The sequence below is a fragment of the Aminobacter aganoensis genome, assembly GCF_014206975.1.
GTDB lineage: Bacteria > Pseudomonadota > Alphaproteobacteria > Rhizobiales > Rhizobiaceae > Aminobacter > Aminobacter aganoensis.
The window spans coordinates 1-55,678 of the sequence record NZ_JACHOU010000009.1 but is presented as its reverse complement, the minus strand read 5'-3'; the positions used below and the strand labels follow the sequence as shown (position 1 = coordinate 55,678).

Genomic DNA, 55,678 nt, shown 5'->3' with positions numbered 1-55,678 from the left:
GGGGTGCGGCCCGGCCGGCGCAGAGAGAGTGCCGGCGGGGCGCTCACTCTCTCCCGCGAAGGACATCTCCATGAACATCATCACGTCCACCCCGGCCGTCACCCGGACGGCAGCTCCCATCGTCACGCCTGCATCCAGCCCTGCCGAAAGTGCTGCCGCGATCCATCAGGCGGCACTGCTCCTTCTTCCCTTCCTCGAACAAGGCGAACCCGTCACCACGGCCGCACTGCGCACTTTCATGAGCGAGAGCTTCGGCGGCAGCGATGCACAGGGGCGGTGGGTCTGGAAGGATGCCTATGAGGCGCTTGAAGCCGCTCAGGTCCTTTTCCTGCGCCGCTACGGATCGGCCATCCTGTCCCGGTCGACCTCGCCGCAGGCGGCCCTGGCGATGATGAAACGCATCGCCGATCTCATGCCCACCCATACGCGGCGCTCTGCCGAAAGCCAGGCCATGCAGCAGTTGTCGACACCCCTCCCGCTCGCCTTCGTCACCGCCCATGCGGCAGCAATCGCGTTGTCGGACACGGTTCTCGAACCCTCGGCCGGTACCGGCCTCCTCGCCGTCCATGCCGAACTCGCCAGGGCGTCGCTTGCGCTCAACGAATTGGCCCCTACACGCGCCGATCTGCTCGGCCTGCTCTTTCCCCGAATTGCCGTCTCCCGCCACGACGCGGCCCATATCGACGACCACCTCGACCCCGCGATCGAGCCCTCGGTCGTGCTGATGAACCCACCCTTTACGGTCGGCGCGCATGTCGAGGGCCATGTTTCCGACGCGGCATGGCGGCATCTCTCCTCGGCCTTTGCCCGCCTCAAGCCCGGTGGCCGGCTTGTCGCCATCACCGGCACGGGCCTTTCTCCTGAAAACCCGAAATGGCGGCCTGCCTTCGAGCGGCTGCAGCAGCAGGGCAGGGTGGTCTTCACCACGGCGATCGACGGCCGCGTCTATGCCCGCCATGGCACCACCGCCGAAACACGTCTGACCATCATCGACAAGATCCCGGCGCCGGACCCGTCCGGATTCGTTACGTCGACCGGCAGAGCGCCGGATGTCGAGACGCTGCTCTCGTGGATCTCGGATCTGCCGCCCCGTATACCGGGCGGCTTTCCGGATTCGATCGGCGCGCTGTCGAATGGCATCCTGCGCAATGCCACCCTGCAGATGGCAGCCCGATCCGCGGGGCGGTCGGCACCGATCACCGTCTCGGTAGCTTCCCGGAAAGCCGCCAGCCCGGTCCGTCCTGTCCACCGGGAGAAGCCCGCCCGGCCGCTCGCGTCGAGAAGCCGCCCGGCCGTTCCGCTCACCTATGAGCTGCGCGACTGGATGCCCGAACAGGGCGGCGGTCTCACTGACGCGATCTACGAGCCCTACGCGCTGCAGTCGATCGAAATCCCGCGCGCCAGGGCCCATCCGACGCCACTGGTCCAGTCGGCGGCGATGGCCGCGGTCGCGCCGCCAAAACCGTCCTACCGGCCGCTCCTGCCCGATGCGATCATCGACGAGGGTCAGCTGTCCGATGGTCAGCTCGAAAGCGTGATCTATGCCGGCGAAGCCCATTCCGGTCATCTGGCTGGAAGTTGGACCGTCGACGAGACCTGCGACGTCGTCTCCGCTGCACCTGAAGATGCCGAAAACGCCGTTCGCTTCCGCCGTGGATGGTTTTTGGGCGACGGCACCGGCTGCGGCAAGGGTCGGCAGGTCGCCGGCATCATCCTCGACAACTGGCTGCAGGGTCGCCGGCGCGCCATTTGGATTTCCAAGTCGGATAAACTCCTGGAGGACGCCCAGCGTGACTGGTCCGCACTCGGCCAGGAACGCCTGCTCGTCCAGCCGCTGTCGCGCTATCGACAGGGCACGCCGATCCGTCTTGCCGAAGGCATCCTGTTCACCACCTACGCGACCCTGCGCTCGCAGGCGCGCGATGGGAAGAAGTCGCGCATCGCGCAGATCATCGACTGGGTCGGAAAGGACTTCGACGGGGTCGTGGTCTTCGACGAAGCGCATGCCATGGCGAACGCCGCCGGTGGCAAAGGTGAACGCGGCGATGTCGCGCCGTCCCAGCAGGGCAAGGCCGGCCTGCGGATCCAGCATGCGCTTCCCGACGCGCGCGTCGTCTATGTCTCGGCGACCGGCGCCACTGCCGTCGAGAACCTGGCCTATGCCCAACGCCTCGGCATCTGGGGCAGCGAGGATTTCCCCTTCGCCAACCGCGCCGAGTTCGTCGCGGCTATCGAGGACGGCGGGGTGGCGGCGATGGAGGTTCTTGCCCGCGATTTGAAATCGCTCGGGCTCTATACGTCGCGTTCGCTCTCCTATGACGGCGTCGAATACGACCTGCTCGAGCACGCGCTGACCGACGAGCAGATCCGCATCTACAATGCCTATGCCGATGCCTTCCAGGTCATTCACAACAATCTGACAGCCGCGCTCGAGGCGGCCAACATCACCAGCGAGACCGGCACGCTGAACCGCAACGCCAAGGCTGCGGCGCGCTCGGCCTTCGAAAGCACCAAGCAGCGGTTCTTTTCCCACCTGATCACCTCGATGATGACGCCGACCCTCATCGGCGCGATCGAGCAGGACCGGGCCGACGGTCATTCGTCCGTGGTGCAGATCGTCTCCACCGGCGAAGCCCTGATGGAACGGAGGCTGGCCGAGATCCCGACCGAGGAATGGTCGGACCTCCATGTCGACGTGACGCCACGCGAATATGTCGGCGGGTATTTGATGCACTCCTTCCCGACACAGCTCTTTGAGGAGTATTCGGACGCGGAAGGAAACGTCTATTCGCGCCCCGTGCATGACGCCGACGGCAATCCCGTCCAATGCCGCGAGGCGGTACGCCGCCGCGACGAGGTGATCGAGAGGATCGCCTCGCTGCCGCCGGTCGGCAGCGCGCTCGACCAGATCCTCCATCATTTCGGCACGGATGTCGTCGCCGAGGTGACGGGGCGCTCGCGCCGTATCGTCAGGAAGATCGGCCGCGACGGCGTCGACCGGCTCGCGGTCGAAAATCGTTCGGGATCGGCCAATCTCGCCGAGACGCAAAGCTTCATGGATGACGACAAGAGCGTCCTGATCTTTTCCGATGCCGGCGGCACCGGCCGCTCCTATCACGCCGATCTCGGCGCGAAGAACCAGAGGCTGCGCAAGCACTATCTGCTTGAGGCTGGCTGGCGCGCCGACAATGCCATCCAGGGGCTCGGCCGAACCCACCGAACCAACCAGGCGCAGCCACCTTTGTTCCGACCCATGGCCGCCAATGTGAAGGCGGGAAAGCGCTTCCTGTCGACCATCGCCCGGCGGCTCGACACCCTGGGTGCGATCACACGCGGCCAGCGGCAGACCGGCGGGGCAGGGCTGTTTCGGGCCGAGGACAATCTCGAAAGCCCCTATGCCCGCGCGGCGCTGCGCCAGTTCTATTACCTGCTCTACCAGGGCAAGATCGACGGCTGCTCGCTCACGACCTTCGAGGCGGTCACCGGTCTGTCGCTCACCACCGAAGAGGGCGGCTTGCGCGACGAGCTGCCGCCGATCACCACCTGGCTCAACCGGCTGCTGGCGCTGCGGATCGAAACCCAGAACCTTTTGTTCGAAGTCTTCGAGCAACTGATGACGGCCAAGGTCGAAGGCGCCATCGCGGCCGGCACATACGACAAGGGCCTTGAAACGATCACAGCGGAGAGCATCACCGTCACCGATCGTCGAACGGTCTATACACATCCGGTCTCGGGCGCGCAGTCGCATGTACTGACCGTTGCGCGCAAGGATCGGATTCGCCCGCTTGGTCTGCCCGAAGCGCTGGCAATCGTTCGCGCGGAACCGCAGTCGGTCCTGCTGGTCAATACACGGTCGAACCGTGCATCGATCCAGCTGCCGACGGCAAGCCTGATGCTCGACGATGGCGCGATCGAGCACCGCGTGCGTCTGCTGCGCCCGACCGACGAGCTGCGATTTGGCCTCGATGCCCTTGCCGAAACCCATTGGCAGCCGGCCGACCGAAAGCTGTTTAGCGAACTCTGGCAAGCGGAAGTTGCCGCGGTCCCCGAGTTTACCACCAGCACCTTCCACATCGTCACAGGCCTGCTGCTGCCGATCTGGCGGCGGTTGCCCGATCATGATTGCCAGGTCTACCGAATCCAGACCGATGCGGGCGAACGCATCATTGGCCGCCACATCGCGCCAACGGTGGTCGCGACCATGCTGCGCAACCTCGGCATCGACAATGTACCGTCGCTGGCTCCGGAGGACGCCTGGGCCGGACTGGTCGACGGACGGATCGGGGTGCAGCTTGCCGATGGCCTGGTCCTGCGCCGCAGCCGGGTGATGAACGCGTACCGCGTCGAGCTGATCGGCTTCTCTGACGCCATGGTACCGCGGCTGAAGGCTTTGGGCCTGATCTCCGAGATCATCTCCTGGAAGCTCAGGCTGTTCATCCCGACTGGCGCGCAGGGACCGTCCATGCTCGCCGCCCTCCTCGAACGCCACACGCTGGTCGGCGTCACCGACCGGTCGGCACCGGCCTGAGCGTGGGAGGCGATCATGGCCGGCTCGGCCTCCGAGCTGGCGCGCCGTCTCGGCGAAGATGCCGAGGCGGTGTGCCGCGAATATCTCTCAAACGGCCATCGCTCGGGCAATCACTGGATCGTCGGCGATGTGCGCAACACGCGGGGCCGCTCCATGCATGTCCGGCTCAAGGCCAACGCCAAAGGTCCGGCCGGCAAATGGGTCGATGAGGCCACGTCCGAGTTCGGCGATCTTCTTGACGTCATCCGCGAAAGCTGCGGCCTCGTCGAATTCCGCGATGTCGCCGATGAAGCGCGTCGCTTTCTCGCCCTGCCGCGTCCGCAGGTGCAAGGCGCCGGCGCGCAGCGCCACCCTGCGGTGGCGCATGGCTCACCCGACGCGTCGCGTCGCCTCTTCGCCATGTCGCAGCCGATCGCCGGCACGCCGGCCGAACGCTATCTCGCCGGCCGCTGCATCCTGCTCGGCAGCCGCGAGCGCTCCCTGCGTTTTCATCCCGGCTGCTACTACCGCGATCTGCTGACCGGCGAGACGCTCACGCTGCCCGCCCTGATCGCTGCCGTCACCAGTCTCGACGGGCAGATCACCGGCCTGCAACGCACTTATCTGTCCCATGGGCTCGATCCTCGCGGGCCAGTGGGCAAGGCCGCGCTCGCCGATCCCCGCCGCTCGCTCGGGCGTCTCTTTGGCAACGCCATCTGGCTCGGCCTGCAGCCCGGCACGCCCGTGCCGGTCATGGCCGCCGGCGAAGGCTTCGAGACGATGGCGTCGCTGCGCACGGTGATGCCAGCGCTTCCGGTCGCGGCCGCCACTTCGGCCAATCACCTCGCGGGCCTGTCCTTCCCGCCCGGCTGTCGTCGCCTCTACATCGCGGCCGATGCCGACGCTGCCGGCCGGCATGGCATCGAGCGGCTCAGCCAGCGCGCCGGCGAAGCCGGGATCCTCGCCCTGGCGTTGCGGCCGCAACTCGGCGACTTCAACGACGATCTGCGCCATCTCGGCCCCGCCTCGCTCATCGCGTGGCTTCGCGATCAGCTCCTCCCCGACGATGCGCGTCTCTTCTTGCCGTCCGGCTGAACGGGCTGGGCCGGCAGGTGGGTGGGCGGCGTCAGCGGAAGGCCCGCAGGCAAGGAGGAAGGTCCGGCGGAAGCGGCCGCGCCCGCGGCCTGCCTGAGAGGCGATCCCTGCCACCCCCCGGGCACGGCCGCAACAGCGGGCAAGCCCGCTGTCCTCCGCTTCGCTGCGGCCTTCGGTGCGGCCGCGCCCGGGGCGCGGCCGGGATGCGCTGTCAGGCCGCGATGGGCGCGGCCCCAACCGACGGAGACCCACCATGACCTACGAACTTCCCTTCGATGACGCCTACGAACCCTACCATGCCTCATCGCCCACCGACCGCGTCATCCTCGAACTGCAGATGTACGGCCATCGTCCGCATCAGGACGAGCCGGACCCACGGCCACTGCCCGACGAGAACGTGATCCGCGCTGGCCTCGCGGGAATCGTCGAGACCTTTGCCGGCATGCTCGGCGACACCAGGCTCGAACCCGACCTCGACGACCTGCTCTGGTCCTTCACCAATGTCTTTCACCGTGCCGCCGAGCGCGTCGCGCGCAACCTCGACCGCAACGAAGTGGCACAACGCTCCAGCCAGAACGAGCAGGACGGCTCCGAGGTGAAGTCTGTCGAGCTGGAGCGGCTGACGGCCGAAGGCGTCACCTATATCGAGCGCCGCAACGTACTCGAAATCATGCGCGACGAAGCCGCCGACCTCTACGAGGCGCAGACAGGGTCGGCCTGGCGGCCACGCACCGGCTCCAAGGTTTCCCATCAGGCCATGACGGCAGCGGTGATCGACAGCCGGGACTTCCTCGCCGCGCGCCGCCATGCCGAGACAGAGGTTCTTGTGCCGGCCGGCACCAAGATCGCCTTTTCCGGGGGCGTGGACTTCAATGACCACGACCGGATCTGGGCCGCCCTCGACAAGGCGCGCGAGAAGCATCCCGATATGGTGCTGCTGCATGGCGGCACCCCACGCGGCGCAGAGCGGATCGCAGCGTGCTGGGCCGATGCCCGCAAGGTCACGCAGATCGCCTTCAAGCCGGACTGGAACAGGTACGCCAAGGCCGCTCCTTACCGGCGCAACGACCAGCTCCTCACGGCAATGCCCTACGGGCTGATCGTCTTTCCCGGCTCGGGCATCACGGACAACCTCACCGACAAGGCCCGCAAGCTCGGTATTCCCGTCTGGCGCTTCACGGAGGCCGGCGCGTAAGCGCCGGTTTTCTTGCAAATCTGGAAAATATGGATATTATGGAGACTTTACGGAGTACGGCCATGCGGCAATTCACGACAGGCGATCTCAACAAGCAGGTCGGCGACGTCACCGATGCCGCCGCCCGAGAACCGGTCGTGCTCACCAAGCACAGAAAACCCCGTTTCGTGCTGATGAGCTTTGAACATTACGAGCGGATGCGCCGCGGCAGCGATCCACGGCGCGCCCATCATGTATCCGAGATGCCCGAAGACCATCGCGAGATGTTCCTGAACGCGATCGACCGGCTGTCGCAAGGGGAGGGCTACGACGATGAGCGTTGAGTTCCTGCCCGGCCAGGTCATCGACTATCCCTATCTCTGGGCATGGCAGCACGAGCGTGGCGAGACCGAAGGCCGCAAGGTCCGACCAAGCTGCGTCATCGTCGCCATTCGAGGTGCAAAGGATGGTCTCACCCATCTGGCGCTGCTGGCGATCACCACCCAACCGCCACAGGCCGGTCGCGTCTCGATCGAGGTCTCCGATATCGAATGCAGGCGCGCTGGTCTCAGCAATATCAGGCGGTGCTGGATCGTCGCCGACGAATACAATTACGACATTGCCGAGCGCTCCTTTCATCTCGAACCACACAGCAAGATCCACGGCCGATTCAGCAAGGCCTTCGTCATGAAAATCGCCACCGCCTTCATCGAAGCGCAGGCATCCGGGCGGCGTGTCAGCCGTCTGGACTGACACCGCCCCACCAGACGATGTATGCGGCTTTTCACCCTCGCTGATACGGTTGTCCTTCAGGCAATCCTCGGTCCGACTACATCCCGCCGCTGCACGTGGTTGATTGGTCCGCCATCTGACGACTTGCCGGCGAAGCCGCAGCTCTGCCAGTCGACGGGCGTGATCGACGCATCGTCTATCGATATCGCCAGCGCGGATCGTGCCCCTCTTATCATTTGGGTTGAGCCGATGCTTGGGCGGCGGGGAGGGAGTGGAGGGCTGGGGAGGGGGCTGCTGCGTTATGAGAGAAAGGAGAGCGGCCATGGCGATGATATTCCTCGGAGGGTCACGCGACTTGTTCGAATTGCCACCCCCTGCCATCGAGCGGATCGGCTCGATCGTCGCACAGGAGCATGGCGTGCTGATCGGCGATGCGCCCGGATCCGACGCCGAGATGCAGGGCCTGCTCGCGGGCTACAATTACGAGCATGTCGGCGTCTTCCATGCCCGGGCCGAACCGCGCAACAATCTCGGCGACTGGGCCGCCTATCATATACCGCCGCCCGACGGCGCGAAGGGCTTCGCGATCCATGCCGAGAAGGACCGCGAGATGGCCCGCCGCGCCGATTTCGGCCTGATGGTGTGGGACGGTGCGTCGCCCGGCACCTGCCTCAACATACTGCGCCTTGCCGTGATCGGCAGTCCCTGCGTCGTCTACGACATGATGCGGGGTCGGGTGGCCACGGTCCACACCATCGGGGACGCGCGCGCCATGCTCGACGAAGCCGGCGGCGAGGTCCGCCGCGCCATCGAGGCACGCATGAGCGAAGATGAGCGTTTGGCGCTGGCGGCCTGATCCCAGCGTGCCCTCCCGAACCAGCCGGCGACAGCCACCCACCCAATCCGGCCGAAGGCCGACCAGTGGCGCTCGTCGAGATCGCGACGAACGCGCGCCGGCCCTCGCGAAACCGCCCCCTGCGGCCGCGCCGGAGATTTCAGAGGATCGGCACGCATGTCCGTCGCGCCAAGGGCCGGGCGGTCGCAGATCAGGCTGCGCGTTCCCGGCCGCCGCGCCGGAGCGGGAGATCATCCGCCGGAGCGGAGTTCGACCGGCACCGCCGGCTCGGATCGCGAAATCCGCGTGCATGATGACGGACGGAGCCTGTGCGGACTCCTGCGCGGAACGGCCGGGTTCGGGTGAGGCGATGGTGAGGCTGGCCGCAGCCACGGCAAAGGCTTGACGGCGACCGGCGTACCGGCGGCGGGAATTGCGATGGTGGCCGGGGGGCGTCGCCTTCGCTCACATCCGGACCAATCCCGTGTCATGTCGCCTTTGTAGAGGACCGCCTGCTTACTGCGGCCAACCCCTGACGGGGTAAGACTCGGCAAAAATTTAAGCAAAATCCGATTTCGGTCTTTGTTCGCGGGCCAGGCACTTTCCGTCCCGCAAGCGGGGCCCTGAAAAGTGCGGCCCGCCATCTGCGGAAAATAGAATTTCGTGAAATTTTTGGCCGAGCTGTCCGCAGCAGGACGGCCCTCTCCTTTGGCGCCATCGGGAATGGTCCCGATGCAACCGAAGGAGAAGTACCATGGCCACCACGATCGCAAACCTCACCACCAAGGCCGATGGCTCGATGGACGGCGTGTTCGCCACGCTGCGGGTCAACGCCCCGATCACCGTCGTCCCGAACGCCAACAAGTCCCATCAGGACGCCCCGGACTTCCGCGTGCTCAACAAGCGCACGGGCTTCGAGATCGGAGCCGGCTGGTTCCACATCTCGCAGCGCTCCGGCAAGGAGACCGTCTCGTTCAAGCTCGAGGCGCCCGAGATCGGGGTCGTGTTCGGCAACCTCGCACCGGCCCCCGGCGGCGAAGAGAACAAGAAGGTCATTCTCTGGAACAACCCGGAGTGAACCGCAGCGAGCCGGTCCCGCAAGGGACCGGCTCACTTTGCGTCACGATCAGGAGCACCACAATGACTGTCCATCTGATACACGCCTTGCTGTCGGGCACCATCGATCCCGACATCGAACTGCAAATCGCGCTGAAGCTGCCGATGACGCTGCGGCGCGTCGAGCGCACGGACGATCACGCGCCCGACTATCGCATCGACAGCGGCGACCGCGTCGACTTCGGATATGGCTGGACCATGCTCAGCGCCAAGGAGCGCATCCCCTACATCGCCATTCTCATCGAACACCCGGCGGGCAAGCGCATCTCAGGCGTGGCCTGGCAATCGCCGGAGTTCCCGGGGCGATGGTCCGCCCAGCTTCACCGCATCACGGAGATCAGCCTGAACGCCTGACCTCTTCGCCATCCTTTTCACTTTCGCCAGCGGCGACAACGACGCTGGCATCGCCGCCCTGTCCCGGCCGCGGCGATGCGCCGGCAGCATGCCCAAGCCGCGCGGATATGGAGCCAGAAGGCTCCTGCCGGGCCCTCCTCACATGCCAGATTCCCGTTCGACATCGACATAGCCCCTGCGGCGCTTGATACGCGCCATGCGGTGAAGCTCTGCTTCCGCATCGCCATGCGCGCCGAACAAATCGATCCGTGTTCTCCCCAACGTGCCCATGCGGCCCCAATGGCGGACCAGCGAGGCGGAACCGAACAGCGTTGGTGTGACCGACAATACGTAGAACCGCGCAATGTTGCGGGCAGGGTCGATGCGATGGAGGTGGAGCATGTCGGGCTTCTGCATGATCCAATTCTCGCGAAGCGGATATGGTCGGTCCAACGCCTTTTCTGAATCGATTGCCGGGGATCGATTCACATGGCTGATGAATCACCAGCCTATGCAGGGAAGCAGCGGGCTGCATCAAAGCTCAAGAATGCCTGCCGTGCGACGCCGGCGATAAGGGGGTGGCCCGGTTCAGGACGCGACCAAGCTCAACGATCTATCCTTATCCAGTCGTTCGATGCGAAAGGTCCGGGCGAGCCGGCCTGCGGCCGACCGCGCTCTACTCGCGACGCTGGCGCGCCGCTCCCGGAGCCTGCTGACGCAGTCTCCGCCTGCGGTAACGATCGCCTCTCGCAGGGCATCGTGGACCGGATCGACCGCCCCCCAATGCCACGAGGGGCATCCCCTCGCACACCCCGCCGGCTGGTCGCCGGACAAGGACGCATCCCCTGGCGGGGATGCGGGTCTATCTCTCTGACGTCCCAGTCTACTGGCCGCTCCCATCGCCTCAAGGACTGCGCGGCACCTCCAATTTTCAGCCGTCGCCCTGAAGAAGGGCGCCGCCAGAAAATCGGCTCCTCCGCTTGCCGCCTCCGGCGGTCGCTTCGCGATCCTTGACCCGATACTCGACTTGCCTGTCGCCGGGCCTCCGTCATCAAGATGAAGGAGACCATGACATGGCACACGATACTCTCATGCTTGTCGCGCAGCTCTCGGGCCTGCGCATCCTCGTTCTCGCCAACCGTCTCGGCTGCGACACCGATCTCGCACGCGGCGTCCATGACAGGCTGGCGGCGAAACTCGCCGAAATGATCGAAGCGCAGCGCAGGATCCTTGCCGCCGGCCGCACGCTTGCCGCAGCACGCGGAACGGTGGATGAAGAGGATGCGTTTTTCGACCAGCACGATTGCCATGCCGCTTGGTATGGGACATGGCTGGATGAGCCGATCGCGCTTCTCGACAAGTATCTGGTCGACGATAGCACGCGCGAATACTACAATTACAACACCGGCAGCTGGCACTACCGCGACAGCGAGGTGCCGATCGCACTGCCGGTCCCGGCTGAAAAACTCAGCGGTCTCGCCAAGATCATCACCGAGGTCGAGGACATCACCGGCGCAAGGTTCACCATCGACCACGTCTACTACAGCGAAGTCGAAGCAGAGGCTGCGTGGTGGGAAAGCATCGGGCAGGACCCGGAGACGTTCTTTGCCACAAAGGACGCCGGCCGCGACTGACGGCCCGGGATCGAGACGGTGCGAGCCGCCTCGATCTTTTCATGTCCGGCGTGTCATCGCACAGCCATGCGACATCATCGCTCAGCCCGTTCCAATCGAGATGCGCCCCCAGGGCGGACTCGCCGTCATAGCCGGCTGGTCGCCGGATAAGGACGCGCCCTGCGGGCGCGGGGTCTTCCCCTGACGTCCCAGTCTACGCTCGCCCACGCGGCCTCAAGGACTGCGCGGCCCCTCCAGTTTTCAGCTCCAGCCCTCTCGGGCCGGATCAGAAAACCGGTTCCTCCGCTTGCCGCCTCCGGCGGTCGCGTGCCGCGATCCTTGACCCCTTGTGGTCTTCCTCGTCGCCGGGAACGCGTCAGACGAAAAGGAGTTCATCATGACACGCATCTTCAATCCCTACATCGCCCTCGACAACATCGATGCCATCCGCAGCAAGGTGACCATCCGTCGCGATGCATGCCGGACGGAATTTGCCCGGACGCTTCACACCAACCTCGTGGAGAAACTGGACGCGATGCGCGCCGATGTCGAGAAAGAGGTCCCGTACTGGATCGAGCAGAACGAAAAGCGGCACAGGTCCGAGATGGAGGAGTCCCTGTTCGTGTTCTACTTCATGCGGCCCTGCTTCGAGCAGCGCTGGATCGACGAAGGGCCGCACTCAGTGCTCGACGAGATCAGCGTCACGGTCTACGCAGACGAGCCCGGCATTGCCTGCGGCGTGACGCTCGGCCACACGGATGCGCCAGCGTCGGAGCTGGAGGGGCTCGACGAGCTCTTCGCCGAGATCAGGCAGAAGATCGGCGTCAACATCAAGGCGGCGCGGCTCATCCGCCGCCGCTGACATCGAAGGGAGGCAGGCTGTCCTGCCTCCCTTCTTCCTTCGAGAACCTCAGTCGTCCCGCCCCTTCTTCGCCGCTCTCGACGGCGCGTCGCCCGGATCGTCGGGCGACAATTCCTCGACAAGCATGAGCAGGTTCTGCGCCGTCGCCGGCGGCAGATCGAGAATGCGTTTGACGAGCTTGTTCTTCACCGCCGCCTCCTCCTGCGTCTCGCCCAGAAAATGCGGCGCGGCCGCATAGATCGCCTCAAAGGGCGAGAACTCAAGCAATTCGGCCAGATGCAGCAGCCGTGTCACCCGCAACTTGGCGTCCGCCCGCTCATGGCGCGCATAGATCTCCTGATGGATGCCGATCATCATCCCGACCTGCTCTCGGTTCAGGTTGAGCGCATCCCGTCGCTCCCGCAGAAACCGGCTCAGCTCCTTCTCCATGTCCAGCAGGCTGCGAACGCCGTCAAAACCCGGCTTGCGCCAGATCGGCTTGTCGACCTCGGAATCTTCGGTCTCGACGAGGCCGTGCTTGTCGATGAATGTCTGGATGTCCTTGATGGCCATCTGAATATGGAGCCTGCCTGCCAGTCCCTGTTGTGATCAAACTGACGTTGGAAATACCGCCGATCCGCCTTGGATGGTTAAAATCCACGCTAAATCGGTGCTGCACCTAGCAGGGATTCGGACTCAGGTTCAACTCCGCCAATCAAGCAGGCTGCATTTTTCACACTCAATAGCCGTTCGTATCGAGATACTGCCGGATGGCCTTCGCCATAATCGCCTGCATGGACGTATCCAAATTGAAGGAGGCAAGCTTCAGCCGCCGCTTGGTGTCACGGTCGAGATTGACGTTGACGAAATGGCTTGCCCCCTTCATGCGCGCCCGTTTCATTCGCCGCAGCGCCTTGCTTGCCTCGCTCGTGCTCTCCGATCTTCCCTGATCTTTCTCCACCGTTCCCTGTAGGGCTGCATCCTCATCGGCGGGGTGGTCGCTCTCGGCACGCACCGGGCTTAAATCGGTTACCGGGCGCTGTCTGCGCGGCGCGGTTGCGAATTCGTCCAGCGACAGCTTGTCCCTCACACTCATGCCGCACCTCCCGCAGCCATCTTGCCAGCCAGCACTTCGTCGACCTCCTCGACCAGCGCCTGCGTTTCACGGCGCGCCTTGGCAATCGCTTCCGTCACCTCCTGCATCTGAAGCGTTCCGATGCCGTTGTGGATGTCCTTGTAGACATTGCGCTCGAACACCTCGGTGCGGAACAGATAGGTGCCGACCTTGTCCTCGATGATCGGCCGCACCTTCCGATAGAGTTCAGTGTGGCGCACGGTCACCGTGATCCGAGTCCGCAGCACACCGTGCTTGCAAGTCCGGCCTCGCGCTTCATTCACACGCAACACGCTCTCGAAACTGTCGATCGCTCCCATCACCTCGCGTTTGGACGGCTGGATCGGCGAGATCACCAGATCGGCCGCCGCGATCACCGGATCGATGATCGACGTGTCCTCGCCGGGCGTGTCGATCAGGACCTGATCGAACGTGCTGGCGTTGTCCTCCATCCAGCGTTCAAGCCCCCGTGCCGTTTTGTGGCTGTAGACCTCGATGCCCTCGGGCTGCGCATCCTTCTCCTGACAATCCATCCACCACTTCATCAGATTGTTGCGGGCGTCCATGTCGATCATGGCGACGGTTCCACCGCGCAGGGCATATTCACCGGCGATGTTCATCAGCGACGTGGTCTTGCCAGCGCCTCCCTTGCCGTTGATGGCGGCGATCACGACGGTCATCGGCTCATCTCCACGAAAATGTGTTTCTACTCACACACGAATCCATTTCTGTGTGGACGTGGATTCATGTCGATATAGAAACACACGAATATGGAAAAACACAATCATATAGATATAGAAAAGGCGGTATTTTGTGGTCAAGCTGGATAAATCGCTATCATATTTGTTGGCAGGATACGGAAAAATGTGATACATTTTTCCTGACGATCGAGGGACAGGCCCTCGATCCGCGGCCTGCGGCCGCAACCACCATGATTGAAGGTGCGTTCGTTGATGGCCGGCAGTCGATCAGGAGCGTCGAAGCGGAAGGACCGGGTAGCGCATGTCCGCTTCTCCGGTGCCGAGTTCGATGCCCTGGAGACTGCGGCCAGCGCGGCCGGAATGACCGTTTCTGCGTTCGTGCGGTCGCTATCGATGGAAGGCGCCGGAGTGCGTCCATTCCTGGGCGAGGAGGATTATGCCGTTCTCAGGCTGCTTGCCGATGGCATGCGGGCGATCGGCGGTAACCTCAACCAGATCGCCCGTGCTGTGAACACCGGCAAGGTGCCTGCCTACGAAGACGTCGCCGGCAGCATCAGTGATGCCCATGGGGTTGCGATTGCTCTCGCAGCCGAGCTTGCCGACATGACCAGGCGGACTGCGGCTGCCAGGCGCGGGGACAGCTGATGGAAATCCTTCCCGGTGCATTCGAAAAGGAATGGGAACGCCGCCGCGCCGTGCTGAAGCACGAGATGCAGATTGGCCAGGCCGACAGTGGCGACTGGGATGAGCCGCGAAGGGGAGGGGTGGCGCGGATCGGCGATGAGGGGTTTGGCGGCTTTGGCCGGGCGCTGCGGCGTCGCAGTGGCGGCGGCTTGCGGTCGATGGGTGGCAGCGCAGGCTCAGGCAGCCGTCCGATGCGGCAGCGTTTCTCGGCGCTGGCGCGTGGTAGTCAGCCGGCCGTGGTCAAGCTTGCCTCCTATGGCGGCGGCGGCCGCGCGGCCGCGATGATGAACTACACGTCGCGGGGTGGGGAACTGGCGGTCGAGAACGAGCGTGGCGAGCGCATATCAGGCCGGGATGCGCTCGCCGGGGAGCGGGCCGAATGGGAACATCTGTTCGACAATCGTGCCGCGAGCCGGGACCTCAGCGCGTTTCATGTTTCGGTCGATGCCCGTTCACTTCGCGACGACGTCGACCAGGACGATCAGCTTCGCGAGATTCTGCGGACAGGCTTTGGCGACCGACGGTTTGTGTATGCCGCGCGCGAACGGGCCGAAGACGAGCTCCACGTCAGTGGCGTTGTCGTTCTGCGCGACGGCGCTGGCGAAAGACTGACCGGTGACCGGAAAGCAGCCGAGATCATCCGGCAGCGCTATGATGACACCGAGGTCGGGCGGGATGTCGAGGCACGGTTCCGCTTCCACGGTTATGGCAACGGCGTGGAATGGGGCACAGCCCGTGTGCGAGAGCTGGTCGCGTCATCCGAGGGAGATGTCCGCGACAATACCGGACGGTTGATCGGCGATGCGACGCAGGCCGGCGATCTGGTCCAGAAGGAATGGCGCAGGGAATTGCACAGTCGCAAGGGCAGGGACGTCATGCATTTGATCGTGTCGGCACGCGCCGGCACGGATGCGGCTGCATTCGAAGGTGCTGTCCGCGAGTTCCTCGGCGAGCAGTTTGCAGGACATCGCTATGTCTTCGCCGTCCATGATCCGGCGCTCGACCCGAAAGACATGGCGGAAGGCGGCAAGCGTCCGCATATCCATGCCCATGCGATCGTCACCATGCGTTCGGAGACGGGAGAGCGCATCGTCACCAGTCCACAACTGTTCCGGGACTGGCGCGCCGTGATGGCTGAAAAGGCCCGCGAGCAGGGCATCGACATGGAGTTGACGGACCGACGTGAGTTCGCCAATGCGCCGGCCTATACGCGCAATCAGGTACGGCCAGTCAGCTATCACGGTCGCACCGAGCATGAGGGCACCAGTCCTTCCGCACATAGCCGGTATCAGGCCAAACGAGCGAACGAAATCCACCTGGCGACGTCCGAACGCAGCAGGCAGTATGTCGCGGCGGCGGTCGAGACCTGGAACGATCTCGCCAATGAGGAACATGGCACGCGGGAAGGGGCCTTCGCACGACAGCAGCGAGGCCGCCTCGAAGCCTTCGCAGAAATCTATCAAAAGGATCAGGTTTTTGAGGAGAAATGCGCTACATCTATCGAAAACGTGACAAATATGGTAGAGTTGAGTGCGTTCGTGAAAGGTGAGGATGGACAGATGCGAGAGATGACGCGTCCGGAGTTCGAGGCCTACGAAAAGCGGGTGGAAGCCGTCCTTGCCTCCGTGGCGCAGACGGTCGACGCAACCGATCGTGCCGATTTCAACGAAGTTGCTGCGGCCGCGCGTGAGGTGGTGGACATCCGCCGGGAGTATCTTGAGCAGTCGGAACGGCTGGCCGACTTCGGTGTTGGTTGGCCTTCTCGTGATGATCGTGATCGTCTCATGCGAAGTCGGGAGGAGTCGCATCACCTTCGCGATGCGGCCGATCCCCAGTCGGCAGGGCATGCCGGACGTGAAGCGGTCACGGAGGGTCCCTGGGGCGATCAGGACCGGCAAAGGGCCGATGGCCAGACGCGCATCGCTCGGGACAATCTGTTCGACGATGCCGTCACTCGCCATGGCGAACGGGCAGTGCGTGAAGGAGACGAGATTCTGGCGGATTACGACGCGGCATTCCGCTCGCTCGATCATGCTACGAGCCGTTTCTCGAATTCTCGCAGGGACGTATCCGCTGCCGAGCGTGAAGCCATTCGTGCGGACTACTTTGCGGCTTCAAATCGCTACGACACCGTGCTCAAAACCTATGCTAGGGATGCCCTCGACGGGAATACCTATCTCTACGAGCAATCGAAGGGAGAAGAAAATCTGCAGGAGGCGTTGAAGGAAGAAGCTCAAGACCGCGCTTCCCGTCGCGCCATCGACATGCATGACCCCTCGAGGAACCTCCCGGCCAGGCAACATGATGAGCAGGCCGTTCGCGCCGGCGACGAACTCTTCGAGCGGATCGATGCCGCGCGGCGAGAGGTTGATCGCCTTTATGAGCCGGTACGACTGGATGGTCGTTCAGCAGCGTTTTCCGATCCTGTCGAAACCCAAGCCGAGCATGGCCGCCGGATCGAAAAGTTGAGCGAGGCCGAGGCCCGGCACACGGATCTGTTGCGCGAGGCTGCGCAAGCTGCCCTCGACGGCAACGGCTACATTCGCGACCAGGCAACGATCAGGCACGACTTGAACAACGAGATCCACATGGAAAGCCGGCGCCGTGTAGAAGCGGAGCAGGGACGTGACGAGAACGAACCCCGCCCACTTGGCTCGCCTGAGCGTGAAGAGGGTGCCGCACGGCTTCATGAGGAAAGCAGGGCAGATCCGCCTCAGCAGCATGTGCCGCGACTTCGCCAGGTTGAACTGGAGGTTGAAGAGCGTCAGGATCGCGAACGCGATGATCGGGAAAGGTAGGTGGCAATGAAGAACGACTGGCGAAACAACCAGCTTCCTCCGCCAGATAGCACTGACGATCGACCGGACGGGTTTATCTCTGTTGCCATTCTTGCCTTCGTTCTTGTAGCTCCGCTTATCTTTTTCGGCCCTCAGCTTGGTGCCGTCGAGGCGTGGTTTGTCGACATCTATCTGATAGTCGACCAGTGGATTGCGCCGTTGAGGGAGCTTTTCTTCGGCGATGGTAGATAGCATGCCAGGTGAGAAGTCTAAGACGCTGCTCCCGCCACAAGATGTCGCGTAATATGAATGCTCCCGCGATGGACCTAAGCGCGGCTAGCAGCATTCTGTCTCTCTGGTCTTCGCCAGTTTGCCGCTGTTTCTTTTGGGCTGCGAGAATCCCAACATGAACTGCCCAAGATGAGCAGCCTCCAATCCGTCAGGCTTCGGGGATCCGAGCTACCGTCATCTGCAAGCAATCAAGGAGCTTCGCTCTTCTTTTTCCTCGCGCCATCCCCTTCCAGATCGCAAAGAAGTTCAGATGCTGGAACTCCCAGGCCGTTCGCGATCCGCTCGATATTGTCGACTGAAACGTTACGCTCCCCTCGCTCCACTCCCCCGAAGTACGTCCTGTCCATTTCGATTTCGAGGGCAAAATCCTGCTGGCTGATGCCGCGAGCTTTGCGGAATCGACGGATGTTTGCCGCTACGATCGATCGAAGCTGTCCAGGATGCGTACGTTTCACGCATAGAGATCACGCGATTGACGGTTTTAAGGCGACGGGTTTTAAGCATCATTAATGAGTTGGCGATTAGTTTTCTCTGAACGACTTTGGCAGTCCTGATCGCTGTCTTTGGTAAGCGAGCTGGATGCGGTTGCCCAAAGCAGGGATGCGCCTGAAATGCTCGTCTCCCATCGTCGAGCACATAGGCAACGAGCGTAAATAGCTTCGCAACATTTTAATAAAGTGAGCATTGAAGGGCTCACGCGGCTTTCATATCAATCAGCAATAGTGGCGTATCACCGGTGACGTCTATTCCTAATATGCTCATCCGCCTTCAGAACATCGTGCTGAAAATGATCGCCAAGGGCGAGCCCTTAGGTGCTACGATGGATAGGCTTCTTCGAGAAGTCGAAGCGCTTGTCCCCAATATACGCTGCTCGGTAGTAACCGTCGACGGCGCTGGGAGACTTCATCCGCTCTCGGCCCCAAATCTTCCGAAGGCCTTTTCCACTTGTCTTGATGGCGCACCAATCGGCCCGGCATGCGGTTCATGCGGTACCGCTGCCTTCTGTGGAGAGCCGGTAGCCGTTCTGGACATCCGATCTGACCCGTTGTGGGCCGATTGCGACGTCACGGCTCTGCCGGAAGATTTAGTGGCCTGTTGGTCCAGCCCTATCGTCGATTCCCGACGGCGCGTACTAGGGGCGTTTGCGTTCTATTTTTGCGAGCATCGAGGGCCGACCGAGCTTGAAGAACAGGTGGTCGAAACCTGCGCCCACCTCTGTGCCATCGCCATCGAACGCAATGCACAGAAAGTCGAGCACCAACGGCTTGCTTTCACCGATGAGATGACGGGCCTTTCCAATCGAGCCGGATTCAACTTGACGATTGCCAAGCTCGGCTGTGATGAGCCAGGCAGATGGGGTCTTCTTCTGGCCGATCTCGACAATCTGAAGAAGGTGAACGACACATTTGGGCATCATTCCGGCGACAACCTGATCATGGGAGTAGCGAATGCCATTGCGTCGATCGTGCCAAGAGACAGAGCCTTCCGACTGGGCGGCGACGAGTTTGCCGTTGTCGTGCGGCTTGAAGACGGTCGAGGATGCGTCGCCGCAGTCGCTGCGAGGATCATTGAGGCACTAAAAGTTCCAATGAATTGCGCAGGCCACGCGATTGCGGCGCGCGCGACGATTGGGGGTGCGATATTGTCGGAAAGGGACGAGAAGCCCGATGATGTCAAGCGAAACGCCGACCTTGCCCTCTACCACGCAAAAGAAACTAAGCGTGGTCGATTTGTCCTCTATGAGGAAGGCCTGAGAAGTACGATCACGAAACGATTTGACGCCGTCCGGCTGCTTACTGACGCGCTGAAAGAAGAGCGAGTCGAGGCCTTTTATCAGCCAATCGTGCGACTCGACACCGCGGGGGTCAACGGCGTTGAAGCTCTGTGCCGCATTGTGGGGCACGATGGCCGGATGATTCCCGCAGCTGAGTTTCACGAGGCGACCTCGGACTTTCTTGTGGCCTCCACGCTCACGGAGCGGATGATCGCGCTGGTAGCTCGAGACATGCGCAGATGGCTCGACATGGGCATCTCGGTTCAGCAGGTCGGGATCAATGTTACGTCCGCGGATTTTCACGACGGCAAGCTTGGAAGCCGTGTGGCTGCCGCGTTTGAGCAGGTGAATGTGTCGCTTGACCGCATCGTGATCGAAATCAATGAGTCCGTCTATCTGGACAATCGCGACGAGCTCATGGCCCAGGAGATCGATAACTTGCGGTTGCAGGGCGTTTGCGTTGCCCTTGATGACTTCGGAACGGGATATGCATCTCTCACCCATCTGCTGAACGTACCCGTCGATATGATAAAAATCGACAAATCCTTTATCCACGGCATGGAACCACAAAATGCCAGCTTCACGATCGTAAAGGGCTTGATCGCCATAGGGCGAGATCTTGGCATTCGTGTTGTGGCTGAAGGCGTAGAAACGCCTCTTCAGGCGTCGCAATTGCACGGCATAGGTTGCGTGCTCGGCCAAGGCTATCATTTCGCGCGGCCCCTATCCTGGAACGATACGACCGCGTTTCTAATGAGACAAAAGCGTCAGGTAAGGTTTGAGGATCCCGCCAGTACTGCGACCACATTCAATACAGCGCAGCAAGCGGTGCCCGCCGATTCTGCGGCGACGGCTAGGCTGCGCTTGAGATGACGGTTCCTGCTGCCGACTCCGCGTTAAGCATTCTTCGCGACTCAGCTTGGCGATCACTGCTGTTGCACAGATTGCCAGTCGCCGAAGGCAACCGCCGAAAGTAGGTTCTCTCTGGGACCTCATCGGAATCAGAATGGCGGTCGCCAAGTTATCCGTGATTGCCCCGATGTTCTCCTACGTCGTCCCGAACTCGTATATTCAAACGGCGCAAAGATTAGTGATGGTTCATCGATCCGCGTGCGCCACCAGAGCCCGAACAATGGTCCTAAGCGCTGCACGCAACTTCCTATCTTCGATGGCCTCAAAAAATTCGGGCGATAGCCGAGGATGGCGTTTATGCATTTTGCGTTGGCCCCCTATTTCGCCAGGGCCAAGCCCTTCCAGAAAGAAGGATAATGGGCTGCCCAGCGCTTCTGCCGCGCGGACCAGCGTCGCAACGGCGATGCGATTGGCTCCGCTTTCATATTTTTGCACCTGCTGAAAGGTGACGCCGAGGAGTTCCCCCATGGCTCTCTGACTCATGCCCAGCATTTGACGTTGCGCGCGTAGACGCCGTCCTACAACTACATCAACGAGATTGCGATCGCCGTCGCTTTCGAGGCGGCGGGGGAGGGATCGGCGGTGGTGGGTTGGTGAAGAAGTCTGTCGGGGCAACGTCCAGAATCTCTGCCAACTTCTCCAGCATGTCGACCGTCGGAGAGTGAATCTCTCGCTCCAAATGACCGACATAGGTACGATACACGTCCGCCAATTCGGCGAGTTCCTCCTGCGACATACCCTTGATGTGACGCAACCGTCGCAGGTTCTGCGCCACTACCGTCTTCAGCTTCATAGCCGGAGACGGACCAGAATGCGCAGTAAACAGCGACGCAGTATAATGCGTTCTTAAGGGAAATCCAGTGACAAGTGAATTCTCATGTCAGCGTTCCGCAAATCGCGGACTGGGGCCTCCCGCCGGAGGGTAAGCGAGTCGCTCGGTCGGCAGGTCACGGCCCAGGAGAGTTCGTCGCGATCAGTGGAAGGAGAGCCTTGAGAGCGTTCTGAGCACACCGATGGGTGGCTCAGTCAAGCGCCGGAAAGTAAGCTTTTCCCGGCTTGGCGTAACTCGGGCAGATAACACAGGTCGGATTAAAGCTACGATAGGACGTGATGGCTTGGTCGCCAATGATGGTAGCGCTACGTAGGCTTCCGAGGATCCGTGCCTTTGGGCAATTGTTAGCTCCGCCGCAGAAACGCGTAGGGAATTGCTCCAACCAGGAAGACGCTGGCGAAAGCTGTGTAGATAGCCCAGTCGTACTGCGCTGCCAGCAGCAGCGAAGTGACAACGCCAAGGACTGCTGTTGGAGGGACGCGGCCGATTGACGGCAGGCGAAATGGCCGATCGAGGTTCGGTTGCGTGTAGCGGAGGACGATCACTGCGGTGTTGATCGCGGCGAATACGAGTGTGACACCAAGCGAGGAAAGGCTGGCGGCGAATTCAATTTCCCCGACGGCGGCGAAACCGCATGCCACCGCCAGGAACGCCAGCGCGCCGATCCACGGGCTTCGGCTTGCCCCCAACGTCCGTGCAAGCAGCTTTGGGAGGTCACCTTCGCGTGCCATCCCAAACAGCAAGCGGCTGCCCGATAGCGATGAGCTCAGCACAGCATTGGCTGTTGCCATCAGAGCTGCGGCGACGATTATGATGCCGAACGGTCCGCCCAACTGCCTTGCAGCATCGGCCAGTGGGGATTGCGAACCGGCGAGGCTATCGCTGGTTACAAGGCTCAGCACCCCCAGAATGACTATTAGGTAGACGACCGTGGTAGCGCCGAGTGCGATCATGAAGGCGCGCCACAGATCGCGGTCCGGCCGCTTCGCTTCTTCCGACAGAGAGGCCATATGCTCATAGCCGGAATAGATAAAGAAGAGGATGGCTGCACCCTGGAGCATGCCGTCGAGATTTTCAGACCAGGCTGTGAAGTCAGGAAGGCCCCGGTTGCCTGATGGAACCGCTACGGATGCGAACCCGATTAGACACGCGACCTGAACTACCGTCAGCCCCGCGCTGATGAATGAAGCCTTGCCTATACCGGCGATGTTGATAGCTGTGGCAACGCCCATCAGGGCGAGTGCGACCACAACTGCGGAGAACGGCAAAAACGCTTGTGCATAGTTACCAAAGGTTAGCGCCACGGTTGCCAAGGTGGCAGCCCCGTGCACTGCGATGAACAGGCCTACAGTGAAAGCCAGTGCAGGAATGGCAGGAAAGGTCTTCCGCAGAAAATTATGCTCTGCACCAGCACCGGGCAGCGCCGTGGCGATCTCCGCGTAAGAGAGGCCTGAGAATGCAGAAATGATCGCGGCGACCAGGAAGCTAAGCCAAATGCTTTCACCCGCCGCGCCGGCCGCCGGCCCGATCACCGAATAAATGCCGGCACCGATGATTGTTCCGACACCGTAGAGCGACAGCCGCACCAGGCCGAGTGACTTGGCAAGGCCCTCAGGGGGATCAGCATTGTTCGTATTCATTCGACTGGTATCACCGCAACTGTGTCTCACCTTTTCAATCGATACGCGGACCTCTGATGCCTGTCCAACTGTGCCCAGAACGAAAGGCGCATTTCAACGTGCAATCTCGACCTACTGGAGGTTCAAGCCTCGATCGTAAAATGCGCTTTACTCTCTGGGGGCTTGACGCTTTAGAAATATTCGACAGGCCAACCTCGCTCGAAGACCGTCTCACGACATGGATAAAGAACGCCATGAGCGTCGCACTAAAAGACAATCAGCCCGCACAAGACGCGGAGAGCGATCACAGCCATTCGGAGGTTGTGACCGAAGCGAATGAGCGGCGCATCCGTTTCGTTCTCATCTTTACGGCTGCCTACGCGCTGATCCAATCAGTTGGCGGCTGGTATTCGGGATCGCTGGCCCTCATTGCAGATTCGGGGCACATGGTATCCGACGCCGCGGCTCTGTTGCTCGCCCTGATCGCCTACCGAATTGCACGCCGTCCCGCTGACGCGACGCGAACGTATGGCTACCACCGCGTCAGGGTGCTGGCAGCACTTGCGAATGGAGGGACGCTACTGCTGCTGGTCGCATGGATCGCATGGGAGGCAGCACAGCGTGTTAGCCAGCCTATAGAAATCCTGGCTGGTCCCATGCTGATAGTTGCGGTCATCGGCCTCGGTGTGAATGTAGCAGGCGCATATGTGCTGTGGTCGGGCAATCGCAATGACGGCAACCTCCGTGGTGCATTGTTGCACGTTGTTGGAGATCTGCTTGGTTCGGTTGGCGCGATCGCAGCCGCCGTCGGTATCATGCTCACGGGATGGGTTCTCCTGGACCCAATCCTTTCGATCTTGGTCGCCGGTTTGGTTATCCGCTCCGCCTGGGGACTCGTGACTGATTCAATCCGTGTCCTTCTCCAGGCGGTTCCAAAGGGTGTCGACGCGCGTGAAGCCGAGAAGGGTCTGATGGGGCTCTCGAGTATTTCAGAAGCCGGACATTTCCACGCCTGGACCCTCACGGACCAAACCAACATCGCCACGGTTCACGTCAGCCCCGCTCCAAATGTCGATCCGTTGGAACTGCCTCCAATCGTCGCTGACTGGCTGAAGAAACAGTACGCACTTCACCATGTGACGGTCCAGGTTGATCGTCCCGGAAGCATCGAGCCCCGAGAGGAGTAGGAAGCCGATTGCCCCAACTTCCGATTCAGGACAGGCTACGACATCGGTAGCTAGGAATCCCGATCGTCTCGGTTCGCACGCCCCCGATCCTGGATTTCCTGCTCTATCTGACGCAAGCGCGTTGTGTTTTGCAGAGACCCCTCAGGGCGAAGAGTGCCTTCAGTCCGGATTGCCTGTTCAGCGGCCTCGCTCGGCCGCGTTTCGTTATGAACATAAAACTGGGCTCTTTGTTCATAACGCAAGTCTTCCATCGCGAATATAGCCATTCCCGGCTACAACCTCGCGCGCCGCCTGACGCAAGATCTGATTGTAGTTGGCGGTTGCCTCCACCAGTTTCTCCGAGCGAGTATCTTGTTCTCTATCTCCTTCGCGATGACGACCCATGCGCGCCTCTGAATCGCGCATCTCGCGGCCGGCTTCGAGCAGTCGTTCGAGCAGAGCTTCTCCGGCCGCGACGGCTTTCTCCCCATGCCGGGCGACAGCATCGTCCCTGGCTGAATCCTGAAATGTCGCTTCAGCCGTCTGGTCGGATGAACGGGCAGTTCTGTCGGAAGCAGACTCGCCTGCTGCGTTCACTACCTCCACCGCAGGCGTTTCCACTTCAGTTTTCTCCATCGCTCGCGCCAAATTCGATTCAGCTTCAAGCAGATCAGCGCGCAATTGATCATACCTCGCCCAAGCGGCGTCAGAATCTTGTTCGGTCCAATATTCTGCAGCAGGCCCCCAGCCTCCGATGGCCAAACCGCTCTCGTGATCGGCAATCGCCAGTTCGGCTTTGAGGTGCTCCAGCCCTTCTTTGTAGTAGCCGAGCAACTGAGCGTCGCTCTTGGCGACCTCCGGGATGGGGCTTCCATCGGAACCAGCCGAATAGGATATGCCATGCTCATCCCGAATTTTCTCAAGGCGCTCGATCCTCTCCACGAGCTCCGTGTCATTGTTGGCGAATTCGAGAACGTGTTTATTATTCCAATGGACCGCTAGATTTGCCGCCATTTCCAGGCCACGGTCGAGATCATCACGGTAGGCCGCCACCGGCAAGATGGAGTGTTCGCTCGCTGCGATCCTGCTGATCGCATTGCGAGCAATCCGAATTTCGTTCAGCGCCTCATTCGCGGCGTCAGCTGTCTGGTGATGGTACCTCTCGTCGGCGTTAGGAGATTGCGCCTTCTGGTTGATCTGTGCGGGCTCGCCGGCAACCTGTTGCTCCGTGATTTCCAAATGTGCCCGCCTCATTTCGACGACCTCGCGCGCCGCCGCCACCACCTCCCCGAAATCTTGCAGATCCGCCTCGTCGATTAATTTCCCGACCTTGGTCAGAACGTCCTCGACACGTCTTTCATACGCTTCGAATTCAGGACGCGTCATCGTTCGCATGTGTCCCTCCTCAACTCCTATCGCCTAGGCGTCCATAGTCCACATCGAGACCGCGGCATCGCTCAACCCGCGCCAGCCTCCGCTATCTCCATCGCGTCGGGCACGGTTTCATCGAATATCCGGGACCAATCGATGTCCCTGGTGCCTGTTTTGGCCGCGTTGGCCCGTGCCTGGACGAGTGCCCGCAGCTTGCGCGCCGCCGGGAGGAAGCGGGCCTCAAGTGAATCGGGAGATGCCCTTGCGGCTGGTACGGTGTGCATGACGCTCGCTGATCTCCGGTCGACAGGTATCTTTCGCGGCAACTCGCTATCGGTTTCCAAACTGCGAATAGGGGCTTTCTGTTTCTCTGCGCTCTTCGTCACCTCGTGCTTCGCCTGAGCGCCCTCATCCTCGCCTGCGTATCCCGAGGTTGTCGCCGGCACCGGCCGTTGCGGGAGGTATTCCGTTGCGGGCACTTCCGGCAAATGGCTCCGCGAAAACCTCTCCATCTCCCTGAATGGTATCGTTCGGAAGAAGCGCAGCTTGTCGGCGAAGATCGGGCCCTGCCCTTCGGCAAGAATGATCATCTTGTCACCCGACATTTGCCGAACCTCCTGAGGCATCATGAGGTCGCGCTCACGAAGCTGCTCCACCTTGGTGCGGCGATGCAGGCCCATCAGCTCGATCGTGCGGGATTCGGTCTTGTAGCGGACGGTACGCTTGCCTAAGCTCTTCGAAACGGTTTCCGCGGTGACCTGATCATTGGCTCCGAGCACGAGCTGGTAACCGCAATTGCCCATCAATGAGTGGCGGGATGTCTCGCCATAGATTTCGTCCAGGTTCTTCAAGTCCTGGATCACGAAGGCCATCTTTACGTTGTAGCCGGCCACATAGGGCAGTTTGGTGGTGATCTCGGTCATCTTCTTCAACTGCCGGAACTCGTCGAGCAGGAAATAGACCGGCACCGATCGCTCAGTGTGCTCGAGCAAGAGCGTGTCCAGTGTCTGCTGCACGAAAAGGGCGAGTAACGGCCGCAGCAACGTGATGTCGGTGACGTTAGGGGCGAGATAGATCGAGATTGGCCGGTGCTTCAGCGCACGCAGATCCATGTCCGTGACCGACGTCGCCGCCACCACGCGTTCGTTGCGAAACGGCCTCAGAGCCTTCTGAACGTCGAGCAGTGCAGACGCAGCGGCCCGCTCCGACAGAGCGACATAGGCGTTGAAGCTTTCCACTGTGAAGCGGGATAGATTGGGCTCCCGCTCCTTGAGCAAGGTCATCAGCGCCTGCAAATTGACGCCGCTATTGAAAAAGCTCGTCACCTCGCCAAGGGTGCGACGCCCCTCATAGTAGACACTCTCGTTGACGTAGCTGATCGCGCCGGCAATGACTTGCTGAGCAGTCGCCTGCCAGATCGAGTTTTCGGACTCGGTGATCTCGGGGACGAGGATCGCGGCCATGTTCTGGATATCGGTGGTCCGGTCGCCACGATCCGGCCGGATGAAGTCTAGCGGGTTGTAGCGATGCGACCGTTCCGATCCCGGCGCGAACAGGAAGACCTGATTGCCCTTCGATTTTCGATAGCCGGCGGTGCTACGGAAGATTTCCCCCTTGAGGTCGGTGACGATCATCGAACCTTCATGGCAAAGCGCATTGGGAACGACGTAACAGGCCCCCTTCCCAGAGCGCGTCGGTCCGATGACCAGATGATGCCGGTCATCGTCGACGCGAAGAATCTGCCGTCCGAATCGGCCCAGGATTTTTCCCCTTTTCTTGAACCAACCGTCGCGCCGGAGCGACATCACAGTCTGGAAATGGGCGTCACCGAGCGGGCTCGTGTTTGCCCGAAGACCGGCATAGGCGACGATGCCGGCAACCATGCCGGCTGGCAGAAGGGCCCCGAGCGCCACGACGCGAAGCGCGCCACTGTCGGCATAGACGACGAGCTGCTGAAACGGGGCCAAAGGATTCGTGGTGATGGTGACCTGCAGGATCCGACCGTCGCCATACAGCAGTTGCAGTCCGAGGCCATAGGCCAGCAACCAGACGGCGAAGGCTACGGTCAGACAAAAGCCTATGTAGAAGATGCGTAGCGACCCAGTCACGGCGCGCCCATCCGTTCCCGCGCGAAGAAAATCTCCGAGATGCCACGCCGGCCCCCTTCCCTGCGCAATTGCACGACGATTGGGATGACGCTCTGGATGTAGGAGATGAGATCTGCCTTGGGATAGGCGGCCGACAGGCCGGACTGCATGACCATCATAGCGAGCTGTTCATAGGCGCCTAGCGGCGTATCGGCGTGAACGGTCGACATCGAGCCCGGATGACCCGTGTTGATTGCGCGCAGGAAGGCGAAGGCTTCCGATCCCCTCACCTCTCCTACGAACAACCGGTCCGGCCGCATCCGCAGCGATGCCTCCAGAAGCGACTGGATCGTAACGCTCGCCGTTCCCTGATCGCCGCGGGACGCGAGCAGATGCACAGCGTTCTTCTGGGGTGGGAACAGTTCACGCGTATCTTCCAACGTGATGATGCGCTCATGCGGATCAACAGATTTGAGACATGCATTCAGGAATGTCGTTTTGCCGCTGGAGGTGCCGCCGCTGATCAGAATCGAGACGCGGTTGACGATCGCCGTACGGATGAAGCCATAAATGTCGTGGGCCGAGAGCTGGTCGATCAACGCCTGGTCGGTTTCGCTGAGCCCGCCGACGGCTACCGCCACTTGGTCGAGCGATCCCTGGTCGCGATAGTCCTCGAGCGTGAAGTTGCTGATGACCTGCTTTCGGATCGACAGCGTTCCGCCATCCGGTGCGGCGGGTGGCAGCACGACCTGGATGCGCTCGCCTGTGGGGAGTGCTGCGCTAAGGATTGGATTGGCCGAGCTGACGAACTGGTTGGTGCTGGCCGCAACGCGCTCGCCGATGTTGACGATCTCGGCCGTCGTGAGCTCCGGAATTTCGATATACTCCATGTGGGCGGAGCCAAGACGCTCTACATAGATCTGCCCCGGCCGGTTGACGGAGATTTCGACGACGTTACGGTCCTCAAGGAACGCCGTCAGCGGAGCGAGCGCCCGATAGAGGAAGTAGTGCCGATTGTCCGAGGCAAGTTCAGGGGAGGCCGCGTTCACGCCGGATCTCCCTCAATGCTTCGGTTACGGGATCCTCATACATGGCAGAGAAGTCCAGGTCCTGACGGACGAAGACGAAGATTCGCTCGCCTTGGCTCACGCTGATTGTCGGTGGAATGCGCAGTGAGTCGCCAAGCGCCTGGTTCGCCATGTCCGAGAAAGTCTGGGCTAGGGTTTCACGGGCGAGCTCCTCGGCGCGTTGTGCATCGTCGCTGTCACCGCTCGCCGTCTGGCTGCCGTAACCTGTCAGGTAGCTGGCGCCGGCGCCGACGATCGAGAGCAGAATGGCCGCACCGAACCGTTCACGGAACTTCTTGTCAACGCGCCCTGCCAGGCCAGCACGGCCGAGGCTGTCGGCGCCGATCGAGTTCAGCCGCACCGTTACACCGTCATCGCGCAGCAGGCGGGTCCAGACGACGAAGATCCGCGTCTGACCACGCGTGATCTCGGACTGGTACTCGCCAACCAGCCTCGTGCCGGTGGGGATCAGCACGCGCCGACCGTCGAAGGAGTAAACATCCTGCGAGACGATCGCCCTCACCTGCCCCGGCAGGTCGCTGACGATGGCTGTCTCCAGAATGCCCGGGATCAGCGTGCCCTCCGGAACGAGCGCGTCGATCCTCTCGATCTTCCTTGCTTTGGCGCTGCGGTCACCGATGCTGGCGGCGGCGGCCAGAAACTTGCTGCTGCGATCCTCACCGGCGACGGTGAGCCCTTCGCCCTTCCCGCCGGTGAGGCTCCCCGGCTCGCTTGATCCCGGATTGTCGACTACGACGAGGTTCGACCGGAAGCGAGCCGGGAATTCCTCAGGAGGCGTCTCGGCCACCTCTGGTGGAGGTGGAGCCGAGCCCGCTACGGGAGGGGGTGGCACCTCGAACTCAGTCGTGTCGATCTCTTCGGCTGGCGGCGGAGGAGGGGGTGGAGGGGGTATCTGTACGATCTCCGGCGCCGGGGGTTCCGGCTCCGGCTCACCCTCGCGCACGAAGGACGGTGGACGAAACGTCGTGGTGGAGAACTCCTCGTCGCCATCGAGTATATCGCGCACCGGTACCTCCCGTCCGGCAAGCACTATGTAGCCGGCAACGAGGCCGATCAGGACCAGTACGGCGCCGCCCACGAGCTGCTTCCGCCGAACGGCATTGTCGGCAATGACAGGATCGTCACCTTGACCAAGGGCTTCGAGTTCGGGCGAGCGCTTCATCAATTTCCGCTCCGACGCCGGCGCTTTGCCTTATCGTCCTCGACCGGCCCCAGTATTGCGGGGTCGGCTGCGGCGAAATCCGGCTTTCTCAAATTGAAGATGCAGATCCACTGATCGCCATCTCTCAGTGTGAATTGGGTCACCGTGCCGTCGACGACGATGTACTCCCCTTCTCTCCGGAAATTCCGTAGCGTTTCGGAGAAGTCCGAGTTGACCGCGAAAATTGCAGGAACCCGACGGTCGAATTTGAAGAAGGTCTTGTTGCCGTCGTCGAAGACCATCAGCGGCTTTAGCCGAGCGTCGCCCGAGAATGAGTAGTCGATATTGACGTTGGTCTTGTCGATGTTGACGATGTTCGGCCAGGCGGCGCGCTGTTCCGCCTCCTGCCGCAGGGCGGCATTCAGGTTTTTCTCCGGATAGTGAAAGCGGATTCCGAAAACCTTTCGGCCGGCTTCCGGCGCAAAATCGTGCAGTTCAAGATAGTAGATGCGTTTGTCCGTGACGACGTTCATGTTCGTCGTCACGTCTTTGGCAATCGGTTTTATGAAGAGGATGTTGCCCTTTTCGGCCGGCACGACCTGCCAGCTTTCGGTGTCGCCCAGCGAGATCGTTTCGAATTTCTCGTCCTCGTCGAAGATGATCATCGTCGAGATGCCATAGGTGGCGAAGACCTGGACGACGTTGTTTTCCTGATAGGTGACGCTGGTCACGCGAGCATCGAGAGCGCCGCCCCGAGGTGTCTGTGCCGCGGAGACATCGCAAAGGGAACCTACGAAAAGGAAGGCACTTGCCAGGGCGCGGCTTTTCATCGGCCGTCCCCTGGCGTGACGGTCTCCTGATCGCGACGGTAGGAGTAGACCTGGAAGCCGAGCGGGTTCTCGAAGCGCCATTCGTTGCGAACAGGCGTGTCGGTGTAGCGAAAACGGACGACGGAGATCCAATGGCGGACGATCGATTCCGTTTCGCTGCGCTCGTTCGTCGAAAAGCGGGCGATCGCCGTGCTGGCATTCGGGAAGGTCACTGACTTGATATGGACGTCGACGTTTTTTAGGCGACCATAAATCTTCGTAGGGTTCTGAGGATTGGCGACACTGTAAAGTGCCTGGAGTTCGCCCGCAGCAGCGCCGGTCGACAAAAGTGCTGCAATACCAAAATTTTCGGTCACGGCGTAAGGATCGTATCCCTCGCGCTTGGTGATATAACGCACGACATTGCTTGTGGTGAGGGCCTCCTCTTCGGTCAGATTGGAGGGCCGCGTCAGACCCGACTTCACCTCGATATAGCCGGTAGTCTTGTCGACGACGACGACGTAGGGTTCGAAGCTCTTCAGCGGCAGCATCAGCACCACCGCTAGCAGGCTGAGCAGGGCGATCCCGGCAAAGACGATCGAGAAGAACCAGGCAACGCGCGCCGAGCGCTTCGCCCGCTTGATGATCTCCTGCTCCCAGATGTCGCCCTGCTGGAAATAGGACCGTAGCGCGGTTTCGGATTTTTCGGCCATCCCTGCTCGCTTCCTGTCGTTCTGGATCCTGCATCGCCATACCGATCAGGGTTGCCTCGGGGTTCCATTTGATGTGATCGCGCGCTGCATCGAGGCGCCCGCGCCGTCCTGCCGGGGTGGTTGCAGCCGGGCCTGCACCCGATGAACTGCGGCCTGCGTCTGGCGGGTGGATACGCCGATGGCGCGGCGACCCCAGAAAATGCCACTTGCGGTCAGCTGCCGCGAACGCGGGCCAACAGGTGTCGCCAGACCGCCCGCTATGCCTTGCGCCAGCGATTGCACCTGCAGAAGGACGAAACTGCCGGCGAGGCAAAGCATGATGAAGGCAGCGAAGTCACTGAGCTTGAGCTCGCGGTTGCCCGAGATGTTGTCGATTGACGTGAGCTCAGGTTCCATCGCTGCGATCAGGAATGCTGCGATCACGTAAACGAACAAGGGGATGATTGCGTAGAGCAGTGACTGATTGAGCCAGCCCATCGCATAGCTGCGTGTCGAATCGAAAAAGAAACAGGCGATGAAGATCGGGGCAGTGCCCAGCAATACCCACAGCACAACCTTGGCGAGAACGAGAATGCCGAGCGCGATCGCGACGAACAATCCAGCGAAGACCATGATGATCATGCCGATCAAGGCCGGCAGGACCGAGAGATAGCCCGCCTGTTCGGAAAAGGCCGCGGCTGCGACGTTGGCGGTTTCCCAAATCTGCGACAACCCATTGGTAGGTTCAGTCACACCGGTGCCAGACGCCGCCAGGATCGCGCGGCCAGCCGCCTCAGGAACCTTGGTCAGCCAGTCATAGACGAGTTCGTTGAAGTTCGACCAGGTGCTGACCAGGATGAGGATCACCAGCACACGCACCAGCCGTCCGATGATCTCGGCGACGCTCAGGCGTGAAGTTCCAAGGAAAAGCTGTATGCCGTAGAACAGGACGGCCAGTATGAAGAGCAGGCGAAGGAGAGGCTCGATATCCCGACTCAGGGCCTCATAGGCGCTTTGGGAAAAATTCTGCCCCGAAGCGTCGATCCGATCCAGCAACTCTCCAATGAAGTCGTCCACCACCCTGCCCTATTCGTCGTCCCCGGCCGCCAGTTCCTGGATCGCCGCCAGCGCCGCTGCCTTGTCCGGGTTGATCGACCGCATCAGCCCGCAATCCTCGCCCATGCCGGCGTAACTCGTGAGATTTGCAGGCCGCTTGCACGGAGCTGTCTTCTCACGCGGTGTTCCGCATCCGCTCACCAGCGCGGTCAGGATGAGCGTGAGGGCGGCCATGCTGCATTGCCGGCTGCTCATTCGTACCGCAGTGCTTTCTTGGTGTTCGACATGTCGGTCAGCTTGCGCTGGTTCTCCGCATGCAGCGATTGCACCCCCGCGTTGAGCACGCCGATCATCTCGTTGAGCGTCAGACCAGTCTGAACCTGCAATTGCGTGTTCTGGTCGATAGACCCCTTGATATCCTCGGCCTTTCCGATTTCGCCGCCGGCGCTTTCAAGCGCGGAGCGCCGTGTCTCGACCGCTTGTTGCGAGCCAGTGATCAGGGCGGAGACGCCCATCACGGTTTTCATGAGCTCCTCATAGGATTTGTCGCTGGCGAGCGAACTGTTCTCCTTGCCGGACAAGGAGCGCACGAGCTGAAGGCCATTGATGAAAAGCGTGGCCATTTCCACGACTTTCGGATCGAGCGACCCAAAATCGACGATCCCGCTCTTGAGAATACTGTCGAAGGAGGGCATCGACGACACGCTGAAACCATTGCCGATCGCGATGTCCCTCAGCGGACCGGCATCGCTCCCGCGATCCCCCGTCACCGCCTTGAGAGTCTCCTCGACTGTTGTGAGGATTTCCTTGTTGGTGTCGAGAATCTTGCCGGTCTTTTCCGCCGTATCGCGCGCAACGGCGTAATTGGTCTTGTCGATGACCGGAATGTCGGCCGCGGCGGGTGCGACGCTCACGCCGATCGAGGCCAGGATTGCCAATGAACGTTTCATCATGATCTCCATCATTGTGTCTCGAGGAGCAGTTCGGCCTGAGCATCGATGTGCTGGACGCAGGCCCTCGCGTCAGCATCCCAGACGAAACCTTCCCGTCCATCGCAGAAGCCCGCGACCGGTCGCTCGTCATCGTCCTGGTTTCTGTCATAGCGGGTCGAACGGTTCGATCCGGAAATCTCGCCAAGCGTGATGGCATTGCTGGAATTGGCGAGATCAGCGAAAGCCGTGCCGAGCAGGATCAGGCGGTTCATCAACTCCATGTTGGCGTTGCGCGCCCCGGAATTGTGATCCCAGCTGTCCTGGATGGTGCCTGAGCCCAGTCCTCCGAACTGCATGAGCCAGGACATGACGTCGCCGGACCCCTCTCCCATGGCGGCAGAAAGGCCCATAGCGTTCATCGTGCTGGTCCGGGCACCCTCATAGGCGCTACCACCGCCATAGTTGATCGGCATGCCAGACTTGTCGGAGCCGCCAAAAGCAGGAAGCCATCTCTGCGTTATGTTGGCGACGTAGCCTTGCGTCTCCTTGAAGGGTGGGATGCCGCCATATTTGTTTACGTTGCCGGCGCCGGCATTATAGGCGGCGAGCGCTAGCGAGACGTTGCCGTTGTATTTTCTCAGTTGCTGCTTGTAGTACCGCGCGCCACCACGGAGGTTTTGCTCGATATTGTAGGGATCGACGCCGAGGTCCCCGGCGGTCCCCGGCATCAACTGCGCCAGACCGATGGCGCCAGCGGGAGACTTGGCACAGGGATTGAAGCGGCTCTCCTGGTAAACCAGCGCGAGGAACTGGTTTTCGTCGACTCCTTCCTCTCGGGCAATACGGCGAACTAGACCGGCGATCGCCGGATTTGCGTTGGCTGCGCCGACGGGGTCTTCTTTTCGGCCGGGCCGATACATGGAGCAGGTGACGCTCTGGTTGTTGACGTAGCGATCCTCGTCCACCTTTTCGATCTCGCCGGTTTTCTGGTCGCGCTCCTCGCGTTCGTCGAGCACCGTCCTGTCGATCGTTGGGATATCGGCGATGGCCGGTGATGCAGCAAAGGCCGAAAGCAGAGCCAATGGAAACAGATTTCGCCGGGTCATGCCGCAGCCTCCCAGCCACAGAAGGCGGGCAACCACTTTGCCGGATCGTCGCCGTGCTGCGCGCGAAGTGCAGCACATTGCTCGATCGTCTCCTTGCGACCGGACATCACGCGTACGAGGTCCGGCATCGACGAGAGGTCGAGCCTGGCGATGACGGAATCGTTGCCGTGCTTGATCAGAAATGTCCGTCGCTCGGGTGGCGTGTTGCGGATGAAGGAATACTCCTTGGCGGTGAGACCGAACCGCCGGATGTAGCTCTCTTCGTCCGCACGCGGGTTCGGAAAATGCAGATTGGTCGCGGACTGTTCGATCAGCGTGTGCGACTGCGGGGAGCGCGCAATATCAGCCGCCGATTGCGTGCCGAAGCCGACGATCCCGTTGAGCTTACGGATCGTCTTCATCTTGTCGACGATGTAGCTGGAGAAGACCGGGTCCTGCAGGAGCTTCCAGCCTTCGTCCATGAAAATGAGCACCGGTTCGCCGGTGAGGAGCTCGTCGAGCCGGTGGTAGAGATACATGAGCGCCGGCGTGCGCACGTCCTGATTGTCGAGGATGTGCGTCATGTCGAAGCCATAAATTCTCCGGCCCGAGAACGACAACACGTCCTGCGGGGCATTGAAGAGCCAGGCCTTCTCACCCTCGTACCAGGGGCGCAGACGCGATTGCAGATCGTTGGCGTCGGAGCGTGATCTGCCCATCAGCAGACCGGACAGATTGGCGAGCGTGCGTTGCTCGAACGGTTCCTGGGCGATGCGCCCGATCGCCCGCTCGAGCGTGTCCTCCTCTTCGTGGGAGAAGCCTCTGCCATTGGCCGGATCGAGCATGGCTTTGAGGAGCCGATGCTGGAATTCGCGGTTGGTCGCGTTGTTTTCCAGTTGCAGCGGATTGAAGCCTGTGGCGACGCCCGGCTGGAGCACTTCATAGGCACCGCCGACGGCGCGAATGAAAATCTCGGCGCCGCGGTCCTTGTCGAAGAACACCGCGCGGGGCTCAGGCGAGATGCGGAACGCCTGCGCCAACAGGAAGGTCAGCGCCACGGTCTTACCTGACCCGGTCGGGCCGGTCACAAGAAAATGGCCAATGTCACGTTGATGGAAGTTGAACCAATAGGGCGTCTGCGATGTCGTCTCCAAGATCGAGATCGGCAAGCCCCAATGTACGTCGGCGGCTTTCCCGGTCGCGAAATTATGCAGCGACGAAAACCCGGAGAAGTTTGCGCTGGACAGCATGCAGGAACGCGCGATGTAGGCATGATTGCCCGGCAGCTGCGCCCAGAAGGATGCCTCCATGTTGAGGTCCTCGCGCAGCCAGTTGATGTTCATGTCGGTGAGACAGGAGCCGAGTTCCGCGGCGGCCTTGTCGAGACCGGCAAGATCGCGCGACAGGCACAACAGGCTGAAATGGTGATAGCCGAAGACCGCCTCCTGGTTGAGCAGGCTGTTCAGCGCAAAATCGATGTCGGTCTCGACCGTGCTGCCCGATTCATCCGATGCGTGGATCTGGCGTTGCAGCCGGGAAATCCGCTCCTGGGCGATCGGCTTGTCGGCAAGGGTGAAAGACTGGGTGCAGATGAACTCGTGGTTCACCTGCAGGAGCCCGTCGAGCATGCCCGGTCCCGAGAAGGGCGGGTATTCCTTGATCGACAGCATGGCGCCGAAGCGGTTTTCCGCCTCGGTCGGACCGTGTGCCTGCAATGTCCGCTTCGAGAAATGCAGGCGCGATGAGCCAACGTAGCTGCGGATCCCCATGCGTGGCAGACGCATGTCGCGGGAAATGCCGCAAGTCAGTAGCGTGTTGAAGAAGGTGCAGGGTTCCGAATAGGGTTCTCCGTCCCGGTAGACGATACCGAGCGGCCGTGCGCCGTACTTCTGCAGCTCACGAGTGACGTTGCCAACGATCTCCTCGAGCTCGTTGATGCGCTCGTGAATGCGCTGTTCGACGACGTCTTTGCCAGAGGAACGATCGAGCATGCGCGAAAATCCCTCGGCGGCTCCGAGCGCGCCACGCATTCCAGAGCGCACGATGGCGAGATAGAGTTCGTTGGTGAACATGCGCTTCTCGCGCAGCGATGCCATGTAGCGTGTGTTCAGGAGATCGCAGAACGAGTCCGAATAGGCGCCACCGATGGCAGGCTTGACCTCCTTGCGGATCACAGTCGACCAGAGCGAATAGCGGCTCGACCCGAGCGCGCGGATCATCGTGTTCTGCACTGCGGTGCGCATGTTGAGCTCGGCCTGATCCTCGGTCTGGAAGAACAGGCCATCGAGCTTGATCACCGACAGGATCGCCCCGCTTTCGAGGCCGATGACCGTATCCGAGACATGGCGCAGATAAGGAATATGGGTCGACATCGCCCGCTCGCGACGACGCTCGCGACCAAAACCCAGCTCTTCGACGACGACATTCAACATGGTTCATGGCCCGTAGGAGTTGGTGCGCCAAAACAGCCGGTTCGGTGTGCGCGGTGTGCGGCGGCCGACGACCTGCGCAAGATCAAGAATCCGGATGTCGCGGCTGCAGAAGGCAAAGAGAGCGAGATAGATCAGCGGTGCCATCAGGGCCGACCAGAAACTCGTGCTCACCAGGAAAGCTATGAGCGTGACTCCGACGATGATGTAGAAGGCATTGAGCGGAATGCCCCACATCATCGGTGGCCGTGTCAGGCCGATCACCAGCGGCGTCAATTGCGGCTTCTCGTCGGTGAACTCGATCATAGCTCAGTTCCCCACAGCCGCGATCATCTGGTCGACAATTGCGGGTGCGCCGAAGACGAGGCCAATCCCGAGGACGACAGCGCCGGCGGTGAACCATGAGAGCCGACCAGCGAAGGCCAGAAAACCGAGAGCGATCACGGCGATAATTGCCAGCAACCGGCCGAATGGGCCGGTGATGAAATCCACGATCATCTGGACCGCGGTTTCCAGCGGTGCGAAGGCACCAGTCGACTGTGCAAATGCTGGCTCTGCAAGCAGAAGACAAGTGAACAGCACTGCGCCGAACGCGACTTGCTGCCTTGAGGGTCTTGCGGCGGACGAATGAGGAATGTTGTTCATGGTGACCTCCGGCTAGAAATGCATGACGCCGCCGAGCCATTGGCGACGCTCGCGCAACGTGATGACCCCGCTGACGTTGGAAGAAGCTTCGGGCGCGACACTAGCAGCGCTCTGTTTGCGGGCGGTGTTAGTGTCGAAACCCATCTGAACGTTGAGTATCTCGGCAATGTAGGCGAGCGTTTCCTCGAATGGCGGGATGCCGCCATGTTCGCGTACGCTTCCCTCGCCGGCGTTGTAGGCGGCTGCGACAAGGAGGGGATTGCGGAATTCGTCGGTCAGCTCACGCAGATAGCGTATGCCGCCCTCGATGTTATCTTCCGGATTGCAGATATCTATAACGCCAAACCGCTCCGCCGTTGCCGGTATGAGCTGCATCGGGCCGCGAGCGCCCTTCGGGGAATTGCGCAGCTGGTCGAGTCGGCTTTCCACGGTCACGACAGCGACAGCGAAGCCGACATCGACGTTGTGCCGCTGGGCCGCCTCGATAACGAGGCGCGTAATTTCTTCAGGCGTCGCCGGCGAGGGCCCGCACTCAGCTGCGTTCTCAGGGATATCACCACCAAAATAGTTGTCATCTGCCTCCGGTCCAGGCGTATGGCTTTTCGGCACTCCAACGATCGCCAGCGCTTGGCGTTCGGGAACGATTTGGCCGCCCTCTCCCAGCACGAAATCGTCAGGAAACCGTGCCCAGCGTGCGTCGGCCACTCTGTCTGCAGGTGACAAATCGCCACCCTGTTGCCGGGTTTCATCTGTCCGAATTGACTGAAGCGCTGTATCGGAGAACTGGTCAGACGCCAGCGATGGCGTAGCGGGACTGACGCATATGCACGTGAGGATTGCCACCGCCAGAAGTGGTCTTACCGTCTGAGTTGATGCGTGGGTCGCCATTGTTCCGCATCCAAAGCCTTGTAACACTGGATGCGGGAATGGTTAGGCGAGTCAAAAAACAATGTCAATTTGATTGTGTTTTATCTTGCAAAGGAGAAGGAGGCAGGTCAATGTTGAGCAAGATGACAACCTGGAGGCGACAGCCAATGAGATGGGCAGCGGTTTGCCTGGCTGCATTCAGTGTGGCCTTGCCGGCCTTCGCGGCCGGGCCGATCGACGAGGCGTATATCCGTTCTCTCGCCGCCCCCGGAAAAACCGTGCTGGTCATGGAGTACTATGACGGGCAGCAGAAAGTGACCGGACAGAAAGGCTTTGCCTCAGCTTCTGGATTCCGCGCCATCTCGGCGACCGATTTCCGTGTCGACGCCAATCTGACAGTCCATCTCTATGGGATCGAGCCCTGCAAGGGTGACATGGTGAACCTCAAGGAGGGCTTCACCGGATCGTGCGAGGACTACGCTCGCCAGGGCCTTGCGACCCTCCTTCAGTCTCCTCGTGTGATTTATTGCCGCGCCTTTGTCAGCGAGACGGGCGCGCCGGCGCAGGACGCAACCTGCTACGGATACTACAACTACCCGGGCAGCCTCGACTCAGTCGACATGTTCGAAGAGCAACTGGTTTCCCTCGGCACCCACCGTGTCGCAAAAAAGCCGGACGGGACGCCAGCACGTACCGATCTGGACGAGGCTGAAGCCATCGGCCGCAAAGGCTACGGCATGTGGGCTGATCCAAGGGTGGCGGGGCAATGAAGCCCCCTGCCCTTCTCCTGGTGCTGGCATGCGCGTCGACTCCTTCGATAGCAGCGCCGCCAGAGGGCTACTTCAAATTGAAGCCGGGTATGACGCTGGAAAGCGGCGACAGTTGGCGTGACGGCGAGCGACACTTCCGGCTCTATGGCGTACAGTCTTGTCTGCGCGGCACTACTTATACTGACAGGACCGGCGCACGGCGCGACTGTGGCGAGGCCTCCCTGGCCATTCTTGCAGCCTACATCAAGGACACGTCGCCCTTGTGCGCCCAGGTTGCGCAATCGGCCGAGACGGTCTTCGTGTCCTGCTATGCCACGATTGGGGAAGACCGCCTCGATCTGGCCAATCTGATGATCTCCGCAGGCTTTGCCTTCGCCTCCCTCGACGAACGTGGCCTGCCCTACCACGCCCCCTATGCGGTCGTGGAGCAGGCTGCGCGAGACAAGAAGGTCGGTCTCTGGCAATTCGACGATGTCCAGCATCCCGCGATTCTTCTTGGCCAGAGCGCAAACAGTGGGCGGATATCGCCATGAAGCCGGCTTTCGTCGCGCCGACCGTGGTCGCATTGGCAATGACCGCCCTAACCTATCCGGTCCATTCGGCGGATGCCCTGCGGGACCAGCGAGCTTCGCCAGCGGAGTCAGAACCCTTCCCCTATGCGAGCCCCACAATGAAAATCTCCGGGCGTACAGCGGTCATCGATGGTCGAACACTTTGGTTCCCCCGAGGCCAGCACAAGGTACGGCTCGCCTCGATCGATGCCTGCGAACTGCCGCAATGGTCCTATGATCCGCGTCGCCACGGCGAAAGCATGACTCCCAAGCCGGTGCCGTGTGGTCCGCTTGCGAAGGCGTGGTTGAAGCGCATGGTGGGCAGTGCGCAGGTCAGCTGTATCGTCCAGTCCTATGACACAGACGGTGCTCGTCTCGGTCGATGCACTGTCAAGGGCCGTGACTTGGCGCTGGAGATGTTAAGGGTTGGTTGGGCCCGGGTGGGTGCGTTCGCGCCGACCGAGTACATGACGTTGCAGAACTACGCCGTGTCCGCCCGGCACGGCATGTGGGCCACCTACGTGCTCGATATGCGGGAATGGCGCGCCAAAGCTGTCGATCGGACGTTGTCTCGCCGACCAATCGCCGATTTCAACCTGCTTGCCGAACGCGAAAGCGAGATTGCGCCGCCTTTCGAGGATGCACGCAGGCGCCCCCGCCGGACCGATCGCTAGACAGACGGAAGGAGACTCCATCATGAATCCTGCAAGGCTGACTGCTATCGCGGCAGCACTTTCCGCTGCGGTGTGGATTTCGCTCGAAGATCAGGCAGAGGCAAGCGAATGGGGGTGCGAGGTGCTTCTGTGCGCTTCGTCCTCGAATCCGTCATGGCGTGGTGTAGCAGCGTGCCATCCTCCGATGAACCGGCTGATCTCGGCAATGGGGAAATGGGGTTTCTCATGGCCCACTTGCCCCGAGGCCGGAACAGGCAGACCCGGCTATGAAGCCTATGATGAATGCCCCGCAGGATGGAGCGTCGGATCCAGCAATCAGGAACACGGCGGCAGTCAAGATGATCTCTGCGTTCAGGTTCGCAACAGCTGTCCATCGGGCTTTGGTGGCCGTGACGGCTGTCAGCAAAACGTAACAAAGCCGCGGCCTATGCGTGACGATCCGTACTATTTCGACATCCGAAGCGACGACGGCAATGTCACCCGCCATTGGTTCAATTTGAATCGATGATCACGCTGTGCCGGAGGTGAGAAAGATTACAACAAGGTATATGCTTCACACGCTCAGTCCGTAAAGATGACTGCGCGAGCACTAGGGTCGTCGAAGGTAATGAAGCAACATTTCTTGATGTGGACGAAGGGTAGAAATTGCCTCTTCGAGGCAGTCTATACTTGGCGTTGTGCGATCTGCGACTAGCAGCGCTATGAGGTAGAGAGACTTTCTGCGGGCGACTTCTGGCCCTTCCGGCCAACTCGATGCTAGCCGCTTAAGCGCCCGCCTTTCCATCGACCTGGCGATGCAAGCCAACGGGTAAACAAAAATTGACCAAGCGGCTGGATCGCGGCTTTCAAGTTTCAGCCGCATCGCACGGGCGCTTTTGTGCCGCGCAATCGTGTCTTCCAACGAAGTCGCGGTCAGTGTGATATGTGCTCGCATCTCCCTTTATCCAAGGATTTTCGGGGGTTAGTCCTCCGAGGCCAATCACGTGTCGATATCCCCTTGCCTTCTGCCATCGGCCCCGAGCGACTGCTAGTGACGGACACGTCCCGTTTTTGGGGGGATGGTTCCATCCCTATCACCACTGCGCCGTTTACTGTTCTATGTCCTTGAACGGCATTTGGGGGGGGCACCAAGTTCGGAGTCGACCATGCGCCGTGCACTGGTCATAGAAGATCAGGACCTGATGCGTCAGGCCTTGATCGTCGAATTGAAGGAAAGCCTCGGCGATTGCATTATCGCCGGCGCGCAGACTTTCGCCCTCGCACACCGAGCGCTAACGGACGACTTGTTCGATCTCGTCCTAATCGACCCTGGTCTACCAGGCTTCGACCCAACATCATCCGAAGAACGCCTCAAGGTGATCGAAGCCATTGTCCAAGCTGCGCCTTCCGCCATTCACATCGTCATTACGGGATCGGACAATGACAAAGAAGCAGTTGCTTGTCGTGAGCTTGGTGTCTCGGCCTATCTTGGTAAAACGGGCTTCTCGCGCGGCGGACTCGGCAATGTGCTGGATCAGGTAGCGCGAGACGAATTCTCGCTACGCTACTCGAAGGCAAACGCGCAATTTACCGAATTGCACATCTCAGGTCTCACGCCACGTGAAAGCCGCATCACCGAACTCATGATGCAACGCCGGCCGGGCGAACGACGCAAAGACGTATTCGCAAGAATGGCAGAAGAACTACGCATCGAGCCAGCCAGCGCGGAAAGATACTTCAAACAGGCTCGTGCGAAGCTGATGAGATCTGGTCGGTTGCCCCGAGGGTTGTGATCATGAAAACTTTGAACGTACATGGGGTTCACATACCACTACGCTCAAATGAGGTCTCACCAGAAATTTGGGCAGCACTCAAGAGCGGACGTTACGAGGCAAACGAGGCAAGGAGGATACCACGAGCAGTTCGTCCTGGAGATCGAGTGCTAGAATTAGGCGCCGGCATAGGCGTCATCACGTCGATTATTGCCTCGATCGAGGCCGTTCGCGTGTGGAGCTTTGAGGCTGATCCTCGAACAGCTCGCCTGGCGCAGCGCGTCATCGATCTCAATTGCGATGGCAACGTGGTCCTTTCAAATGGGGTTCTGTCCGCGGGGCCCCCAGCGAAGGTGACATTCTATAGGCGGCCTGACTTCTGGATGTCCTCAAAGTTCGCTGAACAAGGCCCGTACGAAAAGGCGCTTGAGCTCAGGTCCCTCGACATAGATGAATTCGTCGTAACGCACCACATCAACGTCGTGGTGATGGACGTCGAGGGTTCAGAACTTGAGATTCTGCAGCGTGCTCGACTTCCCGGGGTGGAGCGGGTTTTTCTTGAACTCCACGACCACTTGTATGGCCTGGCCGGCGTGCAGGAGATCACGAGGGCGATGTCACGTAAGGGCCTCATCTACGACCCCAGAGCTTCCAGTGGGCCATGCGTTCTCTACTCGCTCGACGATGGAAAAAGGCAGTTCGATTGGGAGATAGCCCATGCAGTTTAGAGCGATCACCGTTTTGTTATCTATGGCGCTACTTCCGGGCAACCCCACGTTCGCCGCGTTTAGCGATCCAACGATTCTCACTATTGAAGACGAGCAGCACGAAGCACCTGACAACTATCCGGTCGATAAGCTGCGCTCGAGATACGAAAATGTCGAGATTGAGACACGGACGCCATGGACCAAGGCAGGAGACATGGTCACGTTTCGTGGACCGAGGATTGGCGATGTGCTCCGCGAACATGGGCTCAGCACAGGCAAATCCGTTCAGTTCATCGCCTACGATAATTTCACCTCCGAGATTACGTTAGAAGAGATTGAGGCCTACAACCCAATTTTCGCTCTCGATCGGGCGTGCATGGATGCCGACAGGGCATCTGGTAGATGCACTTCCCAGCAGGAGTTCACGCCTCTGTCGCCAGAGGAACAGGGCCCGATATTTCTAGTGTGGCCTTATGAGGACCTGCCGACTGCATATATTCCCGCTCGCAATTCAATATGGGTCTGGTTCGTTGTTGCCGTCCGACAGTCACTATGACCCGCCTCTCGTCTACTTCGAGGGCCGCCCTCCCCTTCATTTGTTTGGGCATTGCGCTGGTCCTGTGCGGATGGACCTTTTTCCGCTCGGAACAATATCGAGCGGAATCGGACCTTAGATTCGGGCAGACCTACGAAATTCAGTGGCGGACAACCCAGATCCGTGAACGGTTGGCGCGTATCCATGGCGATCTACGTTTGGCGAGGGCTACCGGAACGAGAGAAGCACGTCTCGGTCGCGAAATATTTCTGCTCGAGGCGAACATCGCGCAACTCCTGAAGCTGGAGTATGCGCGGGAGTTCTTAAGGCCACGCGATATCGAATTGCTTGAGGGGTTGCAGACAATCGCCCAAACGAGCCTGAGGCCAGTGCTAGACGATGGGGCTCAGATCGAGCTAGCTCTTTCGCGCATGCCGGATCTCGAGCAGCGCATGTTTGAAGTTTCGGGAACAGCGGTAGCGCACGCTGAGACGTTGAACACGGCGCTGCACATTGCAGCTTCGGCCTCCAGAAACCGGTTCCTGTTCGCAAGCGCACTGGCTCTTGCCGCACTGGGCTACACCATCATTCACTACCGGAATGTCCTTGTACGGAGGCGGGACCAGCAAATGCGGTCCTTCTCCACACTTTACGTGCACATGACGCGGTCACGGGTCACCGCACTGAGACTTTTCCTCGACTACCAAGATGAAGCGAGCGTTCGCCATCCTGAGATGCTTTCTGCTGCGAAAGAGGCGGTGCAGCAGCTTGAAACGATCACCCTCGGGCTAAATTCAATAGCGTATGCTGACGACGACACCCCTCGGGAGCCGCTCTCGGCAGTACTTGCTGCGCTCATGGCTGACAAGATATCCAAACCAGCGGTGCTCGCAGACGACCACGCTGGTGCCGTATCGGTACCATCTATGCAGGTTCGGCTCCTGATCGATGAACTCCTGCAGAATGCAGAGGCTGCTGTAAAAGACAGCCCAAATGCGCATGTCGCAATCTTAGCAAGGCTGACTAAAGCATCGATGAGCAGGAAGCCGAAATTGTCGTTGGAAGTCGTGGACAACGGCCCGGGCATGACCTCGGAAGTGCTGAAGAAGGCAGCCAATCCCTTCTTTTCAACGAAGGCGGGCTCGCACACAGGGTTAGGCCTGACGGGCTGCGCCCAAATGGTTGCCGCACTCAAGGGGAAAATAAGCATTGCGTCGCAGCCCGGCAAAGGCACCTCGGTTAAGGTAGTGCTTCCTATCCAGAGCGGGTGAAGCGCAGCGGCCTAATTAGCCAATTTCGTCTTCCAGAATCGGAATACTTGGACAATACGATCTGGAGGTCGATTCGAGCGGCAGATCTCATTCGGCTGGATAGATGTGATCGAAGCGCATTGCTACTACCATTTTTGCCAATAGCTCTGCTTGGCGATTAATCCCTCACGCCATGTGAGTATCCCGAGCTAAACGACGGAATTAGTACAGAAAAGTCGCCTCAGCAATTTGAGAGATGGAGTCGTTAAGATTTCGTTAACCAAAAAGGGCTGGACGCTGTGGGAGAATCGTGGCCTACGTTTTAGCGGGTTCAGGCCGCTAAAGCGCTGCCGGCCCGCCAAGAAAAGAGCAGAGCGACAATGTCTGGTCCGGTACTTATCACTCCATCGGTTGAAGACGCTGCAGGCAAGATCGTCCGCCACGCGCAGACTCTCTCAACGCAGCTTCAATCGATTCGCCAGCGCCTCTATATGCCTGAAGGGCATAAGGATCTCCGGCCATTCTCGACCAAAGAAGTTTCAGAGCTGACGTCGATCCCAGAGTCGACACTGAAATTGCTATCAAGCCAGGGAAAGGGACCGAAACCCGCCCGCTTGGACAATAATCACCGCTCCTACACTCTTAGTCAGATCAACGAGCTCCGACTCCTGATGGCTGAGCAGAAGCCTGCGGAAGCGCTCCGATACCTTCCCCACAGGCGTCCGAACGAGCATCTGCAGATGCTGGCCATGGTCAATTTCAAAGGCGGCTCGGCGAAAACGACAACAAGCGTACACCTTGCGCATTATCTCGGACTGCACGGCTATCGGGTGTTGGCAATAGATCTCGATCCGCAGGCTTCCCTGTCAGCATTGTTTGGTGCTCAACCTGAAACAGAGGTCGGGGCGAATGAGACCATCTACGCCGCTCTGAGATATGATCACTTGCGTCGGCCTCTTCATGAGGTGATCAGGAAGACGTATTTTCCGGGTGTAGATCTGGTCCCCGCCAACATCGAGATCATGGAGTATGAGCACCAGACTCCGATGGTGCTCGCCAACAAGCTGATAGGGATAGAGGACATTTTCTTCGAACGGCTCCGTTTGGCTATCGAGGAGGTGAAAACTGACTACGATGTTGTGATACTTGATACACCTCCGTCGCTCGGCTACCTCACCCTTGGTGCGGTTTATGCTGCGACGGGTATGGTTTTCACGGTTCACCCCGCCATGCTGGATGTCGCGTCGATGAGCCAGTTTCTTCGGATGATGAGCGACTTGGTCGATCAGCTGACAGAGGTTGGCGCCACGCTTAAGAAGGATTTCATCCGCTATCTTTTCACGCGACATGATCCAAACGATCAACCGCAGGCGCAGATCGTAGCGATGCTTCGTCTGCTGTTCGAGACTGATGTACTCGTACCTACCGTTCTCGAAAGCACGGCCGTCGAAGCTGCTGGGCTAGCGAAGCGCAGCCTCTACGAACTGGAGCGTGGCCAGGTCGGAGCAGACACTGTGCGTCGTGCCCGCGAGTCTATGGATGCGGTCAACGCACAAATTCTGGAGCTGATGAAGCAGAGTTGGGGACGGTCATGAGCAAACGGCCGTCAAAATCTATCACTGCAGCGTTCGGGCTGTTGAACAATGTTCCGCTGAAGCCCGCGCAACAGGCATCGACCGATACAAAGGGAAGCCCCCTCCCCTCCCCTGGAGGCCAGAGATCGATGTTGACGCCCGGGGTCATCCAGGCATCGCAGAAATCTATTTCGGACCTCCGTGAAGAACGCGATCGCCTGAAGGCTTTGGTAGAGCAAGGTGGAGCTGGCCAAGATCTTGATCCCGATCTGATCGATCCATCTCCATTCCGAGACCGATTGCCAGACGATGACGATGAGGGTTTCAGAACATTCAAAGAAGAGTTCATACGTGAGGGTCAGAAGCTTCCGATCCTTGTGCGAGTGAATCCAGACAGGCCAGGGCGCTTTCAAACTGCATTTGGTCATCGTCGGACAAGAGCAGCGCGAGAGGCGGGCCTGCGGGTGCGCTCCATAGTTGCTGAACTGACGGATCGCGACCTCGCGATTGCGCAAGGTATCGAGAATGATGGACGCAGACAGCGGCTTACATGGATTGAAAGGGCACGCTTCGCCGCGGATATGGAGGCGAAGGGTCTCAAGGCGCGGGACATTCGCGCTGCCTTGTCCGTCGATGATCCGGAACTCGCGCGCTATCGGGCTGTCATAGCATCTCTTTCTATGGAAGTCATTGAGAGGATTGGTCGAGCACCAAAGGGTGGGCGCCCGAAATGGGTCTTGCTGAGCAAGCTCGTCGCGACTTCACCAGAGCGAATTCGGTTGGTCGAGAAAACCTTGGCAGCTGCCAAGGTTTCTGAGGCACCCTCTGATGACAAACTCAATGCCGTTCTTAGCGCGCTGAAGGTCAAGGAGACTACGGACCGCAAGGATCACGTACTTGATGACGGCAACGGCAATCAGATTGGTACCGCCGTTTTTGGAAGCCGAACGGTCAAGCTGTCCCTCGAGCCGAAGTGTGATGACTTCTCTGAATTCCTCAAAGGTGAGATGCCCGGCTTGGTAGAGAGGTTCCTCGCTCAGCGCAACGCGGACTAATCAACCCTCGCGGAAACCTTGGCAGATGCCAAGGTTCGTGCCGCGGACTAAGGCGTTGACAGTCGCCCTGACGAATTTGGTGTAACGGAAAAGGAAAGGGGATAACGGACAAAAAGAAAGGCCCCCAAGCGGCGAACCGACGTGAGAGCCTTCGTTTTCTTTGTGGTGAAGATACGAATAAGCCTCCCCGAATCACTTGTCAACGCATTGTGCGCCGTTTGAGCGATCAATTTCGCTTTGTCTGAATCCAGATAGACAAAACATGATGAGACATGTTGCAACGACGCCCTTCGGGCGGCGAACGGTATCACTTGGCCTAATTGCAACTCAGGTTGCCGCCAAAAATGTCGAGCAAGACGCCACCGTCGATAAGTGGAATATCTTTCGGGATATTCGGGAAGCTAGGAAGCTGCTTGGGGTAAGCGATCGTGCGCTTACGATCCTGGATGCGCTGTTAAGCTTCCATCGCGACCGCGAACTCACAGCGAGCTGCAATCTCGTCGTGTTCCCCTCGAACGTAGAGTTGATCCTACGAGCTAACGGTATGTCGCTCACGACGCTTCGCCGCAATATCGCAGTTCTCTTGGATTGCGGCCTGGTAATCCGGAGAGACAGCCCGAACGGCAAAAGATACGCCCGGAAAGGGCAGGGTGGTTCCATCGAACAGGCCTACGGCTTTGACCTGACGCCACTCCTTGCGCGCGCCGACGAGTTCCGGCAACTCGCCGAGATCGTAGAGACCGAGCGAAAGGCACTTCGGGTAATCAAGGAACGTCTCACCATCTGCAGGCGCGACGTGGTGAAGCTGATCGATGCCGGCATCAGCGAGGCGGTGCCAGGCAATTGGCGCAGGTTCCGCCAGCGCTACGACACGACAATAGCTAAGCTACCACGCAAGCCGTCACGGGAACTCTTGGAGGCGATCGTGAACGACCTCGAAGACCTTTGGGCTGACGTCCACGAGACGTTGGAATCGTTTGTTATTTCACAAAATATGAACCCCAATGAGTCCCAAAATGGCACTCACATACAAGATTCAAACCCAAACCTCCATTCTAACGATGAATCTGAATATGGCTTAGGAAATGAAGCTGAAGCGGGACTCAGCGTAGCGGAAACTGACAACCTGCGCACCCTGCCAAAACGGGATCTGCCCCTGGGGATGGTCCTGAACGCCTGCCCGGAAATTGCGACCTACGCCTTGGGAGGGCCAATCCGCACCTGGCGCGATTTTGTCGCCGCCGCTGAAGAGGTGCGCCCGCATATGGGCGTCAGCCCGAGCGCGTGGCAGGAGGCTGTCGAGGTGATGGGCAAACAAGACGCCGCAATTACGCTGGCGGCTATCCTTCAGCGGACGGAACATATCCGGAGCCGCGGCGGCTACCTGCGAAGCCTGGTCGAAAAGGCCCAGGACGACAAGTTTTCGGCATGGCCGATGATCATGGCGCTGCTCAATGCCAGGATGTCGACTATGGAGACCACGGCAGCCAGAAAGACGGGGGGAGGTGCTGACGACGGGGCGCGGTCCACGAGTGGGGGCGCGAATCCAGCTTCGATTGAAATCAGCAGCGCACTGGAGAAGTCGCTGAGAGGGAAGGGCTGGCAATGAGGGTCTCGAACACAGCGCTAAAGGTTGAGATTGAGCCCGTTCCAGCCTACCGGGAGGCGCCGAACAATATCGAGGCCGAGCAGGCGCTTTTAGGCGCAATCCTGGTCAACAACGACGCCTTCTATCGGGTTTCGGATTTCCTGAAGCCGGATCATTTCTACGAGCCTTTGCACCGCAGGATCTTCGAAGTGCTTGCAGATTTGATCCGGATGGGCCGGACGGCCAGTCCAGTCACTATGAAAACCTTCCTGCCGGCCAATGAAAAAGTTGGGCCGATGACCGTTGCCCAGTATTTGGCGCGTCTGGCAGCCGAGGCCGTCACCATCATCAACGCAATCGACTATGGCCGCGCAATCTACGATCTCGCCATGCGTCGAACGTTGATCACCGTCGGCGAGGACATGGTCAATGTCGCCTATGATGCCCCGGTCGACATGTCGCCATCCGAGCAGCTCGAAGCCGTTGAGCGACGGTTGTTCGAGGTCGCGGAGAACGGCCGGTACGATGGCGGCTTCGGCAGTTTCGATGATGCGGTCAAAACTGCGGTCGACATGGCCAACGCCGCCTACATGCGCGACGGGCATTTGTCGGGTATCGCCACCGGCCTGCGCGACCTCGACAGGCGCATGGGCGGTCTGCAGCCCTCTGATTTAATCGTACTGGCCGGGCGGCCGGGTATGGGCAAAACATCTCTTGCCACCAACATCGCGTTCAGCATCGCCTGCACCTACGAGCCTGCCCAGCAGGCCGACGGGTCCGTAAAGGCGGTAAGGGGAGGCGTGGTGGGGTTCTTCTCGCTCGAAATGTCGGCCGAGCAGCTCGCCACCCGCGTCATCTCGGAGCAGGCTGAGATTTCTTCGTCGCGTATCCGCCGCGGCGAAATTTCGGAGCTCGAGTTCGAGCGACTGGTCACATGCTCGCAGACGATGCGCAAGATCCCGCTCTACATCGACCAGACCGGCGGCATTTCGATCGCCCAACTCGCCACCAGGGCTCGCCGTTTGAAACGCCAGCGCGGCCTGGACCTTCTGATCATCGACTATATCCAACTTATGCAGGGCACCGGTCATCGATCGACGCAGAACCGGGTGCAGGAGGTCACCGAGATCACCACCGGCCTGAAAGCGCTGGCCAAGGAGCTCGGCGTGCCGATCATCGCGCTGTCCCAGTTGTCCCGCGAAGTCGAAAAGCGTGACGACAAGCACCCCCAGCTTTCGGACCTGCGCGAATCTGGATCGATCGAGCAGGACGCCGACGTCGTGCTGTTCGTCTATCGTGACGAGTACTATTTGATGAACAGAGAGCCGGCTCCCGGCACGGACGAACATCTGAAATGGGAGGCGAGCATGGCGGAGGCCCGCGGCAAGGCCGAGGTGATCATCGCCAAGCAGCGCCACGGCCCCACAGGTACGGTGCAGCTCGGCTTCGAGGGCGAGTTCACCCGCTTCTTCGACCGCGCCGACAGCGATCGCTTGCCGGAACAGCTGGAATGAAACTGGATATCCTTGCGGACAGCCTCACCTGAGACTATATATTGCCTCATCTGATAAGGAGCATAACGATGCTGGCAATCGCAAACGTCGCCGACGTACTGGGCCTGACCGGCAGGGAAGGAGTCAGGTCGCCGTTCGGGTTGATTACCCGGATTGAGAACGGTTTGCCGGTCGAAGCGCTCGATCGTATTGCGCGGCTCTTCGCACCGGCCGACAGCCAATTCAAGTATCGGCTCGTGCCCAAGGCAACCTATGACCGCAGAAAGCGCGGCGCCGTGCGGCTTTCCTCGGAGGAGGGGATGCGTGTCGCCCGTCTGGCACGGGTTTGGAATCTTGCTGTCGAGGTGTGGGGCAGCGAGGATGAGGCTCGGGATTTCCTGTTCCGGCCGCACGCCATGCTGGAGGATCGCCGGCCCGTCGACGTCGTTATACAGAACGAGATCGGCGCCGAGCTGGTGCTTGAGGTGCTGCAGGGCCTCAAATACGGCAGCGCTGCGTGACGGCTCAGATTCTCGACCGAACACTGTCGGCCTATCGTATAGGAGACCCGGCTGGAGCCTGGTCGATCTTCGATGCGACAGGTTCGACGATCGCGCCGGGCCGCTGGAACACGCCAGGAAGTCCGGTCATCTATGCCGCTGAGCATTATTCAACCGCGCTGCTGGAAAAACTGGTCCATGGCAGCGGCCGGCTGCCGCCGAACCAGCACTATATCGAGATCTCGATCCCGAGTGGGCTAAGCTACGAGATGTTTGCCCCGGTCGAAGTGCCCGGCTGGGACACGATGCCCGCCACCGTCAGCAAGGCATTCGGCGAGACATGGTGCCTGCAGCGCCGCAGCGCGATCCTGATTGTGCCAAGCGTCGTCGCCAGGCTCGACAGCAACATACTGATCAACCCGCTGCATCCGGAGTTCAAGTCGATCACTTCCAGCCTGCACAAACCCGTCTTCTGGGATCGCAGGCTATTCGGCGGATGAATGGCAGTGCACCTACAACACCTATGGGATCAGGCTTGCCGCACGGAACACAGAGCACCCCGTGATGCCGCCGTCGTGCTGCAGCATTTCGTCGGAACCGGATTTGGGCAGGCGTGCGTGCTTCACGGTCTTCAGAACAGATAGCGCTTGTCCGCCCAGTCAAGCAAGACGGCGGCGTTGGGAGCAGGCAGGCGCACGCGCCCGGCCCGCAGGCCCCCGGCGATAGCCTCGCCGACCCTAGGATCAACCCAGTGGCCGTGCGTCATCAGGAAGAACCAGGCGAAAGGTAAGCCAATCTCGACGTCGACCGCCTCTATGCGCTCCATGAGGCGATGGACGGAGACACCTTCTTCGACCAGCAGCTGTTTAGTTGGCATCTTGATCGGCCGAGGAATGAACTCGAGATGGCGCCGGCCGCGCTCCTCGTAGTCCTTGATGTCGAACGCCCAGTGTTCGTAGATTCGGGCGTTTGCCGCACTCGACCGCTCCCAGTCAGCGAAAAGCCGATTCTCGCGCGGTGCGAATGCGAACCAATCCGGGTTGAGCTCGAGGAACGGTGTCTCCCGGTCGTAGTCGTGGCCGACCTCGTGGATGACCCGAGCCTCGATCTCCGGGCGTTGGCTTTCCCGATGCGCGCGTTCAAGACGCTGGCATGTCGCCAAGAAGCTGCGCATATGGACGAAGCCACAACGGCGTTGCAGCCGATAGACTGGGCCTGTGAGCTTCGGTGCCTGGGTATCTGCCTCACGCTCGACCCAGGATGGTTCGAGCAGATCGTCAACGCTCCAGGGTCGATAGCCGGGATCGACCACGGGGCCTGCCAGAACCTCGATCTCGCGGCCGAGCGATAGCTGCAGGAAATCGGCCACACCCGGGCCGCTTGCCGCGAAGGCGAAGACGCGGGTGCCCTGCCACTCGGTAAACATAATACCACTGTTGTGATGCCGGTCCTAGAATGCCAAGAGATTATCGCCTAGCGCGGCAAGCTCGCGCTCGACCCAGGCCCGATGGTCGCCGAGCCGGGTGCCGCCAGCATCGATTACCGTGCGACCGGCGTCGAGCCAGTAGAAATCATCGACCGGAACACGCGAGAAAGCGAAGCCCGGGAACGCAACCGACAGGACGGGAGCAAGATCGGCGTCGGCCGAGACCGGATCTAGTTTCGCCAGTACGGTCTTGATCGTGGTGGCGTCGGGCAGGCGGATCGGGGATTGTCTCATGACGAAACCTCAGTGTGAAGCGCAGGTGCACTCGGACGCTGGACCGCAACGTACTGCGTACCCAAATATGGCGCGGCCGATGCGGATGCGGCGTTGAGTTGTTCGGCGCACGGGACTCACGAATTTCAGCCTTTCCACGGGGATTCGGCCGGGCGCGTTGGCGCCGAGCGGCTCATGCGTTCCATGGGTCGAAGAGTTCTATCCCGAATCCTTCGAAATCTTTCAAATTGCTCGTTGCCAGGGTGAGCCCCTGCGCAATCGCCGTGGCTGCGATCAGGCCGTCCATCGACGACAGCCCACGACCACGGCGCTTGGCCATGCCCATCAGGTCGCCCCAGGCCAAAGCAACTGGCTTGCCCACGGGGAGGACTCTCCGCTCGAAGCGCTGCGGCAAGTCCTGGGCAAGCCATTCCGCCAGTGCCTCGCGCTTCCGGCCCTTATCCATGAGGGCGACGCTGCGCCGGATCTCGGCGATGGACACGACGCTGATGAACGAGCGATCCTCATCCAGCCTGTCCAGCCAGTGCATGACGCGCGGATCCGGCGCAGGCCTCGTCACCTCGGACAGAACATTTGTGTCCAGCAGTAGCCTCACAGCGGCAGATCGCGGGGTTCGTCGCGCTGAAGCTCAAGGTCGAGATCGGCGCCACGCAACGGCGATTCCAGCAGGAACTCCGCAAGCGTGCCCTTGCGGACCGTCTTGCGCTGCCATTCCTCGGCCGAGACGACAACGACGCTTGGCTTGCCGTTGCGCGTGATCGTCTGAGGCGCCGCTTGCGCACGCTCGATGACCTCTGATAGCCGCGCCTTGGCGCCGGCGACGGTCCAGTTGGCATCCTCTTTAGAAGCAGACAGCATTTTGGCCTCCGTGACCATTGTGACTACCTTGACTATATAGAAAGACCAAAGCTGCCACAACAAGGCAGGGGTAGGGGCGTTCAGAGCCCCGACGCTTTGGTGAGGTTGACGCGGAATCGATCGCGACGTCGCTGGTATTTTCGCGTCATCTCGGCGCTCGCATGGCCAAGCTGCTTTTGAACATAACGCTCATCGACTTCGGCCGAGGACGCTAGACCGGAACGCAGCGAATGGCCTGCAAACAACTTGCCACGCTGGCCCTCCGACAGGTCGCCGCGGACACCGGCGGCGAGTGCCGTCCGCTTGACGAGGCGCGCGACCTCCTGGTCGTTGAGACGCTCCGATCCGACAGCCTTGCCCTGGCCCGTCACACGACGGAACAGGGGGCCGTGCACAATCCGTGCGAACTTCAGCCAGGTCTGGAGTGCCACGACCGGGCAGGTTGCGTCGGAAGAGCCTCGCCCTATCTCGACTTCGCGCCAGCCGGTTTTGCCGCGAAGGGTGACCAGCATTCCCTTATCGAGGATCTCGATCCAGCCACGACCGTCTTCGGTCTGGTCACGTGCGGCATCCAATCCGACGATTTCAGAGCGCCGCATACCGCCGGCAAAGCCGAGCAGTAACATCGCTCGATCCCGCAAGCCACGCAGCGTTCCCCGGTCGAGCGTTTCCAGCATCGCAATCAGGTCTTCTGGCAGGATCGCCTCTTTCTGGCGTGGCGGAGCAGCATGCTTGTTGCGAATGCCAGCCATCACGGTAGCAATGTGGCGATCCTTCCGTTCGAGCGAGAGGCCTCGCTGCGCATAGTTCCATGATAGCGAAGAAAGTCGTCGCTCGATCGTCGACACGGAGTTTGGCGTTTTGTCACCGTTCACAGTGCCGGCTGCACAGGCGGTAATGTACAGTCCGATGGTCTGCGGCGACGGCGGCATGGTCGAAAGGCCCTGACGCCGACACCAACTGGCAAAATGCTTCCAGTCGGAAAGATAAGCTCGGCGCGTATTCGCTGAGCTGGCTGCCTCGACGTAGCCGCGCGCTTTGTCGGCAAGGGTTTTGAGATGGCCGGGAAGGCGCGGCTCTTCGCCTGCGGCAACCGGAAGGGGAGGGGAGGGGGCTTCCGCCGAGTCCCCCGTGCGTCCCATCTCCATGACCACATCGATGATGTCGGGAAGGTCATCCTCGTCAGGGCTCACGCTGCAATCCTTTCATGTGAGCATTCAATGCGTACAATGTTGCAATCCGTGCCCCAACGGCGTATCTATTCCGCACAAACTGTTTTGGATCAGGGACCATGGCGCGCGTAGCCCTCGACGATACCGATCGCATGAATATCCGGGTGAAGCCGGATGTGAAGGCGCGACTGCTAAGAGCCGCAGCACTTCGCCATACTGACCTGACCAACTTCGTCACCCAGTCGGCGCTGCGGGAGGCTGAGAGCGTCATTGCCGAGGCTGATGCCCTGAAGGTGTCGGAGCGTGATCTTGGCCGCATCCTCGAACTTCTTGACAATCCGCCGAAGCCGAATCCGAAGTTGCGCGCGGCGGCAAAGGCCCTTCCAAAATCCCTGTGACCCTTCCGCCCTGGCGCGAGGAGGCGATCGCGCGATCGCACGACCGCAAGGCATTTGACTGCGGCAATGCAGAGATGAATACCTTCCTGCAGCGCTTCGCGCGGCAGGGACATGAGCAGAACGCAGTGAAGACGTTTTGCGCGGTCACCGACGATACGCCCACCAAGGTGCTTGGGTTCTACAGCCTGACGCCAGCCACCGTCGAACACGACGCGGTTCCGACCGCGATGACCAAGGGTCTGGCGCGGCACAACGTGCCGGGGTTTCTTTTGGCGCGTCTCGCCGTAGACAGATCTGTTTCGGGCAGGGGCCTCGGCGGCCAGTTGCTTGTGGCGGCCGCGTTGAGGTGTATCCGCGTCACCGCGGAGGTGGGAGGCGTCCTCATGATCATAGACGCCAAAAGCGAGCGTGCCGCCAACTGGTATGGGAGCTATGGTGCCGAGCCGCTCAAAGACCGTCCTCTGACGCTTGTCGTACCGCTGTCGGTCTTTGCCGAGACACTGATGGCGTCCGGCCACCTCTGAGGCCTTTTGTTCAGCCGACATCTGTGCCGTGGGAACATCGTCTTCGGCGGCCGTGCTGTGGGACGGTCCGGAGGGTCGCGCGGGGCGATTTTCGGGCTTCTGCTCGACGTTTTGGGCCATTCTAGGAGAATACTTTATAATGACTGATAATTCAACATTATCGTTCTTTATTGCCGGATGACAGGCTGTGCGTTTGTATCGCAAATATGTGGTAAAAACCGCACGACCGATTTAGACTCT

General features: G+C 60.6%; 58 protein-coding genes. 31 read left to right on the top strand and 27 right to left on the bottom strand.

The features are described from left to right. The first annotated feature begins 70 nt into the window (after nt 1-70). The 8 genes from GGR00_RS17360 to GGR00_RS17325 all read left to right on the top strand — a co-directional run bounded on the left by GGR00_RS17360 (nt 71) and on the right by GGR00_RS17325 (nt 9,813). Nucleotides 71-4,528, top strand: coding sequence for a strawberry notch family protein (locus tag GGR00_RS17360; RefSeq protein ID WP_184700138.1), 4,458 nt, complete (start codon nt 71-73; stop codon nt 4,526-4,528). Nucleotides 4,529-4,543: 15 nt separating this feature from the next. Continuing rightward, entirely contained in the window at nt 4,544-5,602 is a 1,059-nt protein-coding gene (locus GGR00_RS17355; protein ID WP_184700137.1) for a DUF7146 domain-containing protein, read from the top strand. Between the two features lie 253 nt (nt 5,603-5,855). Further along, complete coding sequence (locus GGR00_RS17350) at nt 5,856-6,797, top strand: DUF2493 domain-containing protein (RefSeq protein ID WP_184700136.1); 942 nt, start codon at nt 5,856-5,858, stop codon at nt 6,795-6,797. 62 nt (nt 6,798-6,859) lie between these two features. After that, a complete protein-coding gene (locus GGR00_RS17345) occupies nt 6,860-7,120 on the top strand; it encodes a type II toxin-antitoxin system prevent-host-death family antitoxin (protein WP_184700135.1) in 261 nt (86 codons plus the stop codon). After that, the gene (locus GGR00_RS17340; protein ID WP_184700134.1) at nt 7,110-7,529 is read left to right on the top strand and encodes a hypothetical protein; all 420 of its coding nucleotides are present in this window, start codon (nt 7,110-7,112) and stop codon (nt 7,527-7,529) included. The genes GGR00_RS17345 and GGR00_RS17340 overlap by 11 nt, the downstream gene beginning before the upstream one ends. A gap of 301 nt (nt 7,530-7,830) precedes the next feature. Beyond that, nucleotides 7,831-8,364, top strand: a complete 534-nt coding sequence (locus tag GGR00_RS17335; protein WP_184700133.1) for a hypothetical protein — start codon at nt 7,831-7,833, stop codon at nt 8,362-8,364. A gap of 733 nt (nt 8,365-9,097) precedes the next feature. After that, complete coding sequence (locus tag GGR00_RS17330; RefSeq protein ID WP_184700132.1) at nt 9,098-9,421, top strand: DUF736 domain-containing protein; 324 nt, start codon at nt 9,098-9,100, stop codon at nt 9,419-9,421. 62 nt (nt 9,422-9,483) lie between these two features. After that, a complete protein-coding gene (locus tag GGR00_RS17325; RefSeq protein ID WP_184700131.1) occupies nt 9,484-9,813 on the top strand; it encodes a DUF736 family protein in 330 nt (109 codons plus the stop codon). A gap of 138 nt (nt 9,814-9,951) precedes the next feature. Here the strand turns inward: GGR00_RS17325 and GGR00_RS17320 are convergent, their stop codons facing one another. Further along, the gene (locus tag GGR00_RS17320) at nt 9,952-10,209 is read right to left on the bottom strand and encodes a WGR domain-containing protein (RefSeq protein ID WP_184700130.1); all 258 of its coding nucleotides are present in this window, start codon (nt 10,207-10,209) and stop codon (nt 9,952-9,954) included. A gap of 656 nt (nt 10,210-10,865) precedes the next feature. On the opposite strand from GGR00_RS17320, the gene GGR00_RS17315 reads away from it, so the two are divergent. Further along, entirely contained in the window at nt 10,866-11,426 is a 561-nt protein-coding gene (locus GGR00_RS17315) for a hypothetical protein (RefSeq protein WP_184700129.1), read from the top strand. Nucleotides 11,427-11,802: 376 nt separating this feature from the next. After that, the gene (locus GGR00_RS17310) at nt 11,803-12,267 is read left to right on the top strand and encodes a hypothetical protein (RefSeq protein ID WP_184700128.1); all 465 of its coding nucleotides are present in this window, start codon (nt 11,803-11,805) and stop codon (nt 12,265-12,267) included. Nucleotides 12,268-12,315: 48 nt separating this feature from the next. Here GGR00_RS17310 and GGR00_RS17305 read toward each other — a convergent pair whose 3' ends face one another. From GGR00_RS17305 to GGR00_RS17295, 3 genes are all read right to left on the bottom strand, one after another. After that, nucleotides 12,316-12,819, bottom strand: coding sequence for a helix-turn-helix transcriptional regulator (locus tag GGR00_RS17305; RefSeq protein ID WP_184700127.1), 504 nt, complete (start codon nt 12,817-12,819; stop codon nt 12,316-12,318). Nucleotides 12,820-12,985: 166 nt separating this feature from the next. Then, nucleotides 12,986-13,342 carry a hypothetical protein gene (locus GGR00_RS17300; protein WP_184700262.1) on the bottom strand — a complete coding sequence of 119 codons (357 nt, stop codon included), beginning with the start codon at nt 13,340-13,342 and terminating at the stop codon, nt 12,986-12,988. After that, nucleotides 13,339-14,040, bottom strand: coding sequence for a ParA family protein (locus GGR00_RS17295; RefSeq protein WP_184700126.1), 702 nt, complete (start codon nt 14,038-14,040; stop codon nt 13,339-13,341). Before GGR00_RS17295 ends, GGR00_RS17300 begins: the two co-directional genes overlap by 4 nt. A gap of 273 nt (nt 14,041-14,313) precedes the next feature. On the opposite strand from GGR00_RS17295, the gene GGR00_RS17290 reads away from it, so the two are divergent. From GGR00_RS17290 to GGR00_RS17280, 3 genes are read left to right on the top strand one after another with little or no spacing between them, the layout of a single operon-like run. Continuing rightward, entirely contained in the window at nt 14,314-14,706 is a 393-nt protein-coding gene (locus tag GGR00_RS17290; protein WP_184700125.1) for a plasmid mobilization protein, read from the top strand. Further along, complete coding sequence (locus GGR00_RS17285; protein ID WP_184700124.1) at nt 14,706-17,543, top strand: relaxase/mobilization nuclease domain-containing protein; 2,838 nt, start codon at nt 14,706-14,708, stop codon at nt 17,541-17,543. Before GGR00_RS17290 ends, GGR00_RS17285 begins: the two co-directional genes overlap by 1 nt. Then, entirely contained in the window at nt 17,544-17,774 is a 231-nt protein-coding gene (locus tag GGR00_RS17280; RefSeq protein WP_184700123.1) for a hypothetical protein, read from the top strand. Nucleotides 17,775-18,001: 227 nt separating this feature from the next. Here GGR00_RS17280 and GGR00_RS28295 read toward each other — a convergent pair whose 3' ends face one another. After that, the gene (locus GGR00_RS28295) at nt 18,002-18,268 is read right to left on the bottom strand and encodes a helix-turn-helix domain-containing protein (RefSeq protein ID WP_184700122.1); all 267 of its coding nucleotides are present in this window, start codon (nt 18,266-18,268) and stop codon (nt 18,002-18,004) included. Between the two features lie 299 nt (nt 18,269-18,567). Between GGR00_RS28295 and GGR00_RS17270 the strand changes: the two genes are divergently transcribed. Then, nucleotides 18,568-20,460 (top strand): bifunctional diguanylate cyclase/phosphodiesterase, encoded by a 1,893-nt coding sequence (locus GGR00_RS17270; RefSeq protein WP_184700121.1) that lies wholly within the window; start codon nt 18,568-18,570, stop codon nt 20,458-20,460. Between the two features lie 225 nt (nt 20,461-20,685). Here GGR00_RS17270 and GGR00_RS17265 read toward each other — a convergent pair whose 3' ends face one another. The 3 genes from GGR00_RS17265 to GGR00_RS17255 all read right to left on the bottom strand — a co-directional run bounded on the left by GGR00_RS17265 (nt 20,686) and on the right by GGR00_RS17255 (nt 22,971). Then, nucleotides 20,686-21,114, bottom strand: a complete 429-nt coding sequence (locus tag GGR00_RS17265; protein WP_281389259.1) for a helix-turn-helix domain-containing protein — start codon at nt 21,112-21,114, stop codon at nt 20,686-20,688. Next, entirely contained in the window at nt 21,029-21,292 is a 264-nt protein-coding gene (locus GGR00_RS17260; RefSeq protein WP_184700120.1) for a helix-turn-helix domain-containing protein, read from the bottom strand. The genes GGR00_RS17265 and GGR00_RS17260 overlap by 86 nt, the downstream gene beginning before the upstream one ends. A gap of 383 nt (nt 21,293-21,675) precedes the next feature. After that, on the bottom strand, nt 21,676-22,971 hold the full coding sequence (locus GGR00_RS17255) for an APC family permease (RefSeq protein ID WP_184700119.1): 1,296 nt from the start codon (nt 22,969-22,971) through the stop codon (nt 21,676-21,678). A 140-nt stretch (nt 22,972-23,111) separates the two neighbouring features. Between GGR00_RS17255 and GGR00_RS17250 the strand changes: the two genes are divergently transcribed. Then, nucleotides 23,112-24,137, top strand: a complete 1,026-nt coding sequence (locus GGR00_RS17250) for a cation diffusion facilitator family transporter (RefSeq protein WP_246441434.1) — start codon at nt 23,112-23,114, stop codon at nt 24,135-24,137. Between the two features lie 231 nt (nt 24,138-24,368). Here GGR00_RS17250 and GGR00_RS17245 read toward each other — a convergent pair whose 3' ends face one another. The 14 genes from GGR00_RS17245 to GGR00_RS17180 all read right to left on the bottom strand — a co-directional run bounded on the left by GGR00_RS17245 (nt 24,369) and on the right by GGR00_RS17180 (nt 38,156). Continuing rightward, nucleotides 24,369-25,511: a hypothetical protein gene (locus tag GGR00_RS17245; protein ID WP_184700118.1), complete on the bottom strand. Its 1,143-nt coding sequence runs from the start codon at nt 25,509-25,511 to the stop codon at nt 24,369-24,371. A 62-nt stretch (nt 25,512-25,573) separates the two neighbouring features. Next, a complete protein-coding gene (locus GGR00_RS17240) occupies nt 25,574-27,595 on the bottom strand; it encodes a type IV secretory system conjugative DNA transfer family protein (RefSeq protein ID WP_184700117.1) in 2,022 nt (673 codons plus the stop codon). Continuing rightward, nucleotides 27,592-28,623 carry a P-type DNA transfer ATPase VirB11 gene (gene virB11, locus GGR00_RS17235; protein WP_184700116.1) on the bottom strand — a complete coding sequence of 344 codons (1,032 nt, stop codon included), beginning with the start codon at nt 28,621-28,623 and terminating at the stop codon, nt 27,592-27,594. The genes GGR00_RS17240 and virB11 overlap by 4 nt, the downstream gene beginning before the upstream one ends. After that, complete coding sequence (gene virB10, locus GGR00_RS17230; RefSeq protein WP_184700115.1) at nt 28,604-29,824, bottom strand: type IV secretion system protein VirB10; 1,221 nt, start codon at nt 29,822-29,824, stop codon at nt 28,604-28,606. Before virB10 ends, virB11 begins: the two co-directional genes overlap by 20 nt. After that, the gene (locus GGR00_RS17225; RefSeq protein WP_184700114.1) at nt 29,824-30,633 is read right to left on the bottom strand and encodes a TrbG/VirB9 family P-type conjugative transfer protein; all 810 of its coding nucleotides are present in this window, start codon (nt 30,631-30,633) and stop codon (nt 29,824-29,826) included. The genes virB10 and GGR00_RS17225 overlap by 1 nt, the downstream gene beginning before the upstream one ends. Next, complete coding sequence (locus tag GGR00_RS17220) at nt 30,630-31,325, bottom strand: VirB8 family type IV secretion system protein (protein WP_184700113.1); 696 nt, start codon at nt 31,323-31,325, stop codon at nt 30,630-30,632. The genes GGR00_RS17225 and GGR00_RS17220 overlap by 4 nt, the downstream gene beginning before the upstream one ends. Nucleotides 31,326-31,370: 45 nt before the next feature. Beyond that, nucleotides 31,371-32,381, bottom strand: coding sequence for a type IV secretion system protein (locus GGR00_RS17215; RefSeq protein ID WP_184700112.1), 1,011 nt, complete (start codon nt 32,379-32,381; stop codon nt 31,371-31,373). 9 nt (nt 32,382-32,390) lie between these two features. After that, complete coding sequence (locus tag GGR00_RS17210; protein WP_377864068.1) at nt 32,391-32,594, bottom strand: hypothetical protein; 204 nt, start codon at nt 32,592-32,594, stop codon at nt 32,391-32,393. A 17-nt stretch (nt 32,595-32,611) separates the two neighbouring features. After that, nucleotides 32,612-33,310 (bottom strand): type IV secretion system protein, encoded by a 699-nt coding sequence (locus GGR00_RS17205; protein WP_184700244.1) that lies wholly within the window; start codon nt 33,308-33,310, stop codon nt 32,612-32,614. A gap of 11 nt (nt 33,311-33,321) precedes the next feature. Continuing rightward, nucleotides 33,322-34,398, bottom strand: coding sequence for a lytic transglycosylase domain-containing protein (locus GGR00_RS17200; RefSeq protein WP_184700110.1), 1,077 nt, complete (start codon nt 34,396-34,398; stop codon nt 33,322-33,324). Beyond that, complete coding sequence (locus tag GGR00_RS17195; protein ID WP_184700109.1) at nt 34,395-36,809, bottom strand: VirB4 family type IV secretion/conjugal transfer ATPase; 2,415 nt, start codon at nt 36,807-36,809, stop codon at nt 34,395-34,397. Before GGR00_RS17195 ends, GGR00_RS17200 begins: the two co-directional genes overlap by 4 nt. Nucleotides 36,810-36,812: 3 nt before the next feature. Further along, a complete protein-coding gene (locus GGR00_RS17190) occupies nt 36,813-37,112 on the bottom strand; it encodes a VirB3 family type IV secretion system protein (protein WP_184700108.1) in 300 nt (99 codons plus the stop codon). Nucleotides 37,113-37,115: 3 nt separating this feature from the next. Next, nucleotides 37,116-37,451 carry a TrbC/VirB2 family type IV secretion system protein gene (locus tag GGR00_RS17185; protein WP_184700107.1) on the bottom strand — a complete coding sequence of 112 codons (336 nt, stop codon included), beginning with the start codon at nt 37,449-37,451 and terminating at the stop codon, nt 37,116-37,118. A 12-nt stretch (nt 37,452-37,463) separates the two neighbouring features. Further along, nucleotides 37,464-38,156 (bottom strand): lytic transglycosylase domain-containing protein, encoded by a 693-nt coding sequence (locus GGR00_RS17180; protein WP_343065576.1) that lies wholly within the window; start codon nt 38,154-38,156, stop codon nt 37,464-37,466. A 293-nt stretch (nt 38,157-38,449) separates the two neighbouring features. Here GGR00_RS17180 and GGR00_RS17175 point away from each other — a divergent pair, with 293 nt between their 5' ends. From GGR00_RS17175 to GGR00_RS17110, 14 genes are all read left to right on the top strand, one after another. Next, entirely contained in the window at nt 38,450-39,088 is a 639-nt protein-coding gene (locus GGR00_RS17175; RefSeq protein ID WP_246441432.1) for a hypothetical protein, read from the top strand. Beyond that, on the top strand, nt 39,085-39,621 hold the full coding sequence (locus tag GGR00_RS17170; protein ID WP_184700105.1) for a thermonuclease family protein: 537 nt from the start codon (nt 39,085-39,087) through the stop codon (nt 39,619-39,621). The genes GGR00_RS17175 and GGR00_RS17170 overlap by 4 nt, the downstream gene beginning before the upstream one ends. After that, nucleotides 39,618-40,313 (top strand): thermonuclease family protein, encoded by a 696-nt coding sequence (locus tag GGR00_RS17165; RefSeq protein ID WP_184700104.1) that lies wholly within the window; start codon nt 39,618-39,620, stop codon nt 40,311-40,313. Before GGR00_RS17170 ends, GGR00_RS17165 begins: the two co-directional genes overlap by 4 nt. Nucleotides 40,314-40,335: 22 nt before the next feature. Beyond that, complete coding sequence (locus tag GGR00_RS17160) at nt 40,336-40,821, top strand: hypothetical protein (RefSeq protein WP_184700103.1); 486 nt, start codon at nt 40,336-40,338, stop codon at nt 40,819-40,821. Between the two features lie 637 nt (nt 40,822-41,458). Further along, nucleotides 41,459-42,085: a response regulator gene (locus GGR00_RS17155; protein ID WP_184700102.1), complete on the top strand. Its 627-nt coding sequence runs from the start codon at nt 41,459-41,461 to the stop codon at nt 42,083-42,085. A 2-nt stretch (nt 42,086-42,087) separates the two neighbouring features. Further along, nucleotides 42,088-42,792: an FkbM family methyltransferase gene (locus tag GGR00_RS17150; RefSeq protein ID WP_184700101.1), complete on the top strand. Its 705-nt coding sequence runs from the start codon at nt 42,088-42,090 to the stop codon at nt 42,790-42,792. Then, complete coding sequence (locus GGR00_RS17145) at nt 42,782-43,327, top strand: putative pterin-binding protein (RefSeq protein WP_184700100.1); 546 nt, start codon at nt 42,782-42,784, stop codon at nt 43,325-43,327. Before GGR00_RS17150 ends, GGR00_RS17145 begins: the two co-directional genes overlap by 11 nt. Continuing rightward, a complete protein-coding gene (locus GGR00_RS17140) occupies nt 43,324-44,577 on the top strand; it encodes a sensor histidine kinase (protein ID WP_184700099.1) in 1,254 nt (417 codons plus the stop codon). The genes GGR00_RS17145 and GGR00_RS17140 overlap by 4 nt, the downstream gene beginning before the upstream one ends. Nucleotides 44,578-44,936: 359 nt before the next feature. After that, entirely contained in the window at nt 44,937-46,151 is a 1,215-nt protein-coding gene (gene repA / locus GGR00_RS17135) for a plasmid partitioning protein RepA (protein ID WP_184700098.1), read from the top strand. After that, nucleotides 46,148-47,185 (top strand): plasmid partitioning protein RepB, encoded by a 1,038-nt coding sequence (gene repB, locus GGR00_RS17130; RefSeq protein ID WP_184700097.1) that lies wholly within the window; start codon nt 46,148-46,150, stop codon nt 47,183-47,185. Before repA ends, repB begins: the two co-directional genes overlap by 4 nt. Nucleotides 47,186-47,447: 262 nt before the next feature. Then, the gene (gene repC / locus GGR00_RS17125) at nt 47,448-48,794 is read left to right on the top strand and encodes a plasmid replication protein RepC (protein ID WP_184700096.1); all 1,347 of its coding nucleotides are present in this window, start codon (nt 47,448-47,450) and stop codon (nt 48,792-48,794) included. Next, the gene (locus GGR00_RS17120; RefSeq protein WP_184700095.1) at nt 48,791-50,287 is read left to right on the top strand and encodes a replicative DNA helicase; all 1,497 of its coding nucleotides are present in this window, start codon (nt 48,791-48,793) and stop codon (nt 50,285-50,287) included. Before repC ends, GGR00_RS17120 begins: the two co-directional genes overlap by 4 nt. A 68-nt stretch (nt 50,288-50,355) precedes the next feature. Further along, nucleotides 50,356-50,787, top strand: a complete 432-nt coding sequence (locus GGR00_RS17115) for an antitoxin Xre-like helix-turn-helix domain-containing protein (RefSeq protein WP_184700094.1) — start codon at nt 50,356-50,358, stop codon at nt 50,785-50,787. After that, entirely contained in the window at nt 50,784-51,266 is a 483-nt protein-coding gene (locus GGR00_RS17110; protein WP_184700093.1) for an RES domain-containing protein, read from the top strand. The genes GGR00_RS17115 and GGR00_RS17110 overlap by 4 nt, the downstream gene beginning before the upstream one ends. Nucleotides 51,267-51,397: 131 nt before the next feature. Here GGR00_RS17110 and GGR00_RS17105 read toward each other — a convergent pair whose 3' ends face one another. From GGR00_RS17105 to GGR00_RS17090, 5 genes are all read right to left on the bottom strand, one after another. Next, nucleotides 51,398-52,192 (bottom strand): hypothetical protein, encoded by a 795-nt coding sequence (locus GGR00_RS17105; protein WP_343065575.1) that lies wholly within the window; start codon nt 52,190-52,192, stop codon nt 51,398-51,400. Between the two features lie 24 nt (nt 52,193-52,216). Then, nucleotides 52,217-52,486 (bottom strand): hypothetical protein, encoded by a 270-nt coding sequence (locus GGR00_RS28595; RefSeq protein ID WP_343065574.1) that lies wholly within the window; start codon nt 52,484-52,486, stop codon nt 52,217-52,219. Nucleotides 52,487-52,658: 172 nt separating this feature from the next. Beyond that, entirely contained in the window at nt 52,659-53,081 is a 423-nt protein-coding gene (locus GGR00_RS17100; protein ID WP_184700092.1) for a PIN domain-containing protein, read from the bottom strand. Then, nucleotides 53,078-53,344, bottom strand: coding sequence for a type II toxin-antitoxin system prevent-host-death family antitoxin (locus GGR00_RS17095; protein WP_184700091.1), 267 nt, complete (start codon nt 53,342-53,344; stop codon nt 53,078-53,080). The genes GGR00_RS17100 and GGR00_RS17095 overlap by 4 nt, the downstream gene beginning before the upstream one ends. A gap of 80 nt (nt 53,345-53,424) precedes the next feature. Continuing rightward, nucleotides 53,425-54,492: a site-specific integrase gene (locus GGR00_RS17090; RefSeq protein ID WP_184700242.1), complete on the bottom strand. Its 1,068-nt coding sequence runs from the start codon at nt 54,490-54,492 to the stop codon at nt 53,425-53,427. A gap of 143 nt (nt 54,493-54,635) precedes the next feature. Here GGR00_RS17090 and GGR00_RS17085 point away from each other — a divergent pair, with 143 nt between their 5' ends. Continuing rightward, nucleotides 54,636-54,914 carry a type II toxin-antitoxin system TacA family antitoxin gene (locus GGR00_RS17085; RefSeq protein ID WP_184700090.1) on the top strand — a complete coding sequence of 93 codons (279 nt, stop codon included), beginning with the start codon at nt 54,636-54,638 and terminating at the stop codon, nt 54,912-54,914. Then, nucleotides 54,911-55,438, top strand: a complete 528-nt coding sequence (locus tag GGR00_RS17080) for a GNAT family N-acetyltransferase (protein WP_184700089.1) — start codon at nt 54,911-54,913, stop codon at nt 55,436-55,438. Before GGR00_RS17085 ends, GGR00_RS17080 begins: the two co-directional genes overlap by 4 nt. Nucleotides 55,439-55,678 lie beyond the last annotated feature (240 nt).

What these genes read in the sequence shown, in the direction of transcription:
- GGR00_RS17360 (WP_184700138.1), top strand. Translation starts at nt 71, where the DNA reads ATGAACATCATCACGTCCACCCCGGCCGTCACCCGGACGGCAGCTCCC.
- GGR00_RS17355 (WP_184700137.1), top strand. Translation starts at nt 4,544, where the DNA reads ATGGCCGGCTCGGCCTCCGAGCTGGCGCGCCGTCTCGGCGAAGATGCC.
- GGR00_RS17350 (WP_184700136.1), top strand. Translation starts at nt 5,856, where the DNA reads ATGACCTACGAACTTCCCTTCGATGACGCCTACGAACCCTACCATGCC.
- GGR00_RS17345 (WP_184700135.1), top strand. Translation starts at nt 6,860, where the DNA reads ATGCGGCAATTCACGACAGGCGATCTCAACAAGCAGGTCGGCGACGTC.
- GGR00_RS17340 (WP_184700134.1), top strand. Translation starts at nt 7,110, where the DNA reads ATGAGCGTTGAGTTCCTGCCCGGCCAGGTCATCGACTATCCCTATCTC.
- GGR00_RS17335 (WP_184700133.1), top strand. Translation starts at nt 7,831, where the DNA reads ATGGCGATGATATTCCTCGGAGGGTCACGCGACTTGTTCGAATTGCCA.
- GGR00_RS17330 (WP_184700132.1), top strand. Translation starts at nt 9,098, where the DNA reads ATGGCCACCACGATCGCAAACCTCACCACCAAGGCCGATGGCTCGATG.
- GGR00_RS17325 (WP_184700131.1), top strand. Translation starts at nt 9,484, where the DNA reads ATGACTGTCCATCTGATACACGCCTTGCTGTCGGGCACCATCGATCCC.
- GGR00_RS17320 (WP_184700130.1), bottom strand. Translation starts at nt 10,209, where the DNA reads ATGCAGAAGCCCGACATGCTCCACCTCCATCGCATCGACCCTGCCCGC.
- GGR00_RS17315 (WP_184700129.1), top strand. Translation starts at nt 10,866, where the DNA reads ATGGCACACGATACTCTCATGCTTGTCGCGCAGCTCTCGGGCCTGCGC.
- GGR00_RS17310 (WP_184700128.1), top strand. Translation starts at nt 11,803, where the DNA reads ATGACACGCATCTTCAATCCCTACATCGCCCTCGACAACATCGATGCC.
- GGR00_RS17305 (WP_184700127.1), bottom strand. Translation starts at nt 12,819, where the DNA reads ATGGCCATCAAGGACATCCAGACATTCATCGACAAGCACGGCCTCGTC.
- GGR00_RS17300 (WP_184700262.1), bottom strand. Translation starts at nt 13,342, where the DNA reads ATGAGTGTGAGGGACAAGCTGTCGCTGGACGAATTCGCAACCGCGCCG.
- GGR00_RS17295 (WP_184700126.1), bottom strand. Translation starts at nt 14,040, where the DNA reads ATGACCGTCGTGATCGCCGCCATCAACGGCAAGGGAGGCGCTGGCAAG.
- GGR00_RS17290 (WP_184700125.1), top strand. Translation starts at nt 14,314, where the DNA reads ATGGCCGGCAGTCGATCAGGAGCGTCGAAGCGGAAGGACCGGGTAGCG.
- GGR00_RS17285 (WP_184700124.1), top strand. Translation starts at nt 14,706, where the DNA reads ATGGAAATCCTTCCCGGTGCATTCGAAAAGGAATGGGAACGCCGCCGC.
- GGR00_RS17270 (WP_184700121.1), top strand. Translation starts at nt 18,568, where the DNA reads ATGCTCATCCGCCTTCAGAACATCGTGCTGAAAATGATCGCCAAGGGC.
- GGR00_RS17260 (WP_184700120.1), bottom strand. Translation starts at nt 21,292, where the DNA reads ATGAAGCTGAAGACGGTAGTGGCGCAGAACCTGCGACGGTTGCGTCAC.
- GGR00_RS17255 (WP_184700119.1), bottom strand. Translation starts at nt 22,971, where the DNA reads ATGAATACGAACAATGCTGATCCCCCTGAGGGCCTTGCCAAGTCACTC.
- GGR00_RS17250 (WP_246441434.1), top strand. Translation starts at nt 23,112, where the DNA reads ATGCGCTTTACTCTCTGGGGGCTTGACGCTTTAGAAATATTCGACAGG.
- GGR00_RS17245 (WP_184700118.1), bottom strand. Translation starts at nt 25,511, where the DNA reads ATGCGAACGATGACGCGTCCTGAATTCGAAGCGTATGAAAGACGTGTC.
- virB10 (WP_184700115.1), bottom strand. Translation starts at nt 29,824, where the DNA reads ATGAAGCGCTCGCCCGAACTCGAAGCCCTTGGTCAAGGTGACGATCCT.
- GGR00_RS17225 (WP_184700114.1), bottom strand. Translation starts at nt 30,633, where the DNA reads ATGAAAAGCCGCGCCCTGGCAAGTGCCTTCCTTTTCGTAGGTTCCCTT.
- GGR00_RS17220 (WP_184700113.1), bottom strand. Translation starts at nt 31,325, where the DNA reads ATGGCCGAAAAATCCGAAACCGCGCTACGGTCCTATTTCCAGCAGGGC.
- GGR00_RS17210 (WP_377864068.1), bottom strand. Translation starts at nt 32,594, where the DNA reads ATGGCCGCCCTCACGCTCATCCTGACCGCGCTGGTGAGCGGATGCGGA.
- GGR00_RS17205 (WP_184700244.1), bottom strand. Translation starts at nt 33,310, where the DNA reads ATGAAACGTTCATTGGCAATCCTGGCCTCGATCGGCGTGAGCGTCGCA.
- GGR00_RS17200 (WP_184700110.1), bottom strand. Translation starts at nt 34,398, where the DNA reads ATGACCCGGCGAAATCTGTTTCCATTGGCTCTGCTTTCGGCCTTTGCT.
- GGR00_RS17195 (WP_184700109.1), bottom strand. Translation starts at nt 36,809, where the DNA reads ATGTTGAATGTCGTCGTCGAAGAGCTGGGTTTTGGTCGCGAGCGTCGT.
- GGR00_RS17190 (WP_184700108.1), bottom strand. Translation starts at nt 37,112, where the DNA reads ATGATCGAGTTCACCGACGAGAAGCCGCAATTGACGCCGCTGGTGATC.
- GGR00_RS17185 (WP_184700107.1), bottom strand. Translation starts at nt 37,451, where the DNA reads ATGAACAACATTCCTCATTCGTCCGCCGCAAGACCCTCAAGGCAGCAA.
- GGR00_RS17175 (WP_246441432.1), top strand. Translation starts at nt 38,450, where the DNA reads ATGTTGAGCAAGATGACAACCTGGAGGCGACAGCCAATGAGATGGGCA.
- GGR00_RS17170 (WP_184700105.1), top strand. Translation starts at nt 39,085, where the DNA reads ATGAAGCCCCCTGCCCTTCTCCTGGTGCTGGCATGCGCGTCGACTCCT.
- GGR00_RS17165 (WP_184700104.1), top strand. Translation starts at nt 39,618, where the DNA reads ATGAAGCCGGCTTTCGTCGCGCCGACCGTGGTCGCATTGGCAATGACC.
- GGR00_RS17160 (WP_184700103.1), top strand. Translation starts at nt 40,336, where the DNA reads ATGAATCCTGCAAGGCTGACTGCTATCGCGGCAGCACTTTCCGCTGCG.
- GGR00_RS17155 (WP_184700102.1), top strand. Translation starts at nt 41,459, where the DNA reads ATGCGCCGTGCACTGGTCATAGAAGATCAGGACCTGATGCGTCAGGCC.
- GGR00_RS17150 (WP_184700101.1), top strand. Translation starts at nt 42,088, where the DNA reads ATGAAAACTTTGAACGTACATGGGGTTCACATACCACTACGCTCAAAT.
- GGR00_RS17145 (WP_184700100.1), top strand. Translation starts at nt 42,782, where the DNA reads ATGCAGTTTAGAGCGATCACCGTTTTGTTATCTATGGCGCTACTTCCG.
- GGR00_RS17140 (WP_184700099.1), top strand. Translation starts at nt 43,324, where the DNA reads ATGACCCGCCTCTCGTCTACTTCGAGGGCCGCCCTCCCCTTCATTTGT.
- repA (WP_184700098.1), top strand. Translation starts at nt 44,937, where the DNA reads ATGTCTGGTCCGGTACTTATCACTCCATCGGTTGAAGACGCTGCAGGC.
- repB (WP_184700097.1), top strand. Translation starts at nt 46,148, where the DNA reads ATGAGCAAACGGCCGTCAAAATCTATCACTGCAGCGTTCGGGCTGTTG.
- repC (WP_184700096.1), top strand. Translation starts at nt 47,448, where the DNA reads ATGATGAGACATGTTGCAACGACGCCCTTCGGGCGGCGAACGGTATCA.
- GGR00_RS17120 (WP_184700095.1), top strand. Translation starts at nt 48,791, where the DNA reads ATGAGGGTCTCGAACACAGCGCTAAAGGTTGAGATTGAGCCCGTTCCA.
- GGR00_RS17115 (WP_184700094.1), top strand. Translation starts at nt 50,356, where the DNA reads ATGCTGGCAATCGCAAACGTCGCCGACGTACTGGGCCTGACCGGCAGG.
- GGR00_RS17105 (WP_343065575.1), bottom strand. Translation starts at nt 52,192, where the DNA reads ATGTTTACCGAGTGGCAGGGCACCCGCGTCTTCGCCTTCGCGGCAAGC.
- GGR00_RS28595 (WP_343065574.1), bottom strand. Translation starts at nt 52,486, where the DNA reads ATGAGACAATCCCCGATCCGCCTGCCCGACGCCACCACGATCAAGACC.
- GGR00_RS17095 (WP_184700091.1), bottom strand. Translation starts at nt 53,344, where the DNA reads ATGCTGTCTGCTTCTAAAGAGGATGCCAACTGGACCGTCGCCGGCGCC.
- GGR00_RS17090 (WP_184700242.1), bottom strand. Translation starts at nt 54,492, where the DNA reads ATGGAGATGGGACGCACGGGGGACTCGGCGGAAGCCCCCTCCCCTCCC.
- GGR00_RS17085 (WP_184700090.1), top strand. Translation starts at nt 54,636, where the DNA reads ATGGCGCGCGTAGCCCTCGACGATACCGATCGCATGAATATCCGGGTG.